Here is a 56,299-nt window from a genome sequence, read left to right on the forward strand (position 1 = left end):
CGTTACCGGTCATGATCGCCTGGGCGGCGGTGTGCAACGCGCTCATGGACGAACCGCACAGGCGGCTGACGGTCTGGCCGGCCGCAGTGTGGGGGATCTGAGTCATCAGCGACGCCATGCGCGCGATGTTCCAGCCCTGCTCCAGGGTCTGGTTGACGCAGCCCCAGATCACGTCCTCGACTTCGTTCGGGTCGACCTTGGTGTTACGTTCCAGCACTTTGCTGATCAGGTGCGCCGACATGTCTTCGGCGCGGGTGTTGCGGTGCATGCCGCCCTTGGAGCGGCCCATCGGCGTGCGACCGAAGTCGACAATCACGACGTCTCTTGGATTCAAGCTCATAAATATTCTCGCTCTAGTCGTCTGGGCGCTTAACCGAAGAAGCTCTGGCCGTTCTTGGCCATTTCACGCAGCTTCGCGGTCGGGTGGTACAGCGGGCCCAGCTCAGCGTATTGATCAGCCAGGGCAACGAACTCGGCCACACCGATCGAGTCGATGTAACGCAGTGCACCACCACGGAATGGAGGGAAACCAATACCGTACACCAAGCCCATATCGGCTTCGGCGGCGGTCTCGACGATGCCATCTTCCAGGCAACGTACGGTTTCCAGGCACAGGGCGATCATCATCCAGTTGATGATGTCCTCGTCGGACACTTCACGCTGCTCGTACACAATCGGTGCCAGCACTTCGTGCACCGACGGATCGGCCACTTTCTTCTGCTTGCCTTTCTTGTCCGCCTCGTAGGCGTAGAAGCCCTTACCGTTTTTCTGGCCCAGGCGCTTAGCGTCGTACAGGGCGTCGACAGCCGAACGGCGGTCGTCTTTCATGCGGTCCGGGAAGCCTTCAGCCATCACATCGCGGCCGTGGTGGCCGGTGTCGATGCCGACCACGTCCATCAGGTACGCCGGGCCCATTGGCCAGCCGAATTTTTCCATGACTTTGTCGATGCGCACGAAGTCCACGCCGGCACTGACCAACTTGGCGAAACCACCGAAGTAAGGGAACAGCACGCGGTTGACCAGGAAGCCCGGGCAGTCGTTGACCACGATCGGGTTCTTGCCCATTTTCTTGGCGTAGGCAACGGTGGTTGCCACCGCATGTTCGCTGGACTTCTCGCCACGGATCACTTCCACCAGCGGCATCATATGTACCGGGTTGAAGAAGTGCATGCCGACGAAATTTTCCGGACGCTTGAGGGCCTTGGCCAGCAGCGAGATGGAAATGGTCGAGGTGTTGGACGCCAGAATGGTGCCTTCCTTGACCTGTGCTTCCACTTCAGCCAACACGGCCTGCTTGACCTTCGGGTTCTCGACAACCGCTTCGACCACCAGGTCGACGTGACCGAAATCGCCGTAGGACAGCGTAGGACGAATGCCGTTAAGCACTTCAGCCATTTTCGCTGCGGTCATGCGACCTTTATCCACACGCCCCACCAGCAGTTTGGCGGCTTCCGCCAGACCCTGCTCGATACCGTGTTCGTTGATGTCTTTCATCAGGATCGGCGTGCCTTTGGACGCCGACTGATAGGCGATGCCGCCGCCCATGATACCGGCGCCGAGTACGGCAGCCTGTTTCACGTCGCTGGCGATTTCATCGTAGGCCTTGGCCTTTTTCTTCAGTTCCTGATCGTTCAGGAACAGGCCGATCAGGCTCTGGGCCGCCGAGGTTTTCGCCAGTTTGACGAAACCAGCCGCTTCCACTTCCAGGGCTTTGTCGCGACCGAAGTTCGCGGCTTTCTGGATGGTCTTGATTGCTTCAACCGGCGCCGGGTAGTTCGGGCCGGCCTGGCCAGCCACGAAACCTTTGGCGGTTTCGAACGACATCATTTGTTCGATGGCGTTGAGCTTGAGCTTTTCCAGCTTGGGCTGGCGCTTGGCCTTGTAGTCGAACTCGCCGCTGATGGCACCTTTAATCAGGTTCAGCGCGGCCTCGGCCAGTTTTTCCGGGGCAACCACTGCGTCGACAGCGCCGACTTTCAGGGCGTCTTCGGCTTTGTTTTCCTTACCGGCGGCGATCCACTCGATGGCGTTGTCCGCACCGATCAGGCGCGGCAAACGCACGGTGCCGCCGAAGCCTGGGTAGATGCCCAGTTTCACTTCCGGCAGGCCGATTTTTGCGTTGGCCGACATCACGCGGAAGTCAGCGGCCAGGCACATTTCCAGACCACCGCCGAGGGCGATGCCATTGATCGCGGCAACGGTCGGGACGTTGAGGTCTTCGAAATCGCTGAAAATCTTGTTGGCTTCGAGGTTGCCAGCCACCAGCTCGGCATCGGGCAGCTTGAAGTTGTCGACGAATTCGGTGATGTCAGCGCCGACGATGAACACGTCCTTGCCGCTGGAGACGATCACGCCCTTGACCGAAGCATCTGCTTTGATGGTGTCTACGGCCTGACGCAGTTCGTTCAGGGTTAGACGGTTGAACTTGTTGACGGACTCACCCTTGAGGTCGAATTTCAATTCGACGATGCCACTTTCAAGAGCCTTAACCGTGATGGCTTTACCTTCGTAAATCATCAACTGATCTCCACGATATGGAAGCTGAACAGTACACATCGGACGCTGGCCTATGGTTGGACACTGATGGTTAGGTCAATGCTCATGCCAATCCGCCAGGCACACCCGCCAATGCGATAGTCGGGATTATGTATGAACGGTCTGACAGACAAACGCTCAATTCATACGCCCGTTTGATTTGGGTACGCCACCTTCATCCAATTCCGAGCAATTGTCAATCGCTCCAAAGGCTAGGAAAAACGCGACTTTCCAGTCATTTCAGAACCACAACCATAGGCCCGCGCTTCGTCAATATTCAACTATTCACGAAATCAATAATTTCAGTTATTTGGGAAAGGGCTGTACAGATTGAGAGATACGGCTACGCTAGCGCCAACCGTACAGCGCCAGAAGACAACACCCGGCGCAAGATTCACCGGCCTGCCTGGCCAACTCCAGCCCGATGAGAGTGTCGGGCTTTTTAATGCCTGTTTGAGTCTGGGCCACCTGGGTTCAGGCCAGCGCCTTGAGCAACGCGTCGATGTCCTTCAAGACATTGGCATCGCCCTTCTCACCCCAATACAAGGCAATCATTTGCTTGTCGGCTTCGACTTTGTAGACGTTGGCCGGCAACGTTGAAAAATGCGGCAACAACTTCTCATCTACGCAGTTTTCTCGCCATTGGTTAACCCACACCCCCGGCTCCAGTTGCCAGTAACTCCAAATGGCCGGCGTGGCGCCGCGTCGTGGCCGGCAGTACTGGGCGCAAGGGCTCGGCGGCTCTTGCTTGAGCCAGTGCGGCCACTCCTGGGGCGCCAACTGCATGGCCAACCCCATGCGGCGCGCCTCCATGCGCAAGGCCATGCGCCCGCTCTGGTGACGCGACGGGCGCAGCCATGCCAGGGGGCTTAATACCACCACAAGGATTGACACCACTATCCAGACCGTCATATGTGTACTCCCGATTTTTCTGATGAGCGGATTTGACCTGACGCAACCCCATCCGCTTGAAACCAGCCATACTTAATTTATTGCAGTCCTCTGGAGGAACGCCTCATGTCATACGAACATATTCTGGTCGCCGTAGATCTGACCGAAGAGTGCGATCCAGTGATCAAGCGCGCCCGGGCTTTCGCGGTCGCCAGCGGCGCCAAACTGTCCCTCGTGCATATCGTCGAACCCATGGCCATGGCCTTCGGCGGCGATGTTCCGATGGACCTGTCCCAACTGCAGCAACAACAGTTCGATCAGGCCAAAGAACGTCTCGACCGCCTGATAGCCAAATACCCGGAAGTGACCAAAGAAAACTCACACCTGACCTACGGCCAGCCGCGCCAGGAGATCCACCACCTCGCCAAGGAGCAAGGCTGTGACCTGATCGTGGTCGGCAGCCATGGCCGTCACGGCCTGGCGCTGCTGCTGGGCTCCACCGCCAATGATGTGCTGCACGGCGCGCCGTGCGATGTGCTGGCGGTGAAGCTGGTAAAAAGCGCCTAGGACCGATGCAGAGCTAATCTGGGAGGGAGCAAGCCCTTCCCCATTTGAACCGCATTTCATATGAAAAAAGCCCGACGCCCCCATGAGGGCGCCGGGCTTTTTACTGCACCAAGGTCACTCAGGCATCCAGCTCGGCCCAACGCTCGACCAACGCTTCCAGCTCCTGATTCAACGTCTCCAGAGAAGCAATGACCTTGGCGGTTTCTGCCGCAGGACGCAGGTAGAAACCTGCGTCAGCCATTTGCGCCTCTACTGCAGCGATCTGCTGCTCCTTGGCCTCGATATCCCCCGGCAAGGCTTCCAACTCGCGCTGCAATTTGTAGCTGAGCTTTTTCTTGGCCGCTGGTGCGGCTTCCTGCGCGGGTGCTGGCGCGGCCACCGGCGTAACCACCGCCGAGTTCAAGTCGGCCTTGCCGGATTTGCTCTCGGTCACGCCCAACAGACGCGGCGAGCCGCCCTGGCGTAGCCAGTCCTGATAGCCACCGACATACTCGCGCACCTTGCCTTCGCCTTCGAAGACCAGGGTACTGGTCACCACGTTGTCGAGGAATGCCCGGTCGTGGCTGACCATCAGCACGGTGCCGTTGAAGGTCAGCAGCACCTCCTCCAGCAGTTCGAGGGTTTCCACGTCCAGGTCGTTGGTCGGTTCGTCGAGCACCAGCAGGTTCGCCGGCTTGCTGAACAATTTGGCCAGCAGCAGACGCGCCCGCTCACCACCGGACAAGGCTTTTACCGGCGTACGCGCACGCTGCGGGCTGAACAGGAAATCGCCGAGGTAGCTGAGTACGTGGCGGCTCTGGCCGTCGATATCGATGAAGTCACGGCCTTCGGCCACGTTATCGATCACGGTCTTTTCCAGGTCTAGCTGGTGGCGCAGTTGGTCGAAATAAGCCACATCGATACGCGTGCCTTCGGCCACGGTGCCGCTGGTCGGTTGCAGACCGCTGAGCATCAGCTTGAGCAGCGTGGTTTTGCCGGTACCGTTGGCGCCGAGCAGGCCGATCCGGTCGCCGCGCTGCAGGACCATGGAGAAGTCCTTGATCAGGAAAGGGCCGTCCGGGTGATGGAAGCTGACGTTCTCCAGCACCATCACTTGCTTGCCCGACTTGTCGGCGGTATCCAGCTGGATATTGGCCTTGCCGGTGCGCTCGCGACGTTCGCTGCGCTCCACGCGCAAGGCTTTCAGCGCCCGTACGCGACCTTCGTTACGGGTGCGACGCGCCTTGATGCCCTGGCGGATCCAGACTTCTTCCTGGGCCAGTTTCTTGTCGAACAAGGCGTTGGCGGTTTCTTCGGCGGCCAGTGCGGCTTCCTTGTGTACCAGGAAGCTGGCGTAGTCGCCGTTCCAGTCGATCAGGCCGCCACGGTCCAGTTCGAGGATGCGCGTGGCCAGGTTTTGCAGGAAAGAACGGTCGTGGGTGATAAACAGCACGGCGCCCTGGAAATCCTTCAGGGCCTCTTCCAACCAGGCAATGGCGCCGATGTCCAGGTGGTTGGTCGGTTCGTCGAGCAGCAGCAGATCCGGTTCGGACACCAGCGCCTGGGCCAGCAACACCCGGCGACGCCAGCCACCGGACAATTCGGCGAGGGTCTTGTCGGCCGGCAGTTGCAGGCGGCTCAGGGTGCTGTCCACCAGCTGTTGCAAGCGCCAGCCATCACGGGCTTCGAGGTCTTGCTGGACGTGCATCAGCTTGTCCAGGTCTTCCTCGGTGACGCAGTTCTGCGCCAGATGATGGTACTCGGCGAGCAGTGCGCCGACGCCGTCCAGGCCTTCGGCAACCACGTCGAACACTGTCCGTCCGTCGGCCACCGGCAATTCCTGGGGCAATTCGCCGATCTTCAGGCCCGGAGCGCGCCACACGGAGCCGTCGTCGGGCTTCTGATCGCCTTTGACCAGCTTCATCATGCTGGACTTGCCGGTGCCGTTGCGGCCGATGATGCACACCCGCTCACCACGGGCGATCTGCCAGGACACCTTGTCCAACAACGGCATAGCGCCGAAAGCAAGGGACACATCGCTGAATTTGAGCAGGGTCATACGCTTCTCCAAAAACTGGGCGCGCATTCTACCTGAGTTGAGGGTGGGATGCGGCTGGCATTTTCGTTGTTGACACGTTCTGTAGGACATTTGCAGCGAACTTGCAGGAACCATCCTGCAAAGCTTTCACGGGCCGCTGGCAAAAGGCTAAGCTAGGGGCAATCAGCGTCGGCGGTGCCGGTGCTAGTCGTGATTTCTCTGCACGGACGTCTCATGCGCAGTCGCCTTTTCAACTTTTTATCCTGTCTGCTTCTTTCCGCCACCGCCGTTCAATCCGCCCAGGCTGTGGACCTCACCACTCAACGTCAATATTACGATGAGGCCAAGCGCGCCCTGGCCAAGGGCGATACCGGCCCTTACATGCAATACAGCCAGGCCCTGGCCGATTATCCGCTGACGCCGTACCTGGCCTACGACGAGCTGACCGCACGCCTGAAGAGCGCCAGCAACGAAGAAATCGAACAATTCCTCGCCAAAAACGGCGACCTGCCCCAGGCCAACTGGATGAAGCTGCGCTGGTTGCGCTGGCTGGCCGAGCGTGGTGACTGGCAGACCTTTGAAAAGTACTACGACCCCAAGCTCAATTTCGTCGAGCTGGACTGCCTGCACGGCCAATACCAACTCACTCACAACCTGAAAGCCGAAGGCTACAAAACCGCCGAAAAACTCTGGATGACCGGCAAATCCCAACCGGCCGCCTGTGATGTGACTTTTGGCCAGTGGGCCGCCGACGGCCAACTCACCGAACAGAAAATCTGGGACCGCGCCAAGCTCGCCGCCGAAGCGCGCAATTACGCGCTGGCCAACAGCCTGGTAAAAACCCTGCCGACCCTGGGCGCCCAAGGCCGTTTGATGGTGGATGTGGCACAGAAGCCCGACATGCTCAGTGATCCGTCGCGCTTCCTGCCGGCCACCGAGGCAATGTCCGACGCCGTGGGCTTGGGCCTGCGTCGCCTGGCCCGCCAGGACCCGGACAAAGCCATGGCGCTGCTCGATGGCTATGCCAGTAGCATGCACTTCTCCCGTGACGAAAAAGTCGCGATCGCCCGCGAAATCGGCCTGACCCTGGCCAAACGCTTCGACCCGCGCGCCCTTGAGGTGATGACCAAATACGACCCGGAACTGCGCGACAATACGGTCTCCGAATGGCGCCTGCGCCTACTGTTGCGCCTGGCGCGCTGGGAAGATGCCTACCAGCTGACCCGCAAACTCCCGCAGGACCTGGCCACCAGCAACCGCTGGCGCTACTGGCAGGCCCGCAGCCTGGAATTGGCCGAGCCGAAAAACCCGCAGGCGTTGGTGCTGTACAAAAACCTCGCCCAGGAACGGGACTTTTATGGCTTCCTGGCCGCCGACCGTTCCAAAGCGCCTTATCAGTTGAAAAACAAGCCGCTGCTGATGAGCCAGGCGCTGGTCAACAAGGTGCGCAATACGCCTGGCGTGCGCCGTGCCCTGGAGTTCTACGCGCGCGGGCAAATCGTCGACGGCCGCCGCGAGTGGTATCACGTCAGCCGTCACTTCAACCGTGACGAGATGGTCGCCCAAGCCAAACTGGCCTACGACATGAAGTGGTACTTCCCGGCCATCCGCACCATCAGCCAAGCCCAGTACTGGGATGACTTGGATATTCGTTTCCCGATGGCCCACCGCGACACCCTGGTGCGCGAAGCCAAGGTACGCGGGCTGCATTCAAGCTGGGTATTCGCCATTACCCGCCAGGAAAGCGCCTTTATGGACGACGCCCGCTCCGGCGTCGGTGCCAGCGGCCTGATGCAACTGATGCCCGGCACCGCCAAGGACACCGCGCGCAAATTCAGCATTCCGCTGGCCTCCCCGTCTCAGGTGCTGGACCCGGACAAGAATATCCAACTGGGCGCCGCTTACCTGAGCCAAGTGCACAGCCAGTTCAACGGCAACCGCGTGCTCGCCTCCGCCGCCTACAACGCCGGCCCCGGCCGCGTACGCCAGTGGCTGCGCGGGGCCGACCACTTGAGTTTCGACGTGTGGGTGGAGAGCATCCCGTTCGACGAAACCCGACAATACGTACAGAACGTGCTGTCTTATTCGGTGATCTACGGGCAGAAGCTCAACTCGCCACAGCCATTGGTGGATTGGCATGAGCGGTATTTTGACGATCAGTGAAGGCTGAAGCAGCAACCCGCTCAAGCGTGAAGATAAATGCCCGTATTGGAAGATACGGGCATTTTTTATGGAGCGTGGAATCCAGTAGCTCCCCTCCTGTGGAATGGGAGCTGATCACCGCTAACAATCGCCTAGCTGGCCGATTCTTCCCCATCACTGAACTGCAACGCCGCCAACCGCGCATACAGCGGGTTACTCGCGATCAACTGCTGATGGGTGCCCACCGCCATCAGTTTTCCTTGATCCATCACGGCAATTCGATCGGCGTTCTTCACCGTGGCCAGCCGGTGGGCGATGACCAGGGTGGTGCGCCCTTGCATGAGTTGCGGCAGGGCCTGTTGGATCAGGTGTTCGCTCTGGGCATCGAGGGCGCTGGTGGCTTCGTCCAGCAACAGGATCGGCGCGTCCACCAACAGCGCGCGGGCGATGGCCAGGCGTTGGCGTTGGCCGCCGGAGAGGCCCTGCCCCCCATCACCGAGGTGCGTCTGGTAACCGTCGGGCATTTGCAGAATGAAGTCGTGGGCGTGGGCAATGCGCGCGGCGGCTTCGACCTGCTCGCGTGTGGCATTCGGGTTGCCGTAGCGGATGTTCTCTTCGACGCTGCCGAAAAACAGCGCGGGGCTCTGGGACACCAGGGCGAAGTGGCGGCGCAGGTCCATGGGGTCGAGGGCGGTCAGCGGCTGGCCTTCGAGCAGGATGCGGCCTTGCTGGGGATCGTAGAAGCGCAACAATAGATCGAAAATCGTCGACTTGCCCGCGCCGGACGGCCCGACCAGTGCCAAGGTCTCGCCAGGATTGATCGTCAGCGTCAGGCCATCGATGGCGTAGCTGTCCGGCCGCGACGGGTAGGAAAAACGCAGATCTTGCAGTTCCATGCGACCGCTGACCCGCTCGGGGAGTGGCACGCTGCCAGCAGCTGGTGCTTGGATCTGGTTGGTCGACTGCAACAACTCGGCGATGCGCTCCGCCGCACCGGCGGCGCGCTGCAGTTCGCCGAGCACCTCGCTCAGCGTGCCGACGGCGCTGCCGACGATCAGGCTATAGAACACGAATGCCGCCAGCTCACCACCGGAAATGCGCCCGTTGATCACGTCCATGCCGCCCACCCACAACATCACACCCACCGCGCCGAGCACCAGCATGATCACCAGGGTAATCAGCCAGGCTCGCTGGGCAATGCGTTTACGCGCAGTACTGAACGCCTGTTCGACGGTGACGGCAAAGCGCTGCTCGTCCTGCGCTTGATGGTTGTAGGCCTGCACGGTCTTGATCTGGCCAAGGGTCTCGGCCACATAGCTGCCCACATCGGCAATGCGGTCCTGGCTCTGGCGCGACAAACTGCGCACCCGACGGCCGAAGATCAGAATCGGCGCCAACACCAGCGGCAGCGCCACCACCACGATGCTGGTGAGTTTGGGGTTGGTGACAAACAACAGCACGATGCCGCCGATCACCATCAACCCATTGCGCAGGAACAGCGACAGCGATGAACCGATCACCGACTGCAATAGGGTGGTGTCGGTGGTCAGGCGCGACTGGATTTCCGAGCTGCGGTTGTTTTCATAGAACCCAGGGTGCAGATAGATCAAGTGGTTGAACACCTGCCGCCGGATATCCGCCACCACCCGCTCGCCGATCCACGACACCAGGTAAAAGCGCGCAAAGGTGCCGACCGCCAGGCCCAGCACCAACACCATAAACAGGCCGATGGATTGGTTGAGCAGGTGCGGCGACTGGGTCATGAAGCCCTGATCCACCAGCAGGCGAATGCCCTGCCCCATGGACAAGGTGATGCCGGCGGTGACGATCAGCGCCACCAGGGCACCCAACGCCTGCCAGCGGTAGGGAGCGATGAAGCGGCTGGCCAGGCGAATCGCACGGCGTTGACGGACTGAGAGCATGGAAGGCATCACCGGTAAGGAATCTGTAGTTCAACATTGGGGGAACTTGGGCAAATAACAATGAGTCCAGTTAATTATGCCCGTCGATGCTGGCCACTAGAGGCTATCGGTCTAACGCCCGGCTGGAAATCGTTGGCGGTTTCTGTTGGAGTAGGTGTTCGAACCGGTGATCTTGTAAGGAGTTGTAATAGCTCGGTCACGCGGGGGATTTAGAGTAGGTACACAACCTGATGAGGAGACAGGCCATGACCTTGCAACACAGCAGCGATGCCAAAATCGAAGTAATCCGCCAGCCGCAGCAGCTGCCGTGCTGGTATGTCGATGCCGATGGCAACGATGTGCAGATTACCGAAGAGATGATCCAGCAAGCCTGCAGCGCGCTGGAACAGCGACTGGTCAAGCCTGCCAAGCAAGGCTGAAGCGCCCACGCTCTTTCAAACCCGGCCCCGGTGGCCGGGTTTTTTATGCACGGCGTTCCTACAGGGCTTCGGCACCGAGGGCAGTGACCAACTTGGCCAGCGCCGCCGACTCCCCGTTGATCCGCACTTTCAAACCCTCGATCTCGCGGCGCTCCGGGTAGTGCTTGCGCAGCAGGTCAAAGGCCAGACGTTGCTCTTGCACGGTGCCGACCAGGCTACGGCGAAAATCCGCATCGTCACGGCGCGGATCGTACACGCTGCGGCACAGCGTCGCCAGCGCCCAGGTCGGGTCCGTGGCGGCGTTCAAATGCACTTCGGCCAACCACGGCGGCGGCAGCAGATCACTCAGCTGGATACTCGGCACCTGCCCCAGATAGGTACAAAACGCTTGATAGATCTGCGCCGTACCGCGCTGTTTGCCGTCCAGGCTGTAACCGGCGATATGCGGCGTGGCCAGCACGCACAGATCGGCCAGTGCCACATCGACCTCAGGCTCGCCCTCCCACACATCGAGCACGGCTTGCAGATCTTCGCGTTCCAGCAGCACCTCGCGCAGCGCGGCGTTATCCACCACCGGACCGCGGCTGGCATTGATCAGCCACGCGCCGTGCTTGAGCTGGTTGAGGCGCTGACGGTCGAACAAGTGCCAGGTTGCAGCGTTGCCGGACTTGATCAACGGCGTGTGCAGGCTGATCACGTCGCACTGCTCGATGATCTGCCCGAGGCTGACGTAATCCCCGTCTTCGGCGATCTGGCGCGGCGGGTCGCACACCAGCACGTTCCAGCCCAGGCCCTTGAGCACCTGAACCAACCGCCCGCCCACTTCACCGGCGCCGACCACGCCATAGGTGCGCCGGGTGAGGTCCACCCCTTCGATCTCGGCCAGGGTCTGCAGGCTACCCAGCACATAATCCACCACGCCGCGGGCGTTGCAACCGGGGGCGCTGGCCCACTGGATACCGGCCTGCTTGAAGTAATCCAGGTCCAAATGGTCGGTACCGATGGTGCAGGTGCCGACAAAACGCACCGACGAGCCCTCAAGCAAGGCGCGGTTGACGTTGGTCACCGAGCGCACCAACAGCACGTCGGCCTGCTCGACGGTCGCACGGTCGATGGAACGGCCCGGCACTCGGCGAATCTCGCCGAACCCTTGGAAGAACGCGTCGAGCAGCGGGATATTTTCGTCGGCAACAATCAGCATGGCAGGCTCCTTTGGCGGACAGGCAGTGTACAGGGATCGCGGGCCTCGCTTACAAATCCCTAACACAGCTTTTTTCCTGACCATTGCGTCAAGGCGTAGAATCCGCCGTCCTTGCGCACCTTTCGACTGGACACCCGTACGTGAACACTGCCACCGCTCCCCTCACCCGCCCCGCCCGCATCAGCCGGGAGGTGCGCGATCTGTTGACGCTCGCGCTGCCGATCATGATCGGCCAACTGGCGACCACCGCCATGAGCTTTGTCGACGCGGTGATGGCCGGACGCGTCAGCCCCCAGGATCTGGCGGCGGTGGGCCTGGGTAATTCGATCTGGATTCCGGTGTACCTGCTGATGACCGGCACACTGCTGGCCACCACGCCGAAAGTCGCCCAGCGTTACGGCGCCGGTCAGTTCAGCGAGATCGGGCCGTTGGTCCGTCAGTCATTGTGGTTGGCGGTGGTCGTCGGGGCCATCGGCGCATTATTGCTGCTGTGCGCCGAACCGATTTTGCATGCCATGAAGGTGGAACCCGACCTGATCGCGCCGTCCATGGGTTACCTGCACGGCATTGCCGCGGGCATGCCGGCGGTGGCGTTGTATTACGTGTTGCGCTGTTTCAGCGACGGCCTGGGCCGCACCCGGCCAAGCATGGTTATGGGCCTGATCGGCCTGGCGCTGAATATTCCGCTGAACTACATCTTCATCTACGGCCATTTTGGCGTGCCGGCCATGGGCGGCGTAGGTTGCGGCTGGGCCACGGCCATTGCGATGTGGGTGATGATGCTCGGCCTGGCCGGCTGGACGCGCTGGGGCGCCGCCTACCAGAGCAGCGAGTTGTTCAAACGCTTCGATTGGCCGCAATGGGCAGTGATCAAACGCGTGCTGGGCATTGGCCTGCCGATTGGCGTGGCGATCTTTGCCGAATCGAGCATCTTCGCGGTAATCGCCCTGCTGCTCGGCAGCCTGGGCGCCACGGTGGTGTCGGGGCATCAGATCGCGCTGAACGTCAGTTCCCTGGTGTTTATGATCCCCTACTCCCTGAGCATGGCGGTCACCGTGCGCGTCGGCCAGGCTCTGGGCCGTGGCGAGCCGCGTGAAGCGCGCTTCGCCGCCGGGGTCGGCATGGGCACGGCGCTGGCGTATGCGTGCCTGTCCTGCAGTTTGATGCTGCTGTTTCGCGAACAGATCGCAAGCATTTACACCCCGGACCCGGTGGTAATCCATCTGGCGTCTACCTTGATTGTGTTCTCGGCGCTGTTCCAGTTCTCAGACTCGATCCAAGTTACCGCCGCCGGTGCGCTGCGCGGCTACCAAGACACGCGGGTGACCATGGTGCTGACCCTGTTTGCCTATTGGGGCGTGGGATTGCCGGTGGGCTATGCCTTGGGGCTGACCCACTGGCTCGGCGAACCCAGCGGCCCGAGCGGCTTGTGGCAAGGGTTGATCGTGGGTCTGAGTTGTGCGGCGGGGATGTTGCTGGTGCGCCTGGCGCGTAGCGCGCGCCGGCGCATTCGGGCCGACAAGCTACGGGGTTAATCGGCTTTTTTGCGAATCCAGTACAGGTAGGTGCCGGCCTGCTCCTGCTGCTCCACCAGTTCGTGGTCCAGAAACACACAGAACTTAGGGATATCGCGACGGGTCGACGGGTCGGTCGCAATCACCTTGAGCAAGCCGCCTGCCGGCAAGTCGCGGATGTGCTGGTGCAGCATCATCACCGGTTCCGGGCAGTTGAGGCCGGTGGCGTCGAGGGTGGCGTCGACGGGCAATTCAAGACTCATATTTCACTCCTAAAACCAGCTCGATTTCCTGCGGGAGCGAGCTTGCTCGCGATGACGCGGGCACATTCAACATAAATTTCGACAGTTATACCGCTTTCGCGGGCCAGCCCGCTCCCACATTTGGGCGGTGGATCAGCGGGCCTTGGGTTTCTTTACGCTTTCCAGCCGACGCAGGTGGCAGGTCACTTCTTCACGGTCGTGGTACAGCTGCTTACAGCCGATTTCCACACGAACGCCACGCGCCTTGAAGCCTTCCTCGATGCGCTCCAGCAAGCGCTTGACCTCGGCATAGCGCTGTTTCATCGGCAACTTGAGGTTGACCACCGCTTCGCGGCAATGCCCTTCGCCGATCCAGGTTTCCAACAGCGCCGCGTTACGCGCCGGTTTCTCGACGATGTCGCAGACCATCCAGTCCACCGGCTGCTTGGGCACGAAAGTGAAACCGTCGGCCATCAGATGCTGCACCAGGCCGGTGTCCATCAAGCTCTCGGCCATGGGGCCGTTGTCGATGGCGGTCACCAGCATGCCACGGTTGACCAACTGCCAGGTCCAGCCACCCGGCGCGGCGCCAAGGTCGACGCCGGTCATGTCGCCATGCAGGCGCTCGTCCCACTGGTCGCGGGGGATAAAGTGGTGCCAAGCCTCTTCCAGCTTCAAGGTTGAGCGGCTGGGGGCTTCGCGGGGGAATTTCAGACGGGGGATGCCCATGGGCCACATCGCCGAGTTGTTCGACTCGGCCAGGCCCATAAACACTTCGCGGCCGCTCTTGAAGGTCAGCAGCAGGCGCGGTTTGCTCGGGTCATCCACCAGCCTGCCGGCATTGAGCAGGGCTTTGCGCAGGTGTACTTCGAATTTCTTGCAGAAGTTGGACAGCTCTTTACCGTCGTTGGTGTCGACCATTTCCAGCCACAGGCTGCCGCACACCGGAAATTCGCGCAGGTGGGCAAGGATCACGCTGATGCGGTCGGTTTCTGGCAAGTCGATAAATACCCCACGCGCCCATTGCCGCGGGAAGATCAGCTCGGCAAAGCGCTGGCCGTGCATCAAGCGCTGGGCGCCGTCTTCTTCGGTGCAGACAAATTCGGCGCAGGCGCTGCCGGTCTTGGCCTTGGCGTAGCCGGACACGTTCAGGCGCGCGGCGTGTTCCGCGATCTCGGAACAGACTTCGCCTTCAAACCCTGGGCGGCAGTGCATAAAAAGGGTGTTCATCAACTCTCCTGGTGACTCGACGGACCTTGCGCTATCGCAATGTCTGTCATGAAAACGCGCGCATGATAGCCGAGTTCGGAACCTTGGACTTCACCATAGAGTCCAGTTATTAGCCTGCTAATGAAAACAGGGCTAGCTTTAAAGCTCTGTTCGTCCCGTCAGGTCCGTAGCCGTGCGGACCATAAGGAGTCGTGTCATGTCATCGCTTGATAGCCTGAGAACCCTTAAGACCCTTGAAATAGACAGCAAGACCTACCACTACTTCAGCCTGCCGGAAGCCGCCAAGAGCCTGGGTGACCTGGATAAGCTGCCAATGTCGCTCAAAGTGCTGCTGGAGAACCTGCTGCGCTGGGAAGACAACAAAACGGTCACCGGCGCCGACCTCAAGGCCATCGCCGCCTGGCTCAAAGAGCGCCAGTCCGACCGCGAGATCCAGTACCGCCCCGCCCGCGTGCTGATGCAAGACTTTACCGGCGTACCCGCCGTGGTCGATCTGGCCGCCATGCGCGCCGCCGTGGCCAAGGCCGGTGGCGACCCGCAACGCATCAACCCGCTCTCTCCCGTCGATTTGGTGATCGACCATTCGGTGATGGTCGACAAGTTCGGCAATGCCGACGCCTTCGAGCAGAACGTCGACATCGAAATGCAGCGCAACGGCGAACGCTACGCCTTCCTGCGCTGGGGCCAGAGCGCGTTCGACAACTTCAGCGTGGTGCCGCCGGGCACCGGCATTTGCCACCAGGTCAACCTCGAATACCTGGGCCGCACGGTCTGGACCAAAGATGAAGACGGCCGCACCTACGCGTTCCCCGATACCCTGGTGGGCACCGACTCCCACACCACCATGATCAACGGCCTGGGCGTGCTCGGCTGGGGCGTGGGTGGTATCGAAGCGGAGGCGGCGATGCTGGGCCAGCCGGTGTCGATGCTGATCCCCGAAGTGATCGGCTTCAAGCTCACCGGCAAACTCAAGGAAGGCATCACCGCCACCGACCTGGTGCTGACGGTGACTCAGATGCTGCGCAAGAAAGGCGTGGTGGGTAAGTTCGTCGAGTTCTATGGCGACGGCCTGGCCGACCTGCCCCTGGCGGACCGCGCCACCATCGCCAACATGGCCCCGGAATACGGCGCCACTTGCGGCTTTTTCCCGGTCGATGAAGTGACCCTGGACTACCTGCGCCTCTCGGGCCGTCCGACAGAAACCGTCAAACTGGTCGAGGCGTACACCAAGGCCCAAGGCCTGTGGCGTCACACGGGCCAGGAGCCGGTGTTCACCGACAGCCTGGCCCTGGACATGGGCAGCGTCGAAGCCAGCCTGGCCGGGCCGAAGCGCCCCCAGGACCGGGTGGCGCTGCCGAATGTCGGCCAGGCATTCAGCGACTTTCTCGACCTGCAGTTCAAACCCACCAATAAAGAAGAAGGTCGCCTGGAAAGCGAAGGCGGCGGCGGTGTCGCCGTAGGCAATGCCGACCTGGTGGGGGAAGCCGATTACGACTTCGACGGTCAGACCTATCGCCTGAAAAACGGCGCCGTGGTGATCGCCGCGATCACCTCCTGCACCAACACCTCTAACCCCAGCGTGATGATGGCCGCCGGCCTGGTAGCCAAGAAGGCCGTGGAAAAAGGCCTGACGCGCAAACCCTGGGTGAAAAGCTCCCTGGCGCCCGGCTCCAAAGTGGTCACCGACTACTACAAGGCCGCGGGGCTCACGCAATACTTGGACAAGCTCGGTTTCGATCTGGTGGGTTATGGCTGCACCACCTGCATCGGTAACTCCGGGCCCTTGCCCGAGCCGATCGAAAAAGCCATCCAGAAAGCCGACCTCACCGTGGCATCGGTTTTGTCCGGCAACCGCAACTTCGAAGGCCGCGTGCATCCGCTGGTGAAAACCAACTGGCTGGCATCGCCGCCCCTGGTAGTGGCCTACGCCCTGGCGGGCACCGTGCGCATCGATATCAGCAGCGAGCCGTTGGGTAACGACCAGCAGGGCAACCCGGTATACCTCAAGGACATTTGGCCCAGCAGCCAGGAAATCGCCGACGCCGTGGCCCAGGTCAGCACTGGCATGTTCCACAAGGAGTACGCCGAAGTGTTTGCCGGGGATGAGCAATGGCAGGCCATTGAGGTGCCACAAGCCGCCACCTATGTGTGGCAGAAAGACTCGACCTACATCCAGCACCCGCCGTTCTTCGACGACATTGCCGGGCCGCTGCCGGTCATCAAGGACGTCAAAGGTGCGAACGTGCTGGCGTTGTTGGGGGATTCGGTGACAACCGACCACATCTCCCCCGCCGGTAATATCAAGGTCGACAGCCCAGCCGGCCGCTACCTGCGCGAACAGGGCGTGGAACCGCGCGACTTCAACTCCTACGGCTCACGTCGGGGCAACCATGAAGTGATGATGCGCGGCACCTTTGCCAATATCCGCATCCGCAACGAAATGCTCGGCGGCGAGGAAGGTGGCAATACGCTGTATATCCCCACTGGCGAGAAGATGGCGATCTACGACGCCGCGATGAAATACCAGGCTACAGGCACGCCGCTGGTGGTGATCGCCGGGCAGGAATACGGCACCGGCTCCAGCCGCGATTGGGCAGCCAAGGGCACCAATCTGCTGGGGGTCAAAGCGGTGATTGCCGAGAGTTTCGAGCGCATCCACCGCTCCAACCTGGTGGGTATGGGCGTGTTGCCGTTGCAGTTCAAGCTGGATCAGAACCGCAAGGCGCTCAAACTCACCGGTAAGGAGAAGATCGATATTCTGGGGCTGAGCGACGTGGAGATCGTGCCACGTATGAACCTGACGCTGGTGATTACCCGGGAGGATGGCAGCACGGAGAAGGTCGAGGTGCTGTGCCGGATCGATACCTTGAATGAAGTGGAGTACTTCAAGTCGGGGGGAATTCTGCACTATGTGCTGCGGCAGCTGATTGCCTCTTAAGAACACAGGAGATCAAATGTGGGAGGGGGCTTGCCCCCGATGGCGGTATGTCAGTCAAAACATCCATGACTGATCCACCGTTATCGGGAGCAAGCCCCCTCCCACATTTTGACCGCGTTTAACGCTTCAGATCAGCCGAACAACCACTTCCACAGCAGTACCAACACCACTACCGCCAGCACCGGCCGCGCAATGCGGTAGGCCTTCGGATGCTTGCGCTTCCACTGTTTGACCACACCGCTGAACTTGTCGCTGAAGGTCTTGCTCCAGGCATACGCCTGGTTGATCCCACCCACGCGCTCGTCGTCGAGGTTCTGCGGTGCGGTGGCGCGGCCCAGCTGTTTGCTGACCCAACGGTTGACGCGGGTCATCAGGCGGTTACTCAGCGGACGCTCGATGTCGCAGAACAGGATCACGCGGGTCTGCTCGGTTTCGTTCTTGACCCAATGCACATAGGTTTCGTCGAACATCACGTCTTCACCGTCGCGCCAGGCGTACACCTGGCCGTCAACGAAGATGCGGCAGTCGTCGGAATTGGGCGTGGACAAGCCCAAGTGATAGCGCAGGGAACCGGCGAACGGGTCGCGGTGCGGGTTAAGGTGGCTGCCGCCCGGCAACAGCGCGAACATCGCGCCCTTGACGTTGGGGATGCTACTCACCAGCGCCACGGTCTTCGGGCACAGCGCCTCGGCCGACGGCAGGGGCTTGTCGTACCACTTTAGGTAGAAACGCTTCCAGCCCTTTTTGAAGAACGAACCGAAACCGGCGTCGTTGTTCTTTTCGGCGGCGCGGATGTAACCCTCGTCGAACAGGTGCATGGCCTCTTCGCGGATCACTTCCCAGTTGTCCTTGAGCACATCCAGCTCCGGGAATTTGCTGCGGTCCAGGTACGGCTTGGACGGCACCGCCGAAAACAGGTACATCAAGGCGTTATACGGGGCGAACAGCGCCGAATGGTTGACGAACTGGCGCAACATCGGCAAACGCGCCTTGCCGCGCAGGTGCACGTACAGCGTGCTGCCGATAAACAACAGCAGCACCGACAGTTTGGCGGTCAGAGAAAAGGTCATGCAGCAACTCCTGGAAATAAGCGTCTGGCCGACAGCACCCCGTTGGAGGGGTGCCAGACGTAGCAGCCGGCCATGATAAACAGTTGCGCCATTATGCAGAAGGCCCGCACCGACCAGCTGACCTGCATCAAGCCTGGTTTTCCTGCTCAGTGAACAGATCGCTGAACAGCATGCTCGACAGGTAACGCTCACCGGAATCCGGCAGCACCACCACGATAGTCTTGCCCTGCATCTCCGGTTTCTGTGCCAGGCGCACCGCCACCGCCATCGCGGCGCCGCAGGAAATCCCGCACAAGATCCCCTCTTCCTGCATCAAACGCAGGGCCATGGCCTTGGATTCCTCGTCGCTCACCAGTTCCACGCGGTCGACCATCGACAGGTCGAGGTTCTTCGGCACGAACCCGGCGCCGATCCCCTGGATCTTGTGCGGGCTGGGCTTGACCTCTTCACCGGCCAGGGTCTGGGTGATCACCGGCGAACCGATCGGCTCGACCGCCACCGACAGAATCGGCTTGCCTTGGATATTTTTGATATAGCGCGACACGCCGGTGATGGTGCCACCAGTGCCCACGCCCGCCACCAGCACATCCACGGCGCCATCGGTGTCGTTCCAGATTTCCGGGCCGGTGGTTTTTTCGTGAATAGCCGGGTTGGCCGGGTTTTCGAACTGGGCCGGCATAAAGTACTGGGCCGGGTCGCTGGCGACGATCTCGCCGGCCTTCTCGATAGCGCCTTTCATGCCTTTGGCCGGCTCGGTCAGTACCAGCTCGGCGCCGAGGGCCTTGAGCACCTTGCGCCGTTCCAGGCTCATGGAGGCCGGCATGGTCAGCAGCAACTTGTAGCCACGGGCGGCGGCGACGAACGCCAGGCCGATGCCGGTGTTGCCGGAGGTGGGTTCGACGATGGTCATGCCCGGCTTGAGTTTGCCGCTGCTTTCGGCGTCCCAGATCATGTTTGCACCGATGCGGCACTTCACCGAGTAACCGGGGTTGCGCCCTTCGATCTTGGCCAGAATGGTCACGCCACGCGGGGCGATGCGGTTGATCTGAACCAGGGGCGTGTTACCGATGGAGTGCGCGTTATCTGCAAAAATGCGGCTCATGGCGGGTCCTATTGGGCGATGTGCGAAAGGCTTCAAGGGTATGCCGGGTCGTACTAGGCGTCCAGTCGGAGGAACGTTGAGGCCGGCGCGACAGTCCATCTGCTTACGAGCAAGGAGAACTGCCCCATGAAACGTCGCTACAGTTGGCCGCTATGGACCGTCGCCGGGTTGGTGGTGGTGCTGATCGCCCTGAACATCGCCCTGCCCTACCTGGTGCGCAATTACCTGAATGACAAACTGGCCAATATGGGCGACTACCGCGGCGAAATCGCCGACGTGGACTTGGCCCTGTGGCGCGGCGCCTATCGCATCAACGGCTTGCAGATCGTTAAGGTGGACGGCAAGGTGCCGGTGCCGTTCGTCAAGGCGCCACTGATCGAGTTCGCGGTGAGCTGGCATTCGCTGTGGTACGACCATGCGGTCGTCGCCGAAGGCCACTTTGTGCGGCCGGAAATCAATTTTGTCGACGGCGGCGCCAACAAGCAGGCGTCCCAGACCGGTAAGGGCACCGACTGGCGCGAGCAACTGGGCAAGTTGCTGCCGATCACCCTCAACGAGGTGCGCATCGAAGACGGCAAGATCGCGTTCCATAACTTCAATTCCAAACCGGCGGTGAACATCAACGCCACCGGCGTCAATGCCAGCTTCTATAACCTGACCAATGTGGTCGACACCGAAGGCAGGCGCGATGCGCGCTTCGATGGTAAAGCACTGCTGCTGGGCCAGGCCCCGCTAGAAGCCAGTGCCACCTTCGACCCCTTGAGCAATTTCGAAGACTTTGAATTCCGCTTCCGCGCCCGCGACTTGCAGCTCAAGCGCATGAACGACTTTGCCTCGGCCTACGGCAAGTTCGATTTCAAGGCCGGCACTGGCGATCTGGTCATTGAGGCCCAGGCTGAAAAGGGCCAACTGAGCGGCTACATCAAGCCGTTGCTGCGGGATGTGGAAGTGTTCGACTGGCAGCAGGACGTGGAAAACAAAGACAAGAACATCTTCCGCTCAATCTGGGAGGCCGTGGTGGGCGCCAGCGAGACCGTGCTGAAGAACCAACGCAAAAACCAGTTCGCCACCCGCGTTGAACTGAGCGGCAGCGTGCATCAGCAAGATGTCAGCGCGTTCTGGGCCGTGGTGGCGATTTTGCGCAACGGCTTTATTCAGGCGTTCAACGCGCGCTATGAACAACCCAAGCCGAGCGCCGACTGAGCGCGCAGAGTGACCGGCCATTCAGAGACTGAATAACCCGTCTGCGTTCACAGTCGCCGGGGCCGCGCGGTATAGTCCGGGCATTGATGAATTCGAGGAAACACCGATGAAGTTCGAAGGCACCCAGGCCTACGTTGCCACCGATGACCTGAAACTGGCCGTCAACGCTGCCATCACCCTGGAGCGTCCGCTACTGGTCAAGGGCGAGCCGGGCACGGGCAAGACCATGCTCGCCGAGCAACTGGCCGAATCCTTCGGCGCCAAGCTGATTACCTGGCACATCAAGTCCACCACCAAGGCCCACCAAGGCCTGTACGAGTACGACGCGGTCAGCCGCCTGCGCGACTCGCAGTTGGGCGTGGACAAGGTGCACGACGTGCGCAACTACCTGAAGAAAGGCAAGCTCTGGGAAGCCTTCGAGTCCGATGAGCGCGTGATTCTGCTGATCGATGAAATCGACAAGGCCGACATCGAGTTCCCCAACGACCTGCTGCAAGAACTCGACAAGATGGAGTTCTACGTCTACGAAATCGACGAGACCATCAAGGCCAAAAAACGCCCGATCATCATCATTACCTCCAACAATGAAAAAGAGCTGCCGGACGCGTTCCTGCGCCGCTGCTTCTTCCACTACATCGCCTTTCCGGATCGCACCACCCTGCAAAAGATCGTCGATGTGCACTACCCCGACATCAAGAAAGACCTGGTCAGCGAAGCGCTGGACGTGTTCTTCGACGTGCGCAAAGTCCCCGGCCTGAAGAAAAAACCCTCCACTTCCGAACTGGTGGACTGGCTCAAGCTGCTGATGGCCGACAATATCGGCGAGGCGGTGCTGCGCGAGCGTGATCCGACCAAGGCCATTCCGCCATTGGCCGGCGCCCTGGTGAAGAACGAGCAGGACGTGCAGTTGCTGGAGCGCCTGGCGTTCATGAGCCGTCGCGGTAATCGCTGATGTTGCTCAACCTGTTCAATGAAATGCGCGCAGCCAAGGTGCCGGTGTCGGTACGTGAACTGCTCGACCTGATCAACGCGCTCAAACAACGCGTGACCTTCGCCGACATGGACGAGTTTTACTACTTGGCCCGGGCGATCCTGGTCAAGGACGAGCGGCATTTCGACAAGTTCGACCGGGCCTTCGGCGCGTATTTCAACGGCCTGGAAAAACTCGATGATCACCTACAGGCGCTGATCCCCGAAGACTGGCTGCGCAAGGAATTCGAGCGTTCGCTCAGCGATGAAGAGCGTGCGCAGATCCAGTCCCTGGGCGGCCTCGACAAGCTGATCGAGGAATTCAAGAAGCGCCTGGAAGAACAGAAAGAACGCCACGCGGGCGGCAACAAGTGGATCGGCACCGGCGGCACCAGCCCGTTCGGTTCCGGCGGTTATAACCCGGAAGGCATTCGCGTCGGCGACGCCGGCAAGCGCCAGGGCAAGGCCGTCAAAGTCTGGGACCAGCGCGAATACAAAAACCTCGACGACCAGGTGGAACTGGGCACGCGCAACATCAAAGTGGCCCTGCGCCGCCTGCGCAAATTCGCGCGCCAAGGGGCGGCGGAAGAGTTGGATATCGACGGCACCATCGACCACACCGCCCGCGATGCCGGCTTGCTGAACATTCAGATGCGCCCGGAACGGCGCAACACCATCAAGCTGCTATTGCTGTTCGATATCGGCGGCTCGATGGATGCCCATGTGAAGATCTGCGAAGAACTGTTCTCCGCGTGCAAGACCGAGTTCAAGCACTTGGAGTACTTCTACTTCCATAACTTCGTGTACGAGTCGGTGTGGAAAAACAACCAGCGCCGCACCTCGGAGCGCACCTCCACCCAAGACTTACTGCACAAGTACGGTGCCGACTACAAAGTGATTTTTATCGGCGACGCTTCGATGGCGCCGTACGAAATCACCCAGGCCGGCGGCAGCGTCGAGCACTGGAACGAAGAGCCCGGGTATGTGTGGATGCAGCGCTTCATGGCCAAGTACAAGAAGCTGATCTGGATAAACCCATACCCCAAGGACACTTGGGGGTTTACGGCCTCCACCGGGATTGTGCGGGAGTTGGTGGAAGACCAGATGTACCCGCTGACGCTGCGCGGGCTGGAAGAAGGCATGCGCTACCTGTCCAAATAACACCAGATCCAATGTGGAGGCTTGCCCCCTGGTGCAATCTGCCTGCCCCTCTGTCACTGACGCGCCGTCATCGGGGGCAAGCCCCCTCCCACAATTTGGAAGCGGCGCAATTGCTTTCTCCAAGTAATACCGACATCCAATGTGGGTGGGGCTTGCCCCCTTTAGCAGTCTGCCTGCCCATCTGCCACTGACGCGCCGTCATCGGGGGCAAGCCCCCTCCCACTGTTTGGAAGCGGCGCAGATACTTTCTCCAATTAATACAGACATCCAGTGTGGGAGGGGGCTTGCCCCCGATTCCGGTGGTGCAGTCACTGACGAATTGACTGACCTAACTCTATCGGGAGCAAGCCCGTCCCGCCGTTTGGAAGCGGCGCAAATACTCGATGTGCTGCCGATGCGCCGTTTCCTGCACCACCGGCGCCAATCGCACTTTCTGCCCCGGCAGACATTGCGCCAGCCTGGCCAAGGCCAAGGGTGTCAGCGCGCCCAACCGTGGATAGCCGCCGATAGTCTGGCGATCATTGAGCAATACGATCGGCTGCCCATCCGGCGGCACTTGGATCGCCCCCAGCGGAATCCCTTCGGAGATCAACGACGGCCCCTGATACTGCAATGGCGTGCCCAGCAGGCGCATGCCCATGCGGTCGGCACGGCTGTCCAAGGCCCAGTCGGTGTTGAACGCATCGAACAGGCTCTGGCCGCTGAACTGGCCGATCTGCGCGCCGACAATCACGTCCAGTGAGCCGCCGGTTGGCAACGCCGGCTGACTCAACTCCTGCAGGGCACCGCCGGTTCCGGAATAGCTCAACCGACCGCCTGCGGCCAGTGCGTTGCCCAAGCCATCCACACCTCCGAGTGCTTCACGAACCACCGTCGCGCAACTGCCCAGCACCGCCGGTGCATCAAACCCGCCCGGCGCCGCCAGGTACGCCCGCGCACCGTCGATTGGCTGGGTAAAGCGCAGGCGCTGGCCCTTTTGCAGGACAAAACTGCGCCCAGGGCTGATGGCGCGCTCGTCGATATGCGCACCCAGGTCTGCACCGGCCAGAGCCAGCAGGCAATAGTCCTCGGCCTTTACGGTGAAGCCGCCGAGGGTAATTTCCACCACCGCAGCGTTCAGCGCATTGCCCAGCAGCCAATTGGCCCAGGCCATCGACACCCAATCCAGCGCGCCGCCCTGGGTGACGCCCAAGTGGCGCACGCCAAAACGCCCGGCGTCCTGCAACAGGCAAAGCGGGGTGCTGGCCTCGATCGATAAGCGGCTCATGGCTGCGCCTCCAGCGGCGTGTCATCGCCACCCAAGCGGATAAATTCAGCGTGATCCACCGCCTGGAAACGCACAGTGTCGCCGGGCTGCATCAGGCTGTAGCCGTCGCGCTCGCGGTCGAAGAGTTTGGCTGGGGTGCGGCCGATCAGGTTCCAGCCGCCCGGCGACACCACCGGGTAGGCAGCGGTCTGCCGCTCGGCGATCCCAACACTGCCGGCCGCCACGCGTTTGCGCGGGGTGCTTAGGCGCGGAGTGGCGAGGGCTTCATCCACCAAGCCCATAAAAGCGAATCCGGGAGCAAAACCAAGGGCGAACACCTGGTATTCGTGGGCGCTGTGGCGGCGGATTACCTCGTCCACCGTCAAGCCGCTACGCTGGCTGAGCACGCTCAGTTCCGGGCCGACGCGCAGGTCGTACCACACCGGCAAAACATGGCACTGGCCGCTGCCCTGGGCCTGGGGTTGCAGGTCGGCGAGGGCTTGATCGATGCGCTGCCGCGCCTCGGCCGGGCTCAACGCGGTGAGGTCGTAATGCACCATCAGGGTGGTATAGGACGGCACCAGATCCACCAACGCCGTGCCGAAAGCGCTGCGCAATCGTTGGGTAGCGGCGAGCATCCACGGCATATTGGCTTCGGCGATCACGTCGAACAGACGCACCATCAGACAATCGATGGCCACCACTTCAATGCGTGGCTTCATGCTGACGTCAACGCCGCGCGGATACGTTGCACGGCGGCGATGGAACTGGCGTTGTCGCCATGGACGCACAAGGTATTGGCCTGCAACACCAGGGCGCTGCCATCGCTGGCGGTGAGCGGCTCGCCGCGAGCAATAGTCAGGGCTTGCTGGAGCACGGTGTCAGCGTCGTGATGCACTGCGCCCGGCAGTTGGCGCGATACCAGGTGGCCGTGGCTATCGTAAGCACGGTCGGCGAACGCTTCGAACCACAAGGTCAGGCCGTATTCATCGCCCATCGCCTGGGCTGCGCTGTTATCACGGGTGGCCAGCAGCATCAACGGCAAGCTGGCATCGTAGGCCGCAATGGCCTGCATCACCGCGCGCAGTTGCGCGGGTTTGGCCATCATGTCGTTGTACAACGCACCGTGGGGTTTGACGTAGCTGACGCGTGCGCCCTGGGCACGGCAAATGCCATCGAGAGCGCCGATCTGGTAGTGCAACAGGTCCTGGATTTCTTCAGGGCTGTAAGCCATCGAGCGGCGACCGAACCCTTGGAGGTCCTGGTACGCCGGATGCGCACCGATTTGCACGCCATGCTTGAGCGCCAGGCTGACAGTCTTGCGCATGATGCTCGGGTCGCCGGCATGAAAGCCGCAGGCCACGTTGGCGCAATCGATGAACGGCATGACCTCGGCATCCAGGCCCATGGTCCAGTTGCCAAAGCTTTCGCCGATATCACAATTCAGTAGCAGGCGGCTCACGGTGGTCGCTCCTGTAGGCTTTGTTTTTTTGTAGTGTGGGATTTTTACCGTCGGACACGCAACTTGTCCTGACACCCCCACGCCGCTTATCGTGGAACGACTCGATTTTTGGCGCTCGCCCCGTGCGGCGTCCAACTAATAAAAACCGATCCAAGCATAAGAAAAAGTTGATCCCATGAATTTGAAGTTCCTCGAAACCTTCGTTTGGGTCGCCAGGCTCAAGAGCTTTCGCCTGACCGCCGAAAAGCTCTTTACCACCCAGGCGTCGATCTCCAGCCGCATCGCCGTGCTGGAAAGCGAACTGGGGGTGAAGCTTTTCCTGCGCGATTCCCGGGGGGTGAGCCTGACCCCGGAAGGCGTCAAGGTGCTCGACTATGCCGAGCAGATGATGGTGACCCTGCAAGGTTTGAAACAATCCCTGGAGACCACCAGCAGCAAGGTCGGACGGATTCGGATCGGCGCCATGGACACAGTGATCCACACCTGGCTCAGCCCGTTGGTGGCGGAATTGATGGACCATTTCCCGCTGGTGGAAATCGAATTGGTCGCCGATACCGCGCTGAACCTCAGCGATCAGCTGCAAAAAGGCTTTCTCGATCTGATCCTGCAAACCGACCTGCTGCGCCTGGAAACCGTGCGCAGCCTGGAACTGGGCAGCCACCCGATGGCCTGGATCGTCGCCAGCCAATCGATCTATAACCGTGACTATGCCTCCCTTGCCGACCTGGCCCAGGAACGCATCATCACTTATTCGAAAAATTCCCACCCGCACCAGGACGTGATCCGCCTGATGCAAGCCAACGGCGTTGCTGCGCCGCGTATGAACTGCGTGAACTCGGTGTCGGCGATCACCCGCCTGCTGCGCGACGGTTTCGGGATTGGCGCGCTGCCGCCGGTGCTGGTCGGCGAAGAACTGGCCCGCGGCGAACTGCTGATGCTGCCCATGGAGCAACGTTTGCCGAACCTGCAAGTGGTGGTGTCGTGGCGCGTGGGCGTGGAGTTGGTGGAGGAGATCGTGGGGTTGTGCCAGAAAGTAGTGGCCCGGTATGCCGAGGAAGTCGGCGAAGAGCGGATGGTGCTGGCAACTTAATAAACCGGATATGAATGTGGGAGCGGGCTTGCCCGCGATAGCGTCAGTGACAGTTCGGCTGACTGATCCACTGCTATCGGGGGGCAAGCCCCCTCCCACACTTGATCGAGTTGGGCGTTAGAGCCCCTTGAGGTCCCGCTCTTCAATCGGCCGGCTCTGGCGCAGGCGCTTGCCGCCCAGCACGATCCAGTCGATCAAGCGGTACAGGCATTCCAGGCCGAACGACAACAGCATCGCCCCACCCAGGCCCCAGCCCATGGCTTCGGGGGTCAGCAGGATCTGGTAACTGTAGCCGTTCCAGGTTTCCTGGCGGATATCCGGGTCGGCGGCCACCGCCACTTGCAGCGCGCGGATGTACCACGGGCCCTGCATGGCCTGGAATTGCTTGTCCAGCGCCACTTGGCGATCGAGCAAAGAGCCCAGGCTGCTGGCATCGCTCTGGAACACCGGGTCATTGCTGGCGCGGTAATGCTCGACCAGGGCGTGCATGTCCCCCTTGAAGAACTGCTGCGCCGTGGTTTCGAAGCCACGCAGGCTGGTCTGGGCCTCGATCAGGTGGGCTTCGACGCGCTTGGCGTAATCGCTGATAAACCCCGGCACTTGCACACCGACCAACAGGCCAATGGCAAACAGCACCAACCGCAGATAGCTGAGCAACATAGTCGATGTCCTTACTCGGTAATGCCCTGGCTGACGCATTCTCCGCGTCGCCATAGGCTCCATTGACCCGGTTCGTAGCGGGTCCAGTTTTCGTTGTCGGTCAGGGGTTCGGTGGCAATCACCGTGACCACGTCGTTGGGCGTGGTTTCGGCCTGAAAATCGACGATCACGTCGACATCTTTCAAGCGCGCCGGACCGAACGGTGCACGCCGGGTGATCTGGGCCAGCTTGGTCGAGCAATAGCAGAACAGCCAGTCGCCATCGCTGAGAAGGCAGTTGAAGACGCCTTTGCTGCGGTACTCGGCGCAGGCGGCGATCAGGTCCGGCAGCATTTGCTCGATGTCCACCGGCTCGGGGAAGGCTTCGCGCACGCGGTTGAGCAGATCGCAGAACGCCGCTTCGCTGTCGGTATCGCCTACCGGCCGGTAGAACGTGGCGCGTGGGGCGAAGTCCGCCAGTTGGCCGTTATGGGCAAAACACCAGTTGCGCCCCCACAGCTCGCGCACGAACGGGTGGGTATTGGCCAGGCTCACCTTGCCGACATTGGCCTGGCGGATATGGCCAATCACCACTTCGCTTTTGATGGGATAACGCTGCACCAGCAGGGCGACTTCCGATTCGCTGCTCGCGGCCGGGTCCTGAAACAAACGCAGGCCACGGCCTTCGTAGAACGCGATACCCCAACCGTCGCGGTGCGGCCCGGTGCGCCCGCCGCGCTGCATCAGCCCGGTAAAGCTGAACACGATATCGGTGGGGACGTTGGCACTCATGCCCAATAATTCACACATGCCAGGGCTCTCGCTGCAGGGCTTACAACGTTAAAGACGCGGTTCGACTCGCATACCGCTGACGGGCGCCGGACGCCGGAAAGGTTCGTCATCGTCCTGGTCTTCGGCGGCCAGGGCGGCGTCGGTGGCGGCCTTGCGCTCGCGGCGCGCCTTGGCGGCACGCTCGATGGGCCAGCGGATCAGCACGAACACCAGGTACACGCCGAACGCAATCATGGTGTACATGAACAAATCGGAGATGGCACGCCAGGCGTTATTGCCGACCTTGAGCACTAGGTCCATCGCCGTAATGGCCACGGCCGGCGCGAACTGGGTCTTGACCGGATCGACGATGGTCGGGCTGAACAACAGCACCGCCATCAGCAGTTGCAGCGGCTCGCGCAGCCAGCGCCAGATCCAGCGGGTCAGGCGCCACCACACCAACAGGCAGCCCAAAGCAGCGAAGGCGTAAAGGCCCCAAGCGGTCAGATAGTCGTTCTCGGTCATGGTGTCCATGGCAAGGTTGGCAAACAGGCGGCTATCATAACGGCTTTTGCGTGTCACGGCTGCAATGCCCGCCACCTTCCGCCAGACAGAGAGTGATCCATGCCGTCATCGACCCACATCACTGCCGCCCCGATTGCCCGCAAGGCCCCCGGCCAGGACCCGTACGCCTGGCTGCAAGAGCGTGACAGCGCCGAAGTGCTCGATTACCTCAAAGCCGAAAACGCCTGGCAGGAAGCCCAGCTCGCCGATCAAGCGGCCCTGCGCGAAAGCCTGTTCGACGAGATCAAGGGGCGCATCCTCGAAACCGACCTGTCCCTGCCCTCCCCCTGGGGCCCGTACCTGTATTACACGCGCACCACCGCCGGTGACGAATATGCGCGCCACTACCGCTGCCGTCGCCCCGCCGACGACAGCAACCAAGTGGATGAAGGCAGCGAAGAACTGCTGCTGGACCCGAACGTGCTGGCCAACGGCGGGTTCTTCTCCCTTGGCGCGTTCAGCATCAGCCCCGACCATCAGCGCCTGGCCTACAGCCTCGATACCAGTGGCGATGAGATCTACACCCTGTTCGTGAAGGAATTGGCCACCGACAAAGTCAGCGAACTGGAATTCGATCACTGCGACGGCAGCATGACCTGGGCCAACGACAGCCTGACCCTGTTCTTCGGCGAATTGGACGACACCCACCGCCCGCATAAGCTGTATCGCTACCGCCTGGATGGCACGGCGGCCCAGGAAGTCTTCCACGAGCCTGACGGACGGTTCTTCCTGCATTGCTACCGCTCAAGCTCCGAACGCCAGTTGCTGCTGGCGCTGGGCAGCAAGACCACCAGCGAAATCTGGGCGCTGGACGCCAACCAGCCGCACCTGGACTTCACCTGCCTGGCGCCACGGGTGGAGGATCACGAATACGATGCGGACCACGGCCAGCTCGATGGCCAGTGGACCTGGTTTATCCGCAGCAACCGCGACGGCATCAACTACGCGCTGTTCGTCGCCGCCGACACCGGCGAGGTGCCCACCGAAGCCGATTGGCACAACCTGATCCCGCACCGCGACGACGTGATGCTCGACGGCGTGAGCCTGAACGCCCGCGCCATGACCCTGAGCCTGCGCATCGGCGGCCTGCCGGTGATCGAAGTGCATCCCCAGGACCTGGCGGCCTACCGTGTGGAGTTGCCCGACGCCGCGTACAGCCTCTACGTACAGAACAGTCTGGAATTTCCCAGCGACCGCATCCGTCTGCGCTACGAAGCACTGACCCGTCCGGCCCAAGTGCGGCAGTTGGAACTGGCCAGTGGCGCGCAACAGGTGCTCAAGGAAACCCCAGTACTCGGCGTGTTCAATGCCGACGACTATGTGAGCCAGCGCCTGTGGGCCACGTCGGCCGATGGCACCCAGGTGCCGATCAGTCTGGTGGTCAAGCGCGATCAGGTGGGCAAGCCGACACCGCTGTACCTGTATGGCTACGGCGCCTACGGTTCGAGCCTGGACCCGTGGTTCTCCCATGCGCGCCTGAGCCTGTTGGACCGGGGCGTCGCGTTTGCCATTGCGCATGTGCGCGGCGGTGGCGAGTTGGGCGAGGCCTGGTATCGCAACGGCAAGCAGGAACACAAGCAGAACACTTTCAGCGACTTTATCGCCTGCGCCGAACACTTGATCGCCCAGGGCCTGACCACGTCCAAGCAACTGGTCATCAGCGGCGGCAGTGCCGGCGGTTTGTTGATCGGCGCGGTACTCAACCAACGTCCCGAGCTGTTCCAGGCGGCGATTGCCGAAGTGCCGTTCGTGGATGTGCTGAACACCATGCTCGACCCGGAACTGCCGCTGACCGTCACCGAATACGACGAATGGGGCAACCCCGAAGACCCGGATGTCTACGCACGCATCAAAGCCTACGCGCCGTACGAAAACGTCCGCGCCCAGGCTTACCCGGCCATGCTGGTGATTGCCGGCTACAACGACAGTCGCGTGCAGTACTGGGAAGCGGCCAAGTGGGTGGCCAAGCTGCGCGACACCAAGACCGACGACAACCTGCTATTGCTCAAGACCGAACTGGGCGCCGGTCACGGTGGAATGAGCGGTCGCTATCAGGGATTACGTGACGTAGCGCTCGAATATGCATTTGTGTTCAAGGCGCTCGGGTTGATTTAGGAACTTAGTGCGGCGGTTCGGTCTGAACAAAGGACCGCCCCTGTTTTGATGGACCCAATTGCTGCCATGCCACCACCGACACAACTCAATAATGAAATCCGCGACATGCTGATGGACTGCGGATTGTTCGATCCTTTGTTGCCGGAAGATTTTCATATCGCTGCCGGCTACTTCAACATCAGCAGCATTGCCCAAGGCGAGGTGATCTTTCTCGAAGGCGATGCGGGCACCTTCATGTGCATCCTCCACAGCGGCCAAGTGGCGGTGCAGAAGGCTCATCACGACGGCCAACCCGTGACCATCGCCACCCTGCGCAGCGGCCGGGCCTTTGGCGAGATGGCGGTGCTCGACGGCGAGCGACGCTCGGCCAGTTGCGTGGCCGCCAGTGCTTGCGTGCTATTGAACCTGGGCAAAGACTCCCTGGAGAAAATGCTCAACGAAGCGCCACGGGTCGCTGCCAAGATTATCCGCGCGATTGCGATTGCCTTGTCCAAGCGCCTGCGCATGGCTGACGGGCAACTGCTATCGCAGCAATTCTAGCCGCCGGGTGTCTTCGGTTTACTGTCGTTCTGCTGCAAGCCGGGCACTGTCTGGTCTTTTGGCGGTGCGGGCAAGACGATGGGCGCCAGGGGCGGCGAACCGTTGCTCTTGGGTACCACCGGCGGGGTGACCTGGGGATACAGGGTGGGCGTTGGCGTACCCGGTGCGCCGGGAGTTGGCGTGGGGGCGACCGGTACGGTTTGCAACTCCTGAGCCTGCGCCGCACCCAATGCGAGCGCGCTCAACACAATGACCGTTAGAATGCTGCACTTCATCGATGGCTCCATGGCCTGACCGGAATGTCGTAAGGCTACTCCCAACCGCGCAAGAATGCCCTTCCCAATGAGATTTCCATGAAACGTTTCGTTCTGCTGGACACCACCCCAATCCCTGACAACGGCGGTGCCTTGTGCCTGTTCGAATACGGCGAGGATTTTGTCATCAAGATCCAGGGCGGCGACGGTGGCCAGTTGATGAACACGCGCATGCACGGTTCCGAAGACGCGCTGGCCGAGATCCCCTGCCGCAAAGTCGCCGGCCGCCCGAACTCGCGGGTGTTGATCGGCGGTCTGGGCATGGGCTTCACCCTGGCCTCGGCGCTGAAGCATTTGGGCAAAAATGCCGAAGTGGTGGTGGCCGAACTGGTGCCTGGGGTCGTGGAATGGAACCGTGGACCGCTGGGGGAAAAATCCGGCCGGCCATTGCTGGACCCACGCACGGTGATCCGCCAGGAAGACGTGGCCAAGGTGCTGCAGGCCGAGCCCCAAGGGTTTGACGCGATCATGCTCGACGTCGACAACGGCCCGGAAGGTTTGACGCAAAAGGCCAATAGCTGGCTGTACTCCGCCGGCGGCCTGGCCGCCTGCGCCAAAGCGCTGCGCCCCAAGGGGGTGCTGGCGGTGTGGTCGGCCAGTGCCGATAAACTGTTCAGCGATAAACTGCGCAAGGCCGGCTTCAAGGCCGAAGAGGTGCAGGTGTTCGCCCATGGCAACAAAGGCACGCGGCATACCATCTGGATTGCGGAAAAGCTTAAGGGCTGAATCCCCTTGTGGTTGGGGCTTGCCCCCGATAGCGGTCTATCGGTGCCAGGTGCAGTGACTGCCCTCAAGCAGCTAGAATCAACCCTATCCGTGACCCACCTAATAGCCAGGAGCCATGATGAGCTCGACTAACCCGCCCTCCCACACCGCCAAGCTGGACCGTATCCTCGCCGATGCCCAGCGCGACCGTGAAATGGGCTACCGCGACAAAGCGCTGAAGATGTACCCCCACGTATGCGGCCGCTGCGCCCGCGAATTCTCCGGCAAGCGCCTGAGTGAACTGACGGTACACCACCGCAACCACAACCATGATGACAATCCCCAGGACGGTTCCAACTGGGAATTGCTGTGCCTGTATTGCCACGACAACGAACACTCGCGTTATACCGACCAGCAGTACTTCGGCGAAGGCTCGACCAGCAGCCCGACGATTGCCAAGGCCACCCACAACCCGTTCGCGGCATTGGCGGGCTTGATGAAGAAAGACGACTGAACATTGCCGTCGCCTGTTCCCTCCCGCTTCCCACATTTCTAGCGGGCTCACAAGCGAAATGTGGGAGGGCGCTTGCCCCCGATAACGCGGGCCCAAGCAATACATGCCCTCCAAGCCGTATAATCACCGCTTTTCTTCAAGGCACCCTTCCCCGTGGGCAATAAACGCTACAGCTGCATCGGTCTGTATAACCCCAAATCCCCGGAAAACGTCGGTTCGGTGATGCGTGCCGCCGGCTGCTATGGCGTGGCCTCGGTGTTTTACACCGGCGTGCGTTACGAGCGCGCCCGGGACTTCATCACCGACACCAAGAAGGTCCATCACGACATCCCGCTGATCGGCATCGATGACCTGAAAAAAATCCTGCCGCTGGGCTGCATTCCGGTGGCCGTGGAACTGGTGGACGGTGCCCGCCCGTTGCCCGAGTACACCCATCCGGACCGCGCGCTGTATATCTTCGGCCCGGAAGACGGCTCCCTGGATAAAGACATCCGCGACTGGTGCGAAGACGTGGTGTACATCCCCACCACCGGCTGCATGAACCTCGCCGCCACGGTCAACGTGGTGCTTTACGACCGTTTGGCCAAGGGCAACAACACCCGTTCGGGCCCCAAGTACTGATTTTTTCGGAACATCCAGCGTCTGCGAGCAGTCAGTTGCAGACACTTGCCCTTGTTGGAGAGAGATCATGAGCGACAGCAAAACCTTGCGCCCTGTCATCGAACACACGCCGTTCCAGACTCAGCCCACCCAAAACGTACACGGCTGGGAGCGCATCGGCTCCGTGGCCGGTGGCGTCGTGATGGTCGGCAAAGGCCTGCGCCGCGGCGGGATTTTCGGCCTGATCCAAGTGGCAATCGGCGGCGTCGCCCTGGCGCGCGGCTTCACCGGGCACAGCTCGCTCAAGGACAAACTGGAGCAAGGCCGCCAGGAAATGAACGCCGTGCGCACAAAGATCGAGCGCGCCGGTGAAGAGTTGAAGAACCTCAAGACCCGTGCCGAAGTGGCGGCGGAGAAAGCAGTTAAGACTGCCGGCTGATACAGCTCTTCGACATAGTGGAGATTCAAATGTGGGAGGGGGATTGCCCACTCCCACGTTTGGATTTGTGCGTGCAGGGCTGAGGATCAGCGTAAAAGCTTGGAGTCGAGCACTACCGACGATTCGCCGATGATGCTCCCGGCCAACTGCACAAACTCCGCGGTGGTGATGCTATCGGCGCGCATCACTGCTTGTGCCAAGTCATCCAGTGAGCGCTTGTTGTGGGTTTTCACGCGGATCTCGCGATCCAGCTCCTGCATCACCAGTACCGCCCGGGAAACCGTCGCACCGCTGACATGTTCGCCGCGCAGGCTGGTCACGTCCTTGCCTTCCTTGGTCAGCCGCGCCTGAATCGCCGCGTAGCGCTCATCGGTGATACCACCGCCACGGCGCAGCAATTCGATGGCGTAAAACTCTGCCAACCCTTCGCTGATCCAGTCGCTGGTGTCATGGTCATTGAAGCGACCAATCGCCTGCACCACCTCGCGCAACAACGGGCTGCTGCCGTTTTCGCTGACCAACGGCGTGCGGCTGTTGAGAAAGATCGAGTCACGCGCCGCGAACGCACCTCGGCGCATCGGATCACTGGCGCCCACCACCAGCAGTTTCGCCGGGTGGCGCGGGAATGCCGCTTCCACTTGCGGCCAGACAAAAGTCAGCAGCGTCAGCACATCCATGCGCCGCATGGCCTGCCCCTTGGGCGACGCCACGGTGACATCGGTCTCCCCCAGGCGCACGCGACGACTGCCCAGATTGCCGGCGAGCATCCAGCCAGTGGGACGGTCGAACAGGCGCGAGACATTGTCGATACGGAATTTATTCTTACCGATCCGTGGCCAGGCGGTTTCGACGCTCTTCCAGCCGGCCGGCAGGTCGAACACCAGGCGCGAGACCAACTCAACCCCGTCCTGCTGATCGAGCCGCGCGGGCGGCACCAGATCCTCGCCGCGAAACACCGCCCAGCTCGGCGTGAACCGCGTGTCATACACACCCGGCTTGCGTGTATGCGTAAGGCGGACCCGGTAGGTCAGGCTGGCTTTGTCCGCGCCGGGCTGCCACAGGCCACGATGACCGGTGACTTTCCACTGCCCTTCAGCCTTGAAGTCGCTGTAGTCGCCGCCGCTGCCCAAATCGAAATCCAGACCACGCACCGCCGAGCCTTGGGACAGGCTAATACGCACCTCGGCCTGTTCGGTCTGCGGCAACAGTTTGACGTGGTAGTCCAGGTCGACTTTCCTGGCGCTCCACGCCGCGCCGCTGATGGCCAGCATCACCAGGCCTGCTGCCCACTTGGCTGCAACTGTCATACACACTCCCCTCAGCCAGCGCGAAAAATCAGGTAATCCTCCCAGTCGTCTTCGGGCACGCTGCCTTCGCTGAGCATGCGCCCGGACTGGGAAATACGTTCATGGTGCACGGCGTCGCGGTCACCGCAGACGAGATGGTGCCAAAGCGGCAAATCCTTGCGCTCACTCACCAGGCGATAGCCGCAGGTGGGCGGCAGCCACTTGAACTGGTCGGCCTGGCCTGGCGTGAGTTGGATACAGTCCGGCACCGAGGCGCGGCGGTTGGGGTAGTCGGTGCACTGGCAGGTTTTCAGGTCCAGCAACTTGCAGGCGATGCGCGTGTAATAAACGCTGTTGTCATCTTCGTCTTCAAGCTTTTGCAGGCAGCACAAGCCACAGCCGTCGCACAACGACTCCCATTCCTCCTGGTCGAGTTGATCGAGGGTTTTGCGTATCCAGAAGGGTTCGACTTTGGCGGCCATGGGTCTGCATCGGTATCGGTCTGTGAAAAGGCCGCCAGTCTAGTGCCCTCGCCCCTCGGGGCCAAGCGCTTACGACTGGCGGTGTTGCAAGACTTGTCAGTCTAGCGGGCGCGCAGTAGCTTGGAGCGCCGAATTGACCATCAGGAACCCGCCCATGACCCGCGTTGCCGACTACCCGATCCATCCCCAGTTCACCGAACGCTGGTCGCCCCGCGCGTTTACCGGCGAGAGCATCCCGAAGGAGACCTTGTTGAGTTTCTTCGAGGCCGCACGCTGGGCGCCATCGGCCTACAACTCGCAGCCGTGGCGCTTTCTCTACGCACGCCGCGACACGCCGGACTGGAAGCGTTTCCTGGGCCTGCTCAATGAATTCAATCGCGGCTGGGCACAGCATGCCTCGGCACTGGTGATCATCGCCTCGAAAACCGACTTCATTGCCCCTGGCGCCAGCGAGGAAACCCCGGCGCTGTGGCACACCTTCGACACCGGCTCGGCCTGGGGCCATCTGGCACTGCAAGCCAGCCTCAGCGGTTGGTACACCCATGGCATGGCCGGTTTCGATCAGGAACTGACCCGCAAAGAGTTGAAGATTCCCGAGGGTTTCGCACTGCATGCGGCGGTGGCCGTGGGCAAGCTGGGCGACAAATCGAGTCTGCCGGAATACCTGCAAGGCCGCGAAACACCGAGCCCGCGCCGGCCGTTGAGCGAGTTGGTATCCGAAGGTGATTTCAGCCTGTAAGGCCGTACGCCCTGCCGCTCAAACGGCAGGGCATGCTGTGACGCCACCTGGGCTCAAACCTACGCCAGCCCCCGTCGTGTCATGAGCCAACCAACCCACTGAACTGCCAAAGCAAGGTGCTCTTCATGTCGTTGTAGGCATCCAGAACGGGGCCGACCACGAACTCCGCCGGCATCGATTGGATATCCACCGGATACACCACTTTATCGCGGGCCGAATACAGGAAGTTCTTGAGCTGCAAGTCCTGGTGATAGATGCCTTTTTCCTCCATTCGCCGCAGTGCGTCCTCCAGTAAGGTGCTGGCCTGCGGCGGCAAGCTGCGGCCGCCGACGGTGCTGAGCGCGACGCCATCCAACTTGCCCATTTTTATATAGGCCTGCTCGCCTTCGATAATCGCCGTTGCAAAGCCGGCGCCGTAATAGGTGTTCAGGCAGTCAGTTTCTATCTGCACATAGCTGGGGATATAGCCACGGACGGGATCAACGAACTCTTTATAGACACTCTTGCCGTCAAGGCTTTCGTAAATTGTGCCTTCGCCACCTGCGCCGATGATGGGCCCGAGATCCTCGGCAACCGTAGGTGGATTACCGCCGCGCGCGCCCAACCGCAGCCACTGGTCGCCTTCGACATGCTGCACCATCACCGGCGTCTGGCGATTGTTGTGGTAAATCCTCGCCTGCACCGCACCGTCTTGGGTACGGGTAACTTGCCGAACCTCATACACAGCGGTTGCACCGGTGCTGTCGGTTTGGCGGATAAAGGACAGATGGCCATCCACTCCCGTATAAACCCCTCGACTGTTGCGCGTAAGCCCGGCAATCCTGGATTCGGGCACGCTGTACTGCTTCAGGAGTCGGTTACTCAGCTCGCTACCCGGATCGCGTCTTACGCTGGTCAAGGCCCCGCCTACCGCTTTGGTCTGCGCGGTGAACTCCTCCAGCGGGGGCCCATATGGGCGCAGGTGGTCGACATCAAAGGCATACCAACGACCGTTATTAAGTACCGCGCCCCCCTCAACGGCCTGGCCCGCCACCTTGAACGTGCCGGTTGCCGCTGCGTCGTACTGCTTGCTGACCGTCTTCAACAGGTCATAGCTGCCGGCGGCGCCCTTGAGCTGGTTGACCCCGCTCAACGCCTTGCCCAGCAGGTAACTGCCACCCCGACGGATCAACCCCGCGCCTTGACCGATCAAATCGCCCAGGCCACTGGCCGGGTTGAATGCACCGATTGCGGTAGTGCCGATGATCCTGGCCACCTTCAACGCCTTGCCCCCAGCAGACGCCGCCGTGGCGCCCACCTTAGCCAACTTGGTTGAGGCCCCTGCGCCGGCGGTGACAAAACCGAAGACATCCATCCCCAGATCCAATGCGCCATCCAGGTAATTGCCCTGCTTAAAATTGCCGATCGCTGACCTGAGCGGCACCAGATTCAGGAAAAAATCCGCCAGCTTCCATTCGTTTTCCATCTGCCGATCGTAGGTCGTGACGCCCTTGGCCTGCTTGACCGCTTCGTCATTGTCGATATCCAAATGTTCGACAAAGGCGTCGGCGATGAACTGTGTTCGCGCACTCTCAAAACTTGACGGAACGGCCTGCTCTACCCGATTCGGCGCAGCACCGCTGTTATGCCGCGGTGTGAAGGGTTCGATAGGGAAGACCCGGTTGGCCTCGCGCTCACGCTCGCGGGTCAGCACCGAAGCCGGCATCGTTCTAATAGCGCATTGCTTCAGATCCAGGGCGTAGACGCTGACGCCATGGGGCCGGGTGGCCTTGATCAGTAGCGTGGGGTTCTTGTGCTCCAGGGTCCTACCGGTCAAGCCCAGCCCCAGCGCGTATGTATGGTTCTGGAAAAACTCGAGTTTTCCATATTCGAGGTTTTGTCGATCAGCCAAGGGCAATTGCGCCACCAGGTGTTTAATCGTCGTGCCTATGCCCTGCTTGCGCGCAGCGATTGCCTGGTTGAGTTGGTTATTGAAAACCCCATGGGCGTCCAGCTTCAGGGACTTGCCCTTGATCGCGTTGCTCAGGCGTGGGTCGCGGGTTTCCCAGGCGTAGTTGTGCAACCCGCCCATGGCAATATCGAGCATTGAGTGCAGGCCCGCTGGCGCGCGGTTCGGGTCGTACAGTGGCTGGTCGAATCCGGGCCTCGGGTCTTTGACGCTCAGGCGCTTGGCCTCGAAGGGCAGGCCCTCGCCGAACCGTTCCTTGAGCTTGGCCAACGCAATCTCCTTGCGGTTCGGCAGCTCGGTTTCCATCAGGCTGGAGGCCTGCACACGCTCATCCATCTGGCGATTGAAAGCGGTTCTGACCCGCTCGATCTCGGCTGGGGTGTAGCGCTCGTCGGGTTTGGCCGACACCACGCCGTTGACCACGCCCCAATCCAGCAAAGCGGCACTCTGGGCGTGTTGGGTGACCAGCGGATCGGCCATGGCGGCACGCTTGGCCTGGAGCATGACCTGGGCAAACGTCATATTCGGCACTGAACCCGGCGCCTGGGCCTCGATGGTTGCCGCCGCAATCGACAGGCTGACCCAGGCCGGACTGCCAAAGGTCACGTTGTCAGGCAGATCCTTCACCAGAAGCTGCGGGGCGTTGCGGGCCAGTAGCGCGTAGGCGCCCACATTGGCCATGCCGGCGCTGGTCTGGCCGCTGTCCACCAAATGCTGCTTCAGCCCGGCGCGTATCTCGGTGATGGGCCTGCCCCAGTAGCGCGGCTGAGCCAAATCGAAGCCTGCGACTGTATTGCGACGGGGTGCGGCGACCGATTGGGGATCGAGCACCACGTTGATGGCCGCCAGCGTGTAATCGTTGACGCTGGTGTCGGTGGCGATGCCATTTAACTGTTGCTGCATGGCCTGGCCCAGTGCCTGGCCACGGGCGGAACCGACCAGCATTTGCAGCGCCTTCGCCGGATCGTCGGCGGCATCGCTGGGGAGCGGACGGTTGCCGTTGAGGTACTCCAGCCCCCCTGCACTGGGGCCCGCCTGGGGATTATTCGGGTGACGCGCGGCATAGTCGGTGGCGGCGCGCAGCAACATGCGCTGTGCATCGCTCGTCAGCGCAACAGGCCAGGACAGGCCACCGCCGAAATTACCCAAGGGATGCGCCAGGGCGCGCTCGCTGACCGCGTCCGCCAGGCTTGTCAGGTGAAAGAACCTGGCCGGCAGGCGCAGACCGTTGGCCTGGATAAAAGCCTCAAGTGTTGGGGCGGCACCGAGCTGCGCAAGGCTTGAGGAGTCGGGATGCAGGTCCATCCGCGTCTGCCGCAACGCAGCCTGCACAGCCTGTGGCGTGGCCGCCGGGCCAAGCCGGGGCGCCATGGCTGCGAGCTGTTGCCCGAGGACTTTCCAGTTATGCCGGTCGCCCAACGCCGTGCGCAGGTGAGCATTGGCGGTGGGCAACGCCGCCGGTACCTGGGACGGGGGAATGACCGCGTCGGCAGCCGGCGCGGGGAATAACGGAGTAACGCCAGAAGATGAGGAAACGGCACCGGAACTGAGCATGGGCGGGCACTCTTTTTGGCAAAGAGCGCCAGCCTCACACAGGGCGGTAAACGGCGAAATCGACTGAGTGTGAGCAGACGTTTTTAAACTCCGTGAGCCCCACCCTCGACCGCCGCATGGCCGAACGGCCGCGACCCTGTGTATTCAATAGCCGCGGTCGAAACTCACGGCGCCGCGCAAGGGCACACTGGCCTGATACGCGCGTAAATTTTCGATAAACAAATCCACCATCATCGGCGGCGAGGTCGGTGCCGAACTGTGCCCGGTCAACAACAGGCCCCAGGCGGTCCAGAACGGGTGGCGCTGCGGCAACGGTTCCTGGCGACAGACGTCGATCACCGCGCCCGCCAGATGCCCTTCCTTGAGGGCTTCGACCAGGTCGGCATCGACCACCGCCACGCCGCGCCCGACGTTGATAAACAGCCCGGTCGGCTTGAATTGCTTGAACAGCGCCGCGTCGTACAGGTCGTGGGTGTTGGGCGTGTTCGGCAGCAGGTTGATCACGTAGTCGGCCTCCCCCACCAAGCGCCCCAGTTGGTCCAGGCCGGCCACTTCGATAAACGGCGCCTGCTCCCGCGCAGTGCTGGCGATGCCGTACAACTTGACGCCGAACGGCAGCAGAAACTGCGCCACGCTTTGGCCGATATCGCCGCAGCCGACGATCAGCACCGTGCGCCCCGCCAGGCTCTGGCCCATGCGGTTGTCCCACTTGCGCTCGACCTGGCTGACCAGACGTGCCAGCACTTCACGCTCGTGGCCAAGCATATAGGTGAGCACAAACTCAGCCATCACCTGGCCATAGATGCCTACCGCACGGGTCAGGCGATAGTTGCGCGGCAAGCCGTCGGCCAACAGTGGCGTGATGCCGGCCCAGGTCGATTGCAGCCATTGCGGCTGATGGCCCTGGCGTAACAGCGTCGCCAGCAGGTCCGGCTGGCCCAGCCACACCGGGCAATCGGCGGCCAGGCGCGATAACTCGGCGGAGTCGCCGCTGGTCAGCACCTCCAGGTCCGGCGCGGCTTCGCGCAGCAGTCGCGCATAGAGCGGGTGATCCTGTTCAGCAATCAGAACACGCATGGTTCAAACCTTTCAAAAACAGTGCAGACGGCCGCCCGCATCCTTACGGCCACCGCCAACTCATACGATTTCATTGAAAATGTGCCCGGACAGGGCACCTACCGATCACATCGGGTCATTGCGACGCAGCAGCTCTTCGGGCAAGTGTTCGATGTACTCGTCCTCGGCCGGCGGCATTTGCAGGTGGTAACCCTGCTTGTCGAGGTTTTCCAGTACCTGGTGGATGTCTTCCTGTTGCAGCTTGCGCTCGGGCGTCAGCACCAGGTCGAAGGCATGCACCGGTTTGCCGAATACGCTCACCAAACCTTCGGGTACGCGTTCGAGGGCATCGCTCTTGAGCACGTACAGGTACATGCCGGCGCGTTTGGGGCTGCGGTAGATGGAGCAAATACGTTTCAAGGCTGTTCTCCGGCAGTGGCCAGGCTGTCGAGCAGCGCCTGGCCCATCAACTCACGGCGCCAGCCACGCAGCGAGTCTGGCAATTGGTAAGGCCCATCGGGGTAGCCGCTTTTAACCAGGGCTTCGAGGGTTTTCTTGCGCAGCATCAGCTCCGGCGCCATGTCCAGGCGTTCAGCTTCGGCCTGGCCGAGTGCGCGCAGTTGCTTGATCAGCGCGGCGGCGTCCACCGGCAACGGTTCGGCGATGGCCGGCGGCCATTGATCGGCGGGCACACTGCCGGCACGCTTGATCAGATCCAGCAGGAACTGGCCGTCCTGGCGCACAGTGCGCGGGTGCATGTCTTCGATCTTGCCCAGGGCGGCGAGGTTATCCGGCTGGGACTTGGCCAGGGGCCAGAGCGAATGTTCACGAATGATGCGGTTGCGCGGCAGGTCACGGGCACGGGCCTGTTGCTCGCGCCAGGCGCACAGCTCACGCAATACGGCCAGTTGCGCGCGGGACAGTTTCCACGCCAGCTTGGCCTCGCGGTACACCTCATACGGGTCGACTTCGCGGCGCAGGTTGGCCACCAGTTCGGCACCGTCCTCCAATACCCAGGCGTATTTGTCGTCCGACAGCCGTGGGCGCAAGCGTGTGTAGACCTCGGCCAAGTGCACCGCGTCTTCGGCGGCGTAGCTGATCTGGGTTTCGGACAATGGCCGCTGCAGCCAGTCCGAGCGGGTTTCGCCCTTGGGCAGCTCGATATCCAGCACGGCTTGCACCAGACGCGAATAGCCCATGGAGAACCCGAGGTTCAGGTAAGCCGCTGCCAGTTGGGTGTCGAACAACGGCACCGGCAGGCTGCCGGTCAGGCGCAACAGTACTTCGAGGTCTTCGCTGCAGGCATGCACCACCTTGATCACGGCTGGGTTTTCCAGCAAGGCGGCCAGGGGTTGCCAGTTGTCGATGGTCAGGGGATCGATCAGGTAGGCGCGAACGCCATCACCGATCTGGATCAGCCCGGCAATGGGGTAAAAGGTATCGACCCGCATGAATTCGGTGTCGAGGGCGACGAATGGCAACTGCTGCCATTCGGCGCAATGCTGGCCGAGGCTATCGTTGTCGCAGATCCAGTGAATATCGATGGCCACACGGCTCTCCCTTGAAGAATGGCGCGCAGTATATATCGCGCAAGAGGCTTGCGAGCATCCACAGTGCACAGCCGATCATGAAAACTCAGACAGGAGTTGAAGAATAGTCCGACAGATGGGAGTTATCATCTCTTACGCAGTACGTAGACTCGCCATACCGCCGAGCCCGGCACGAATTCCTGATGATGCAGCACGTTGAACCCCGCCTGACGGAACTCTGCCTCGACGACGGCGCGGGAGTTGACCGAAACAATCACGGTGTCGCGACTGACCCGATGAAACTCGCGCAGCAGCGCCAGGCGCCCTTCGCTGTTGGGCACATGACGAAACAATTCCAGGCAGAAGATGCAATCCACCGCGTTTTCCGACAAGCCAATGGAAAACGCCGACCCCTGGAACGTCTTGACGCGCTTGAGCAACGACGCCGGGTAGTGGGTGCGAGCATGGTCGAGCATGGCCTGGGAATTATCCGAGGCCAGAATCACCCGGTTGACGTGCTCGGCCAGCACCGGCCAAAACCGCCCCGAGCCGCAGGCCAGGTCGAGGATCAGCCCCGGCTCACCGGCCACTTTCAACGCCTGGCGCACCAGCCAGGCGTCGCGCCACGCCACCAGACGCCGGCGCAGCCCTGGCGGGCGCGTATCGCCGCAGACCCGGGCGTGTTCACGGCCACAGCGTTCGGCGTATTCAATCTCGATGGAGGATGGAGGTTGTGACGACATCTATGGGCTCATCTGGGTGAAACGGTAGTGAACGACCTTGATTGGCAGCTTAACGGCGGCAACGTGAAAAAAAGGTCGAAGACACTACCGTTAATCCCGTCATGCTTGATGCAAATACCAGCGCCAGTCCTGTTCACCGACTTGCCCCATGAACTGGCGGTATTCGGCGCGCTTGACCGCCAGGTACACGCCGAGAAACTCAGGCCCGAACGCTTCCCGCGCCCAATGCGACCCTTCCAGTGCGCGCAGGGTGGTGAGCCAGTCGGTGGGCAACCGCTCTTTGGCCTGGGCGTAACCGTTGCCTTCCACCGGGGCGCCGGGGTCGCGCTGCTCGCGAATGCCGCGATGAATGCCGGCCAGGATCGCGGCGGCGGCCAGGTATGGGTTGGCGTCGGCGCCGCAGATGCGGTGTTCGATATGCCGCGAGGGCGCTGGCCCGCCGGGAATACGCAGGCTGACGGTACGGTTGTCCACCCCCCAGGTGGCGGCCAACGGCGCGTAGCTGTTGGCCTGGAAGCGCCGGTAGGAGTTGGCGTTGGGGCAGAACATCAGCAGCGAATCCAGCAAGGTGCTGAGCATGCCGCCCACCGCGTGGCGCAACAGCGGCGTGCCATCGGCGGCGGCGCTGGCAAATAAATTGCGGCCTTCGGCATCCGCCAGGCTGACGTGCATATGCAGCCCGGTGCCTGCCAGGTCGTCGAACGGTTTGGCCATAAAACAGGCGGCCATGCCGTGTTTGTGTGCGACGCCCTTGACCAGGCGCTTGTAGCGCACCGCTTCGTCCATGGCCTGCAGGGCGTCGGAGCGGTGCTCCAGGGTGATCTCGACCTGCCCCGGGGCGTATTCGGAAATCGCCGTGCGCGCCGGAATGCCTTGCAGTTTGCAGGCGCTGTAGAGGTCGGCGAGGAAGGGTTCGATCTGCTCCAGTTCCCGCAGGCCGTAGACCTGGGTCGCGCGCGGCCGGCCGCCGTCCTGATCCAGCGCCGGTTGCGGGCGGCCATGACTGTCGGGTTTCTGATCGAGCAGGTAGAACTCCAGCTCGGCCGCCATCACCGGGTAATAGCCGTCGGCCTTGAGTGCGTCGATCACCTTGCCCAGCACCTGGCGCGGGTCGGCCACGGTGGCAGGCAGGCCTTCGCTGGGGTGCATGCTGACCTGCACCGCCGCCGTGGGGATCAACCGCCACGGCATACGCTGCAAACTGCCGCTGATCGGGTAGGCGCGGCAGTCGATATCGCCGACCTCCCAAACCAGCCCGGAGTTTTCCACGTCGTCGCCGTTGATGGTCAGGCCGAGGATGGTACTGGGCAGCGGGCGGCCGCTTTCATACACCGCCAGCAGTTCATCGCGGTGCAGCAGCTTGCCGCGGGGCACACCGTTGTTGTCGAGGATAAACAGCTCGAACAGTTCGATATCCGGGTTGTGTTCAAGAAAAGACTGGGCTTCGTGCAGGCTGGCGAAAACACTCATGGGGGCTCTCATACGTGTGGGTCTGGCAGGCGCGCGGGCGCCGCCGGGCAGATGGGCACAGGCGTGCGTCATCCAATGGGCCAATCAACGTAGGAGAGCGGTATCCGGCGGGCGCGCGTGGCGGCAATGGAACAGCGCCCAGAACGCCAGCGCGGACGGCAGTGTCGCGAGGTGGGCGTCGGGGGAAGCGGCCATGGGCGAATCACACTGATGGGATGCGCGCCAGCCTCACATGCCGCGAGCGCCGGTTAAATTCACGGTTGGCGGAGTATGGTTGCAGCCCGACTAAACAATCGTCACGCCTTGCCACCCTGCCCCGCGCTGGAAATAATGGCCGCCCGACCCCGCCCCAAGGACGCGACTGCATGAAAGCTCTTTTAGCCCTCGGTGTATTGGCCAGCCTGGCCGCGCCGGCTCTGGCCGACACCGCCCCGTCGCGCCTCGATGAAGTGTTGCAGCGTGGCACCCTCAGCGTGTGCACCACCGGCGACTACAAGCCCTACACCTCCCTGCGCGCCGATGGCGGCTACGAAGGCATCGACATTGCCATGGCCGAATCCCTGGCCAAGAGCCTCAACGCCAAGATCCAATGGGTGCCCACCACTTGGAAAACCCTGATGCCAGACTTCCTGGCCCAACGCTGCGATATCGCGGTGGGCGGCATTTCAGTGTCGTTGGAGCGCCAGAAAAAAGCCTTTTTCAGCCAGTCCCTCGGGGTCGACGGCAAGATCCCGCTGGTGCGCTGCGCCGACGTGCAGCGTTACCAGAGCGTCGAGCAGATCAATCAGCCCCAGGTGCGGGTGATCGAACCGGCGGGCGGGACCAACGAAGTGTTCGCCCGCACGCATTTGGGCAAAGCGCAGATTCGCCTGCATGACAACGTGACGATTTTCGACGAGTTGCTGGCGGGCAAGGCCGACGTGATGATCACCGATGCCAGCGAGGCGCGCTTCCAGCAGAAACTCAAGCCGGGGCTGTGCGCGGTCAACCCGGACAAGCAGATGCAGTACAGCGAAAAAGCCTTCCTGCTGCCCCGCGATGACGTGGCGTGGAAAAGCTATGTCGACCAATGGTTGCACCTGAGTGTGGCCACCGGGGTGTACCAAGGCATCGTCGATCAATGGCTGGCGGCGCCCTGAGCCATAGGCGTCTACGCTGTGCTCACATCAACAAGAACGAGGATTGGCTCATGAAGGGACTGCTGCGCATCACTTGGTTGCTGCTGTTGGGTTTCAGTCAGGTGCATGCCGATACCGCTCGGGATGAAGACGCCCAGGCAGCCAAGGCGCTGCTGGAAAAAGCCCTGGTTTATTACCAGAGCAATGGCGACAAGGCGTTCGCCGCGTTCAGCCGCCAGGGCGAGTTCGTCGACCATGACCGCTATGTGTTCGTGGTGGACACCAAAGGCGTGTTGCTGGCCAGTGGCGGCCCGTCTTCGGCGTTGATCGGCCGCGATGTGTCCGAGGTGCTCGGGCCGGACCTGCGCGAGTCATTCAAGCAAGCGCTCAAGGTGCCGGAAGGCCAGGGGATCCAGCAGGCTGACTATCGTTGGCAGAACTGGAACGACGGCAAGGTCGAGCACAAACATGTGTTCTACCAGCGCGTCGGCGAACGCATCCTGGCGGTGGGCTACTACCTGCCAAGGGCCACGCCGGAACAAGCGCGGGCGCTGCGCAATAAAGCGGTGAACGCGTTACTCAAGGACGAGACCGGCACACTCAAGGCGATCAACTCACTGCAGGGTGGTTTTCTACAGGATGACCTGTATGTATTTGTGGTCGACCTCAATACCCACCGCTACGTGGCCCACGGTACGACATTGCGGCTGATCAACACCGACTTCAGCAAGATCAAGGACCCGGACGGCAAACCGGTGGGCGAGCCGATGCTTAAGCTGATGACGGAGCAAGATCAGGGCGAATACAAATACCGCTGGAAAAGCCCGGTGACCGGCAAGGTCGAGAACAAGCATGCGTATGTGCGCAAGGCCGGGCATTTCATGGTTGCGGTGGGCTACTACAGCCCGTGATTTGAATTGGACTGCATGCAAGTGTGGGAGGGACTAAGCCTTCCCACAGTTTGTCGTTCAGGGTTCTCGTTACTTCGCCTTATCCTCACGCCCGCGCAGTATGCGATCAGGCATGGCCACGGCGGCCGCTAGCCCCAGCAACGACACCGCCGCACTCACCATCAGCAAATGCCGGAAGGTGACCGCCAGTTCCGCGCGCAGGGCGTCTTGCGCCGGGCCGGGGGCGGCGTTGAGGCCGTCGAGCAGCACGTTGCCGGACGCACCCTCGGCCACCAGTGCGCCGCTGGCCAGGTGAGCGAAACTGGAATCCTGTAGCAACGCCAGCAGCAGCGCCGACATACAGGCCACCCCCACCGCGCCGCCCAGGGAGCGGAACAGGTTGGTGGTGCTGGTGGCCACACCAATATCCGGCTGTGCCACCGAGTTCTGCGCGCCCACCAGGGAGGTGGGGAACTGCATGCCGGCGGCGATCCCGCACAGCAGCATAAACACCGCCGTCAACCCCACCGCCTGCGGCGCGCTGTAGGCCATGCCGAGGATCGCCAGCGGGCTCAACAGCGCACCGCTGAGGATCATCGGTTTGTAGCGCCCGGTCACCGACGTGCGGCGCCCAGCGCAGTAAGCACCGATCGGCAGGCCCATGGCCAAAGGAAGCAGATGCAGAGCGGCGCTGTCGGCACCGGCGCCGGTCACCGTCTGAAAGCGCAGGGGCATCAGCACCGTCAGGGAAATCGCCTGGAAACTGGTGAAAAAAATCGTGCACCAGCACAGCACCGCGCTGGCGTTGGCAAACAGATGCATCGGCAGCAGCGGTTCGCGCGCGCGGCGTTCATGCCACACGAACAGCGTCAGCACCACCAGCGCACCGCCCAGCAGCCCCAACACCTGCGAATCGCGCCACGAATGGCCCTGGCCGATTTCGGTGATGCCCAGCAGCAACGCGGTCAGGCCCACGATCATCAGCACAGTGCCGAGGTAATCGATGATCGGCTTGCGTTGCGGCACCGGTAGCCCCACCAGGGTGCGATGGGCCACGTACCAGGCACCGGCGCCCAGGGGCAAATTGATCAGAAACACCCAGCGCCACGACAAGTACTCGGTCATGTAGCCGCCCAACACCGGCCCGGCTACGCTGGCCACCGCATACATGCTGCTGAAATAGCCCTGATAACGCCCGCGCTCGCGAGGCGGGATGATGTCGCCGATGATCGCCTGGCTCACCGAGATCATGCCCCCGGCGCCGATCCCCTGCAGTACCCGCGCCAGTACCAGTTGTTCCATGCTTTGCGCCATGCCGCACAACAGCGAGGCCAGGGTGAACAGCCCCATGCCGATCAGCATCATCGGCCGACGCCCGTACAGGTCGCCGAGCTTGCCGTAGATCGGCACCGCCACCGTCATCGCCACCATGTAACCGGAAATCACCCAGGCCAGCAGGTTGACGTCGTGGAAGCGCGCCGAGATGGCGGGCATGGACACCGCAACGATGGTCTGGTCGAGGGCGCCTAGAAAGATGGCCATCATCAGCGCAATCAGAATACTGCGCACGGCGGGAACAGGTGGGGTGGAGTGATTAAGCTGAGTCACGCAGGAACCTTCGAGCAAGGCCGTGGGAAAGGCGCCCACGGCAATGCGCAATACGATAGCAGGCTATTCAATAGCCTCGTAAGGAAGTCCGACGTAATTTTCTGCGATGGTTTTGCGCCCGGCTTCGGAGCCGACGAAATACTCCAACTCGCTTTGGGCAATGCGTTGGCTGAAGCCATCGGCCTCGGCGAATGTATGCAGCATGGAGGTCATCCACCAGGAAAACCGCTCGGCCTTCCACACGCGGCGCAGGCAAATGGCGGAATAGCGCTCCAACAAATCCACGCGGCCTTCGCGGTAAACCTTAAGCAAGATCCTGAATAACGTACTCACGTCACTGGCCGCCAGGTTCAAGCCCTTGGCCCCGGTGGGCGGCACGATATGGGCGGCGTCGCCGAGCAGGAACAAGCGCCCGTACTGCATCGGTTCCACCACAAAGCTGCGCAGCGGGGCGATGCTTTTTTCGATGGACGGCCCAGTCACCAGTTGCTCGGCCAATGCCGGGGGCAGGCGCCGTTTGAGCTCCTCCCAGAAGCGCGCATCCGACCATTGCTCCAGGTCTTCGTCCGCCGGCACTTGCAGGTAATAGCGGCTGCGGGTCGGCGACCGCATGCTGCACAAGGCGAACCCGCGAGGGTGCTTGGCGTACACCAGTTCCTCGTGCACCGGCGGTGTGTCGGCGAGGATGCCCAGCCAACCGAAGGGGTAGACCCGTTCAAAGATGGTCAATGACTCAGGCGGAATCGACTGACGTGCCACGCCGTGAAAACCGTCGCAACCGGCGATGTAATCGCACTCCAGCCGGAGCGCTTGGCCCTGGTGTTCGAAGGTGAGCCAAGGTCGATCACTTTTGAGGTCATGGGGCTGTACGTCGCGCACTTCATACAGGGTGGTGGCGCCCGCTTCCGCGCGCGCGGCCATCAGGTCGCGGGTGACTTCGGTCTGGCCGTAAACCATCACCGATTGGCCGCCGGTCAACGCCTTGAGATCGATAGGGGTCAGTTGACCGTCGAGCGCCAGCGCGAAACCGTCGTGCACCAGGCCTTCGCGATCCATGCGCTGGCTCACACCGGCCTCGCGCAGCAGGTCAACCATGCCCTGCTCCAGCACCCCGGCGCGGATGCGCCCCGCCACGTAATCGGCGCTCTGACGCTCAAGGATCACGGTCTGGATGCCGGCGTTGTGCAGCAACTGACCGAGCAACAGTCCGGACGGACCGGCGCCGATAATGGCGACTTGGGTATTCAGCGTTTTCATTATTTTTATCGCCCGCAAGTTCCACTCGAACGGATTGAGTGAAAGAGTTGTCATTGATCTTGTAGCTGACATTTTTCACTTGAGTGCACGGCATAAGAAGGTGAAAACTGCGCCAAAGCCTGCGCTTTTTACCAATCGGGGCGATTACCGCACCCCTATCCTGAGTATCGGATTGAAACCATGACCAAAACCGCGATTCCGGTCTTCAAGCTTTACGGGGAAAGCCAGCAATGGCCGACGCCCGATTTGTTGCACTGCGAAACCATTTCCCGGCGCAGTCGGGAATACCAGTGGGAGATCCAGCCCCACCGGCACGCGGATCTGTGCCAGTTGCTGTATGTGCACAAAGGCCAGGCCCAGCTGGAGATCGAAGGTCAGCGCACCACGCTCAACGAAGCCACGCTGCAGGTCCTGCCGCCGCTGTGCGTGCACGGGTTTCGCTTCAGTGAAGATGTCGAAGGCTATGTGGTGACCCTCGCCGCGCCCTTGGTGGACCACATGCAGGCGCAACTGGGTTCCACGGTCGATGCCTTGCAGACATTGGGCAATTACCCAGCGGGCAAGGACAGCGATTACCTCAATAGCTTGTTCGCGCGCCTGCAGGATGAATACGCCGATGAGCAACCGGCAAGGGACATGCTGATGCACGCCCTGGTCAGCGTGCTGCTGGTGTGGGTCAGCCGCCAGGCGATCCAGCGCCGCCATCCACGGGCACCACGGGGTCGTGAGTATTTCCGACGCTTCACTCAACTGGTGGAACAGCACTACCGCGAGCATCCCAAAATCGAGGACCTGGCCCACAAACTGGGGATCTCGGTGTCGCACCTGAACGGTACCTGCCGCGAATTGGCCGGGCAGCCCGCGCTGCAGATCATGCATGACCGCCAGTTGCTGGAAGCCAAGCGCCTGCTGACGTACACCAGCATGACCATCAATGAGATGTCGGAGGTGTTGGGTTTTTCCGACCCGACCAATTTCTCGCGGCTGTTTCGCCGCCGGGTCGGGTTTTCACCCAAGGCGTTTCGTGAACAGTTAAAAGCGCAGCAGCCTACCTGAGCGCGCTGAAACTGCCGCTGTGGGGAATGCACTGATCCTGATGGCAACTGATCGCAAAGGTCGGCTGCATGCGGGTCTGCTCGACGCGGTAGGCGGCCGTCCCGTAGAGCGCACTGGCCAGCGCGCTAAGGGCGAAAATCATCAGGTACTTGCGGGTTTTGATGCTCATGGCACTGACCTCTGCACAGATATACACGGTGCTGTTTAAAGCATAGGTCAGCCGGGGCAGGATGCCATTATTGGACGCCATTCAACCCGTTTATGTCGCGTATAAACCCTCATCCCACGCCGGCTCTTCGGGAAAGCGCAACACCAGAAAATCCAGCAGGCTGCGCAGCGCCGAAGGCATGTGCTTGCGCGACGCGTAGACCGCATAGATGTTCATCTGCCGGGGTTCGGCGCTTGGCAGCAGGCGCACCAGTTCGCCACGGCGGATGTAATCCCCGGCCTGATAGCTGGGCAGCATCGCCACTCCGGCGCTGGCCAGAGTGACACGCAGCAGAGTGCTCGCCTCGTTGGCGGTGATGGTGCCACTCACCGGCACAGAGACAGGTTCGCCCCGCTCTTCGAAATGCCACAAGCTCTTACCGAAATACGAGTGGGTCAGGCAGTTGTGTCGCGCCAGGTCCTCGACGTTGTGCGGCGCCGCATGCTCACGCAAGTACGCCGGGGTGGCGCACACCACCGAGCGGCAAACCGTAAGCCGCCGGGCGATCAGGTTGGGGTCCAGGTCGTTGCTCATGCGGATCGCCAAATCGATGCGCTCATCCACCAGGTTGACGGTGCGATCAAGCATCTGCAGATCGACCGTTACCAACGGGTAGCGCTTGACGTACTCGGCGATGGCCTCGGCCAGTTGCGCCTGGCCGAACGAGGTACTCACACTCAGGCGCAGCAGGCCACGGGGCGCATCGTCCGGTTCGCTGACGGCGGCCTGCATATCGGCACTCAACTCCAGCATTTGCCGGCAACGGGGCAGAGTTTCGCTGCCGGCCGCCGTGAGGCTGAGCTTGCGCGTGGTGCGGTGCAGCAGGCGCGCGCCGACCCAATCCTCCAACTCGGCCAGGTAGCGCGATACCACCGGACGCGACAGGTCCAAATGATCGGCGGCGGCGGATTGGCTGCCCAGGTCGACCACGGTGACAAACACACGCATTGCTTGAAGACGATCCATGATCTGTCCGCTTTTAGAAACAAACTATGTTCCAGCATCGCATTTTTAGTCTGGTTTGGTGCAACTAAGCTCTGTGCATTCTTTGAATCGATGCTGGAGCTACCCGATGTTCTCAATTTTCAAGCGCCTGACTCTGGCCAGCGCCGCCCTGGCTTTCGCGGCCCATGCGGCAGCGGCCGACCTGAGCCTGGACGTGTACAACCCCGGTGAAGCAGCGATTTTCCCGGTCAGTTCGGTATTGGTCAGCGGCGCCAAGGACGCAATCCTGGTGGACGCACAATTCGGCAAAGGCCAGGCCGAGCAACTGGTGCAAAAAATCCGCGCCAGCGGCAAGCACCTGACCACCATCTACATCAGCCATGGCGACCCGGACTACTACTTCGGCCTCGACACCCTCACTGCGGCCTTCCCCGACGCCAAAGTGCTGGCCCCACAACCGGTGGTCGAGCACATCAAAGCCACCGAGGCCGGCAAATTGGCCTATTGGGGCCCGAAAATGGGCGCCGACAAACCGGCCAAGATCATCGTGCCCCAGGTGCTTGAAGGTCATAGCCTGAGCCTGGAAGGCCAGACACTGGAGGTGATCGGCCTGGACGGCCCGCAGCCGGATCGCAGCGTTGTGTGGATCCCGTCGATCAAGGCTGTGGTGGGTGGCGTGGTGGTCGCCCAGAACATTCATGTGTGGATGGCCGACACCCAAAGCGCGCAGTCTCACAAAGACTGGCTGGCGACTCTGCAACGCATCCAACAGCTGCAACCGCGCACGGTGATTCCGGGGCACTACCTGGGCACGCCGTCGCTGGCGTCAGTGGCCTTCACCGCCGACTACATCAAGGCTTTTGACCTGGAAACCGCCAAGGCCAAGGACTCCGCCGCACTGATCGCGGCCATGAAAAAGCGTTACCCGACCCTCGCCGACGAAAGCTCACTGGAGCTGAGCGCAAAAGTCGCCAAGGGCGAAATGAAGTGGTGAACCGTTGTAGATCCTGACCTTTACTTGGAGAACATCATGAGCAAGATCGCAATCATTGGCGCCACCGGTCGTGCCGGTAGCCAACTGCTGGAAGAAGCCCTGCGTCGCGGCCATAGCGTGGTCGCCATCGCACGCAATACAGACGCCTTGCCGGCGCGCGACGGCGTCAGCGTCAAGCAGGTCGACGCCCTGAATGCCGAGGCCCTGCAACAGGCCGTCAGCGGCTGCGACGTGGTGATCAGCGCGGCGCACTTCGCCACCTTGCCCGCTGCGGCGGTGCTCGGTCCGGTGAAAAAAGCCGGGGTCAAACGCCTTTTGGTGGTGGGCGGCGCGGGCTCACTGTTGTTGCCGGACGGTAGCCGCGTGATCGACAGCCAGGGCTTCCCGGCCGAATACAAAGCCGAAGCCAGCGCCGGCGCCGAGTTCCTGGAGGCCCTGCGCCAGGAACGGGAACTGGACTGGACCTTCCTGTCGCCGTCGGCGGAATTTGTCGAGACCGAGCGCACCGGCACGTTCCGCCTGGGTCAGGACCATTTGCTGGTAAGCGCCGAAGGCCGCAGCTGGATCAGCTTTGCCGACTACGCTATCGCGATGATCGATGAAGTGGAAAAGCATCAGCACCCGCGCCAGCGTTTTACGGTCGGTTACTGATTGATGGAGTGACTGATCCATCGCTATCGGGGGCAAGCCCCCTCCCACATGGACTGAGGAAACCAGATCAAAACTGTGGGAGGGGGCTTGCCCCCGATGGCGATCGATCGGTCAGTTCAAGTACCGCTGCCCCACCCCTGATCTGAAGAGTGGGCCTGGCTCTGCAGCCAATTCATCAATGCCTCAAGCTCCGGCAGTGGCTGCGTACCCGGCGCAGACACCAGGTAATATCCCATCCCCGTCGGCACCCGCCGTTCAAATGGCATGGCCAGCCGCCCTGCCTTCACATCCTCGCCAATCAGCGCGCAGTCACCGATCGCCACGCCAGAGCCTTGGGACGCCACCGTCATCGCCAGGTCCAGGGTTTCGAAATGATGACCTTGGCTGACCCTGCTCAAGCGCACATCCGCCGCCTTCAGCCAGAGCGTCCAATCCCGCTCGTCTCGCGTGGGATGTAGCAGCACCTGGTGTTGCAGATCCGCCGGTGTGCGCAGCGTCGCGAGCAAGGCCGGGGCGCAGACCGGGGTGAGTCGTTCATCGAATAAATGCCGGGCCTCGGCGGGCTGCTCGGCGATGGGCGCGTAAATCACTGCTGCATCGAAAGGCTCGCGACGAAAGTCCACGGTGTTGGCCACGGTGGTAGTGAGTTCAACCGGCACATCCGGGCGTTCCCGTTGCCATTGCATCAGGCGCGGCAGCAGCCAGCGCATCACACAGGTGGAGGCCTTGAGTTGCAGGGTTTGCTGGCGCCGACCGATGTGCTCCACCGCGTCGCCGATCAGGCCAAACACCTGCTGCGCGCAGTGCTGCCACGCGCGGCCCTGCTCCGTGAGGCTCAAGCCTCGCGCCTGGCGCAGAAACAATGGGTAGCCCAAGTGGCGCTCCAGCCCGGCGATCTGCCGGCTCACCGCGCCCTGGGTGATATGCAGATGTTCGGCGGAGCGGGTGAAGTTGCAGCAGTGGGCCGTGACCCAAAAGGTGTGCAGCGCAGGCAGCGGCGGAAGGCGTTTCATGCGATGAGCCATGACGTGGGGACATGGCAAGTATGACGTTTTATCGATTGTGGGCGCCATGGGCCAACCGTTCCAATACCGCCTTCTCTCATTCATAAGAGCGACCTGTATGGCGACCTGCGGCGAAGTGTTGGTCAACCTTTTGGAAGGCTATGGTGTGGACCATGTGTTCGGCATCCCCGGCGTGCACACCGTGGAGCTGTATCGCGGCCTGGCCCGCTCCGGCATCCGCCATATCACCCCGCGCCACGAACAGGGTGCCGGTTTTATGGCCGACGGTTACGCGCGCACCCGTGGTAAGCCCGGCGTGTGTTTCATCATCACCGGCCCTGGCATGACCAATATCACCACGGCCATGGGCCAAGCCTATGCCGACTCGATCCCGATGCTGGTGATTTCCAGCGTGCAGTCGCGCAGTCAGTTGGGCGGCGGGCGCGGTAAGTTGCATGAGTTGCCGAACCAGAGTGCGCTGGTGGCTGGGGTGGCGGCGTTCTCCCACACCGTGATGTCGGCGGCGGAACTGCCAAGTGTGCTGGCGCGGGCGTTTGCGTTGTTCCAGGCCGGGCGGCCGCGACCAGTGCATATTGAAATCCCCCTGGATGTACTGGTGGAAAACGCCGATGCGCTGCTGGACTGCGCGCCCGTCAGCGTGGCCCGCGCCGGTGCCGCACCGGCGTCCGTCGTGCAGATGGGTCGCTTGCTCGCCACAGCCAAGCGTCCGTTGATCCTGGCCGGCGGCGGTGCCATTGAAGCCGCCGCGGCACTGACCACACTGGCCGACACCCTCGGCGCGCCGGTCGCGCTGACCATCAACGCAAAGGGCCTGCTGCCCGCCGCGCACCCGCTGCTAATCGGCTCGACCCAAACCTTGCCCGCCACCCGCGCCCTGGTGGCCGAAGCCGACGTGGTGCTGGCCATCGGCACCGAGCTGGCGGAAACCGACTACGACACGACCTTCGCCGGCGGCTTCGAGATTCCTGGCACCTTGCTGCGCATCGATATCGACCCGGACCAGACCGTGCGCAACTATCGGCCCGCCGTGGCGTTGGTGGCCGATGCGCGGATCGCCGTCGAGGCCGTGCTGGCCGAACTGAACCACACGCTGCTGCCTGCGCGCGATCCACACTGGGGGCAGCACCGCGTCGCACGGTTGTGGGCTGACTTGGCGCCGACCTGGGACGCCGCCACCCGCGCGCAGACCCTGTTCCTCAACACGGTATTGGCGACCTTGCCCGATGCCGTGCTGGTAGGCGATTCCACCCAACCGGTGTACAGCGGCAACCTGACCCTGAACCTCGACCATCCGCGTCGCTGGTTCAACGCCTCCACCGGTTACGGCACCCTGGGCTATGCCCTGCCCGCAGCCATCGGTGCCTGGCTCGGACGCGGCGATGGCCGGCCGGTGGTGTGCCTGATCGGCGACGGCGGTCTGCAATTCACCCTGCCGGAACTGGCCAGCGCCGTGGAAGCCCGCACGCCGATCATCGTGCTGCTGTGGAACAACCAGGGCTATGAAGAGATCAAGCGCTACATGCTCAACCGCGCCATCGAACCGGTGGGCGTGGATATCTACACCCCGGACTTTATCGGCGTGGCCAAGGCCCTTGGCAGTGCCACTGACAGCGCACAAG

Annotated in this window: 52 protein-coding genes (2 of these 52 only partly in view); 22 read left to right on the forward strand and 30 right to left on the reverse strand. The window is 61.8% G+C overall.

The features are described 5' to 3' along the window. The 3 genes from fadA to ACFZPT_RS03865 all read right to left on the reverse strand — a co-directional run. Positions 1-340, reverse strand: partial view of an acetyl-CoA C-acyltransferase FadA gene (gene fadA / locus ACFZPT_RS03855; RefSeq protein ID WP_034096474.1) — the 5' end (the start) only. Its footprint begins 836 nt before the window's first position; the window shows 340 of its 1,176 coding nt (coding positions 1-340); its start codon is at positions 338-340; its stop codon lies beyond the left edge, outside the window. Positions 341-369: 29 nt separating this feature from the next. Then, positions 370-2,517: a fatty acid oxidation complex subunit alpha FadB gene (gene fadB, locus ACFZPT_RS03860; protein WP_099312561.1), complete on the reverse strand. Its 2,148-nt coding sequence runs from the start codon at positions 2,515-2,517 to the stop codon at positions 370-372. Positions 2,518-3,009: 492 nt separating this feature from the next. Further along, a complete protein-coding gene (locus ACFZPT_RS03865) occupies positions 3,010-3,447 on the reverse strand; it encodes a hypothetical protein (RefSeq protein ID WP_099312563.1) in 438 nt (145 codons plus the stop codon). Positions 3,448-3,552: 105 nt separating this feature from the next. Between ACFZPT_RS03865 and ACFZPT_RS03870 the strand changes: the two genes are divergently transcribed. Then, entirely contained in the window at positions 3,553-3,993 is a 441-nt protein-coding gene (locus ACFZPT_RS03870) for a universal stress protein (RefSeq protein ID WP_034096471.1), read from the forward strand. Positions 3,994-4,111: 118 nt separating this feature from the next. Here ACFZPT_RS03870 and ACFZPT_RS03875 read toward each other — a convergent pair whose 3' ends face one another. After that, positions 4,112-6,031: an ATP-binding cassette domain-containing protein gene (locus ACFZPT_RS03875; RefSeq protein WP_047883074.1), complete on the reverse strand. Its 1,920-nt coding sequence runs from the start codon at positions 6,029-6,031 to the stop codon at positions 4,112-4,114. 213 nt (positions 6,032-6,244) lie between these two features. Here ACFZPT_RS03875 and ACFZPT_RS03880 point away from each other — a divergent pair, with 213 nt between their 5' ends. Continuing rightward, positions 6,245-8,173: a transglycosylase SLT domain-containing protein gene (locus ACFZPT_RS03880; protein ID WP_034096469.1), complete on the forward strand. Its 1,929-nt coding sequence runs from the start codon at positions 6,245-6,247 to the stop codon at positions 8,171-8,173. Positions 8,174-8,304: 131 nt separating this feature from the next. Here the strand turns inward: ACFZPT_RS03880 and ACFZPT_RS03885 are convergent, their stop codons facing one another. Further along, positions 8,305-10,083: an ABC transporter transmembrane domain-containing protein gene (locus tag ACFZPT_RS03885; protein WP_177449826.1), complete on the reverse strand. Its 1,779-nt coding sequence runs from the start codon at positions 10,081-10,083 to the stop codon at positions 8,305-8,307. 236 nt (positions 10,084-10,319) lie between these two features. Between ACFZPT_RS03885 and ACFZPT_RS03890 the strand changes: the two genes are divergently transcribed. After that, positions 10,320-10,493, forward strand: a complete 174-nt coding sequence (locus tag ACFZPT_RS03890; protein ID WP_034096467.1) for a PA1571 family protein — start codon at positions 10,320-10,322, stop codon at positions 10,491-10,493. A gap of 58 nt (positions 10,494-10,551) precedes the next feature. Here ACFZPT_RS03890 and pdxB read toward each other — a convergent pair whose 3' ends face one another. Beyond that, positions 10,552-11,694: a 4-phosphoerythronate dehydrogenase PdxB gene (gene pdxB, locus ACFZPT_RS03895; protein WP_034112451.1), complete on the reverse strand. Its 1,143-nt coding sequence runs from the start codon at positions 11,692-11,694 to the stop codon at positions 10,552-10,554. A gap of 140 nt (positions 11,695-11,834) precedes the next feature. Between pdxB and ACFZPT_RS03900 the strand changes: the two genes are divergently transcribed. Beyond that, positions 11,835-13,229 carry an MATE family efflux transporter gene (locus ACFZPT_RS03900; protein WP_034112450.1) on the forward strand — a complete coding sequence of 465 codons (1,395 nt, stop codon included), beginning with the start codon at positions 11,835-11,837 and terminating at the stop codon, positions 13,227-13,229. On the opposite strand, the gene tusA is transcribed toward ACFZPT_RS03900, so the two are convergent. Both tusA and rlmM read right to left on the reverse strand, forming a co-directional pair. Beyond that, positions 13,226-13,471, reverse strand: a complete 246-nt coding sequence (gene tusA / locus ACFZPT_RS03905) for a sulfurtransferase TusA (protein ID WP_034096464.1) — start codon at positions 13,469-13,471, stop codon at positions 13,226-13,228. The two genes, ACFZPT_RS03900 and tusA, sit on opposite strands and share 4 nt — an antisense overlap. Positions 13,472-13,603: 132 nt before the next feature. Continuing rightward, complete coding sequence (rlmM, locus tag ACFZPT_RS03910) at positions 13,604-14,680, reverse strand: 23S rRNA (cytidine(2498)-2'-O)-methyltransferase RlmM (protein WP_034096463.1); 1,077 nt, start codon at positions 14,678-14,680, stop codon at positions 13,604-13,606. A gap of 196 nt (positions 14,681-14,876) precedes the next feature. On the opposite strand from rlmM, the gene acnA reads away from it, so the two are divergent. Beyond that, the gene (gene acnA / locus ACFZPT_RS03915) at positions 14,877-17,618 is read left to right on the forward strand and encodes an aconitate hydratase AcnA (RefSeq protein WP_099312567.1); all 2,742 of its coding nucleotides are present in this window, start codon (positions 14,877-14,879) and stop codon (positions 17,616-17,618) included. Positions 17,619-17,749: 131 nt separating this feature from the next. Here acnA and ACFZPT_RS03920 read toward each other — a convergent pair whose 3' ends face one another. After that, complete coding sequence (locus ACFZPT_RS03920) at positions 17,750-18,688, reverse strand: aspartyl/asparaginyl beta-hydroxylase domain-containing protein (RefSeq protein ID WP_034096461.1); 939 nt, start codon at positions 18,686-18,688, stop codon at positions 17,750-17,752. A 127-nt stretch (positions 18,689-18,815) separates the two neighbouring features. Beyond that, positions 18,816-19,790, reverse strand: a complete 975-nt coding sequence (gene cysK / locus ACFZPT_RS03925) for a cysteine synthase A (RefSeq protein WP_034096460.1) — start codon at positions 19,788-19,790, stop codon at positions 18,816-18,818. 126 nt (positions 19,791-19,916) lie between these two features. Here cysK and ACFZPT_RS03930 point away from each other — a divergent pair, with 126 nt between their 5' ends. The 3 genes from ACFZPT_RS03930 (at position 19,917) to ACFZPT_RS03940 (ending at position 23,123) form a co-directional block, all read left to right on the forward strand. Then, the gene (locus ACFZPT_RS03930) at positions 19,917-20,993 is read left to right on the forward strand and encodes a DUF748 domain-containing protein (protein WP_034096459.1); all 1,077 of its coding nucleotides are present in this window, start codon (positions 19,917-19,919) and stop codon (positions 20,991-20,993) included. 106 nt (positions 20,994-21,099) lie between these two features. Beyond that, complete coding sequence (locus ACFZPT_RS03935) at positions 21,100-21,945, forward strand: MoxR family ATPase (protein WP_034112447.1); 846 nt, start codon at positions 21,100-21,102, stop codon at positions 21,943-21,945. Then, positions 21,945-23,123 (forward strand): VWA domain-containing protein, encoded by a 1,179-nt coding sequence (locus ACFZPT_RS03940; protein WP_034096457.1) that lies wholly within the window; start codon positions 21,945-21,947, stop codon positions 23,121-23,123. Before ACFZPT_RS03935 ends, ACFZPT_RS03940 begins: the two co-directional genes overlap by 1 nt. Positions 23,124-23,457: 334 nt before the next feature. On the opposite strand, the gene ACFZPT_RS03945 is transcribed toward ACFZPT_RS03940, so the two are convergent. The 3 genes from ACFZPT_RS03945 to ACFZPT_RS03955 are packed head-to-tail and all read right to left on the reverse strand — an operon-like array spanning position 23,458 to position 25,831. After that, positions 23,458-24,390 (reverse strand): biotin-dependent carboxyltransferase family protein, encoded by a 933-nt coding sequence (locus tag ACFZPT_RS03945; protein ID WP_047882593.1) that lies wholly within the window; start codon positions 24,388-24,390, stop codon positions 23,458-23,460. Then, a complete protein-coding gene (pxpB, locus tag ACFZPT_RS03950; RefSeq protein ID WP_040267623.1) occupies positions 24,387-25,091 on the reverse strand; it encodes a 5-oxoprolinase subunit PxpB in 705 nt (234 codons plus the stop codon). Before pxpB ends, ACFZPT_RS03945 begins: the two co-directional genes overlap by 4 nt. Beyond that, positions 25,088-25,831, reverse strand: coding sequence for a 5-oxoprolinase subunit PxpA (locus ACFZPT_RS03955; protein WP_034112440.1), 744 nt, complete (start codon positions 25,829-25,831; stop codon positions 25,088-25,090). Before ACFZPT_RS03955 ends, pxpB begins: the two co-directional genes overlap by 4 nt. A gap of 175 nt (positions 25,832-26,006) precedes the next feature. Between ACFZPT_RS03955 and ACFZPT_RS03960 the strand changes: the two genes are divergently transcribed. Next, positions 26,007-26,921, forward strand: a complete 915-nt coding sequence (locus ACFZPT_RS03960) for a LysR family transcriptional regulator (protein ID WP_099312569.1) — start codon at positions 26,007-26,009, stop codon at positions 26,919-26,921. A gap of 117 nt (positions 26,922-27,038) precedes the next feature. Here ACFZPT_RS03960 and ACFZPT_RS03965 read toward each other — a convergent pair whose 3' ends face one another. The 3 genes from ACFZPT_RS03965 to ACFZPT_RS03975 are packed head-to-tail and all read right to left on the reverse strand — an operon-like array spanning position 27,039 to position 28,930. Beyond that, positions 27,039-27,581 carry a DUF2937 family protein gene (locus ACFZPT_RS03965; RefSeq protein WP_099312571.1) on the reverse strand — a complete coding sequence of 181 codons (543 nt, stop codon included), beginning with the start codon at positions 27,579-27,581 and terminating at the stop codon, positions 27,039-27,041. 11 nt (positions 27,582-27,592) lie between these two features. Next, positions 27,593-28,369, reverse strand: a complete 777-nt coding sequence (locus ACFZPT_RS03970) for a class II glutamine amidotransferase (RefSeq protein ID WP_034096451.1) — start codon at positions 28,367-28,369, stop codon at positions 27,593-27,595. Positions 28,370-28,399: 30 nt separating this feature from the next. Next, positions 28,400-28,930, reverse strand: a complete 531-nt coding sequence (locus ACFZPT_RS03975; protein ID WP_034096450.1) for a hypothetical protein — start codon at positions 28,928-28,930, stop codon at positions 28,400-28,402. Between the two features lie 24 nt (positions 28,931-28,954). On the opposite strand from ACFZPT_RS03975, the gene ACFZPT_RS03980 reads away from it, so the two are divergent. Both ACFZPT_RS03980 and ACFZPT_RS03985 read left to right on the forward strand, forming a co-directional pair. Then, the gene (locus ACFZPT_RS03980) at positions 28,955-31,009 is read left to right on the forward strand and encodes a S9 family peptidase (RefSeq protein WP_099312573.1); all 2,055 of its coding nucleotides are present in this window, start codon (positions 28,955-28,957) and stop codon (positions 31,007-31,009) included. Between the two features lie 66 nt (positions 31,010-31,075). After that, positions 31,076-31,549 carry a cyclic nucleotide-binding domain-containing protein gene (locus ACFZPT_RS03985; RefSeq protein ID WP_034096785.1) on the forward strand — a complete coding sequence of 158 codons (474 nt, stop codon included), beginning with the start codon at positions 31,076-31,078 and terminating at the stop codon, positions 31,547-31,549. On the opposite strand, the gene ACFZPT_RS03990 is transcribed toward ACFZPT_RS03985, so the two are convergent. After that, positions 31,546-31,824, reverse strand: coding sequence for a hypothetical protein (locus ACFZPT_RS03990; RefSeq protein WP_047882590.1), 279 nt, complete (start codon positions 31,822-31,824; stop codon positions 31,546-31,548). The two genes, ACFZPT_RS03985 and ACFZPT_RS03990, sit on opposite strands and share 4 nt — an antisense overlap. 78 nt (positions 31,825-31,902) lie before the next feature. Between ACFZPT_RS03990 and ACFZPT_RS03995 the strand changes: the two genes are divergently transcribed. The 4 genes from ACFZPT_RS03995 (at position 31,903) to ACFZPT_RS04010 (ending at position 34,121) form a co-directional block, all read left to right on the forward strand. Beyond that, positions 31,903-32,589: a spermidine synthase gene (locus ACFZPT_RS03995; protein WP_034137386.1), complete on the forward strand. Its 687-nt coding sequence runs from the start codon at positions 31,903-31,905 to the stop codon at positions 32,587-32,589. Between the two features lie 118 nt (positions 32,590-32,707). After that, a complete protein-coding gene (locus ACFZPT_RS04000) occupies positions 32,708-33,082 on the forward strand; it encodes a YajD family HNH nuclease (protein ID WP_025858458.1) in 375 nt (124 codons plus the stop codon). A gap of 153 nt (positions 33,083-33,235) precedes the next feature. Further along, positions 33,236-33,703 carry an RNA methyltransferase gene (locus tag ACFZPT_RS04005; protein ID WP_034096446.1) on the forward strand — a complete coding sequence of 156 codons (468 nt, stop codon included), beginning with the start codon at positions 33,236-33,238 and terminating at the stop codon, positions 33,701-33,703. Positions 33,704-33,770: 67 nt separating this feature from the next. Continuing rightward, positions 33,771-34,121 carry a DUF2892 domain-containing protein gene (locus ACFZPT_RS04010; protein ID WP_034112432.1) on the forward strand — a complete coding sequence of 117 codons (351 nt, stop codon included), beginning with the start codon at positions 33,771-33,773 and terminating at the stop codon, positions 34,119-34,121. An 86-nt stretch (positions 34,122-34,207) separates the two neighbouring features. Here the strand turns inward: ACFZPT_RS04010 and ACFZPT_RS04015 are convergent, their stop codons facing one another. Beyond that, a complete protein-coding gene (locus ACFZPT_RS04015; RefSeq protein WP_099312576.1) occupies positions 34,208-35,428 on the reverse strand; it encodes a hypothetical protein in 1,221 nt (406 codons plus the stop codon). An 11-nt stretch (positions 35,429-35,439) separates the two neighbouring features. Continuing rightward, positions 35,440-35,889, reverse strand: coding sequence for a YcgN family cysteine cluster protein (locus ACFZPT_RS04020; RefSeq protein ID WP_034096443.1), 450 nt, complete (start codon positions 35,887-35,889; stop codon positions 35,440-35,442). Positions 35,890-36,043: 154 nt separating this feature from the next. On the opposite strand from ACFZPT_RS04020, the gene ACFZPT_RS04025 reads away from it, so the two are divergent. Beyond that, complete coding sequence (locus ACFZPT_RS04025; protein WP_034112427.1) at positions 36,044-36,628, forward strand: nitroreductase family protein; 585 nt, start codon at positions 36,044-36,046, stop codon at positions 36,626-36,628. A 79-nt stretch (positions 36,629-36,707) separates the two neighbouring features. On the opposite strand, the gene ACFZPT_RS04030 is transcribed toward ACFZPT_RS04025, so the two are convergent. The 6 genes from ACFZPT_RS04030 to ACFZPT_RS04055 all read right to left on the reverse strand — a co-directional run bounded on the left by ACFZPT_RS04030 (position 36,708) and on the right by ACFZPT_RS04055 (position 44,928). Beyond that, a complete protein-coding gene (locus tag ACFZPT_RS04030; RefSeq protein WP_143506460.1) occupies positions 36,708-40,130 on the reverse strand; it encodes a hypothetical protein in 3,423 nt (1,140 codons plus the stop codon). Between the two features lie 144 nt (positions 40,131-40,274). Further along, on the reverse strand, positions 40,275-41,207 hold the full coding sequence (locus tag ACFZPT_RS04035) for a D-2-hydroxyacid dehydrogenase (protein ID WP_034112423.1): 933 nt from the start codon (positions 41,205-41,207) through the stop codon (positions 40,275-40,277). Positions 41,208-41,312: 105 nt separating this feature from the next. Further along, on the reverse strand, positions 41,313-41,606 hold the full coding sequence (locus ACFZPT_RS04040) for a YcgL domain-containing protein (protein WP_034096439.1): 294 nt from the start codon (positions 41,604-41,606) through the stop codon (positions 41,313-41,315). After that, entirely contained in the window at positions 41,603-42,736 is a 1,134-nt protein-coding gene (rnd, locus tag ACFZPT_RS04045) for a ribonuclease D (protein WP_034096438.1), read from the reverse strand. The genes ACFZPT_RS04040 and rnd overlap by 4 nt, the downstream gene beginning before the upstream one ends. A 125-nt stretch (positions 42,737-42,861) precedes the next feature. Continuing rightward, positions 42,862-43,458: a class I SAM-dependent methyltransferase gene (locus ACFZPT_RS04050; protein ID WP_034096437.1), complete on the reverse strand. Its 597-nt coding sequence runs from the start codon at positions 43,456-43,458 to the stop codon at positions 42,862-42,864. A gap of 99 nt (positions 43,459-43,557) precedes the next feature. Next, positions 43,558-44,928, reverse strand: coding sequence for a glutamine synthetase family protein (locus tag ACFZPT_RS04055; protein WP_099312582.1), 1,371 nt, complete (start codon positions 44,926-44,928; stop codon positions 43,558-43,560). 365 nt (positions 44,929-45,293) lie between these two features. On the opposite strand from ACFZPT_RS04055, the gene ACFZPT_RS04060 reads away from it, so the two are divergent. Together ACFZPT_RS04060 and ACFZPT_RS04065 are read left to right on the forward strand one after the other, a co-directional pair. Continuing rightward, on the forward strand, positions 45,294-46,067 hold the full coding sequence (locus tag ACFZPT_RS04060; RefSeq protein WP_034096435.1) for a transporter substrate-binding domain-containing protein: 774 nt from the start codon (positions 45,294-45,296) through the stop codon (positions 46,065-46,067). Positions 46,068-46,117: 50 nt separating this feature from the next. Beyond that, on the forward strand, positions 46,118-46,957 hold the full coding sequence (locus ACFZPT_RS04065; protein ID WP_099312585.1) for a cache domain-containing protein: 840 nt from the start codon (positions 46,118-46,120) through the stop codon (positions 46,955-46,957). Positions 46,958-47,026: 69 nt separating this feature from the next. On the opposite strand, the gene ACFZPT_RS04070 is transcribed toward ACFZPT_RS04065, so the two are convergent. Together ACFZPT_RS04070 and pobA are read right to left on the reverse strand one after the other, a co-directional pair. Beyond that, entirely contained in the window at positions 47,027-48,478 is a 1,452-nt protein-coding gene (locus ACFZPT_RS04070; protein ID WP_236217527.1) for an MDR family MFS transporter, read from the reverse strand. Between the two features lie 129 nt (positions 48,479-48,607). Further along, the gene (pobA, locus tag ACFZPT_RS04075; RefSeq protein ID WP_177449830.1) at positions 48,608-49,792 is read right to left on the reverse strand and encodes a 4-hydroxybenzoate 3-monooxygenase; all 1,185 of its coding nucleotides are present in this window, start codon (positions 49,790-49,792) and stop codon (positions 48,608-48,610) included. A gap of 189 nt (positions 49,793-49,981) precedes the next feature. Between pobA and ACFZPT_RS04080 the strand changes: the two genes are divergently transcribed. Continuing rightward, positions 49,982-50,857: a helix-turn-helix domain-containing protein gene (locus ACFZPT_RS04080; protein ID WP_034096432.1), complete on the forward strand. Its 876-nt coding sequence runs from the start codon at positions 49,982-49,984 to the stop codon at positions 50,855-50,857. On the opposite strand, the gene ACFZPT_RS04085 is transcribed toward ACFZPT_RS04080, so the two are convergent. Together ACFZPT_RS04085 and ACFZPT_RS04090 are read right to left on the reverse strand one after the other, a co-directional pair. After that, the gene (locus ACFZPT_RS04085) at positions 50,850-51,026 is read right to left on the reverse strand and encodes a hypothetical protein (RefSeq protein ID WP_167389878.1); all 177 of its coding nucleotides are present in this window, start codon (positions 51,024-51,026) and stop codon (positions 50,850-50,852) included. The genes ACFZPT_RS04080 and ACFZPT_RS04085 overlap by 8 nt on opposite strands. Before the next feature lie 90 nt (positions 51,027-51,116). Beyond that, a complete protein-coding gene (locus ACFZPT_RS04090; protein ID WP_099312589.1) occupies positions 51,117-52,031 on the reverse strand; it encodes a LysR family transcriptional regulator in 915 nt (304 codons plus the stop codon). Between the two features lie 106 nt (positions 52,032-52,137). Between ACFZPT_RS04090 and ACFZPT_RS04095 the strand changes: the two genes are divergently transcribed. Together ACFZPT_RS04095 and ACFZPT_RS04100 are read left to right on the forward strand one after the other, a co-directional pair. Beyond that, positions 52,138-53,004 (forward strand): MBL fold metallo-hydrolase, encoded by an 867-nt coding sequence (locus ACFZPT_RS04095; protein ID WP_099312591.1) that lies wholly within the window; start codon positions 52,138-52,140, stop codon positions 53,002-53,004. Between the two features lie 36 nt (positions 53,005-53,040). Beyond that, on the forward strand, positions 53,041-53,655 hold the full coding sequence (locus ACFZPT_RS04100; protein WP_034112413.1) for an NAD(P)-dependent oxidoreductase: 615 nt from the start codon (positions 53,041-53,043) through the stop codon (positions 53,653-53,655). Between the two features lie 116 nt (positions 53,656-53,771). Here the strand turns inward: ACFZPT_RS04100 and ACFZPT_RS04105 are convergent, their stop codons facing one another. After that, positions 53,772-54,668 (reverse strand): LysR substrate-binding domain-containing protein, encoded by an 897-nt coding sequence (locus ACFZPT_RS04105; RefSeq protein WP_034096427.1) that lies wholly within the window; start codon positions 54,666-54,668, stop codon positions 53,772-53,774. Positions 54,669-54,777: 109 nt separating this feature from the next. On the opposite strand from ACFZPT_RS04105, the gene ACFZPT_RS04110 reads away from it, so the two are divergent. Next, on the forward strand, positions 54,778-56,299 hold the 5' portion of the coding sequence (locus ACFZPT_RS04110) for a 5-guanidino-2-oxopentanoate decarboxylase (RefSeq protein ID WP_099312593.1). The gene runs 98 nt beyond the window's last position; only the first 1,522 of its 1,620 coding nucleotides appear in the window; the start codon lies at positions 54,778-54,780; the stop codon falls past the right edge of the window.

Source organism: Pseudomonas sp. MD330_10, assembly GCF_042610415.1.
Taxonomy (GTDB): Bacteria; Pseudomonadota; Gammaproteobacteria; order Pseudomonadales; family Pseudomonadaceae; genus Aquipseudomonas; species Aquipseudomonas rhodesiae.

Excerpts from the sequence above, each read along its gene's own strand:
- fadB (WP_099312561.1), bottom strand. The coding sequence starts at position 2,517 with ATGATTTACGAAGGTAAAGCCATCACGGTTAAGGCTCTTGAAAGTGGC.
- ACFZPT_RS03865 (WP_099312563.1), bottom strand. The coding sequence starts at position 3,447 with ATGACGGTCTGGATAGTGGTGTCAATCCTTGTGGTGGTATTAAGCCCC.
- ACFZPT_RS03870 (WP_034096471.1), top strand. The coding sequence starts at position 3,553 with ATGTCATACGAACATATTCTGGTCGCCGTAGATCTGACCGAAGAGTGC.
- ACFZPT_RS03875 (WP_047883074.1), bottom strand. The coding sequence starts at position 6,031 with ATGACCCTGCTCAAATTCAGCGATGTGTCCCTTGCTTTCGGCGCTATG.
- ACFZPT_RS03880 (WP_034096469.1), top strand. The coding sequence starts at position 6,245 with ATGCGCAGTCGCCTTTTCAACTTTTTATCCTGTCTGCTTCTTTCCGCC.
- ACFZPT_RS03885 (WP_177449826.1), bottom strand. The coding sequence starts at position 10,083 with ATGCCTTCCATGCTCTCAGTCCGTCAACGCCGTGCGATTCGCCTGGCC.
- ACFZPT_RS03890 (WP_034096467.1), top strand. The coding sequence starts at position 10,320 with ATGACCTTGCAACACAGCAGCGATGCCAAAATCGAAGTAATCCGCCAG.
- pdxB (WP_034112451.1), bottom strand. The coding sequence starts at position 11,694 with ATGCTGATTGTTGCCGACGAAAATATCCCGCTGCTCGACGCGTTCTTC.
- tusA (WP_034096464.1), bottom strand. The coding sequence starts at position 13,471 with ATGAGTCTTGAATTGCCCGTCGACGCCACCCTCGACGCCACCGGCCTC.
- rlmM (WP_034096463.1), bottom strand. The coding sequence starts at position 14,680 with ATGAACACCCTTTTTATGCACTGCCGCCCAGGGTTTGAAGGCGAAGTC.
- acnA (WP_099312567.1), top strand. The coding sequence starts at position 14,877 with ATGTCATCGCTTGATAGCCTGAGAACCCTTAAGACCCTTGAAATAGAC.
- ACFZPT_RS03920 (WP_034096461.1), bottom strand. The coding sequence starts at position 18,688 with ATGACCTTTTCTCTGACCGCCAAACTGTCGGTGCTGCTGTTGTTTATC.
- cysK (WP_034096460.1), bottom strand. The coding sequence starts at position 19,790 with ATGAGCCGCATTTTTGCAGATAACGCGCACTCCATCGGTAACACGCCC.
- ACFZPT_RS03930 (WP_034096459.1), top strand. The coding sequence starts at position 19,917 with ATGAAACGTCGCTACAGTTGGCCGCTATGGACCGTCGCCGGGTTGGTG.
- ACFZPT_RS03935 (WP_034112447.1), top strand. The coding sequence starts at position 21,100 with ATGAAGTTCGAAGGCACCCAGGCCTACGTTGCCACCGATGACCTGAAA.
- ACFZPT_RS03940 (WP_034096457.1), top strand. The coding sequence starts at position 21,945 with ATGTTGCTCAACCTGTTCAATGAAATGCGCGCAGCCAAGGTGCCGGTG.
- ACFZPT_RS03945 (WP_047882593.1), bottom strand. The coding sequence starts at position 24,390 with ATGAGCCGCTTATCGATCGAGGCCAGCACCCCGCTTTGCCTGTTGCAG.
- pxpB (WP_040267623.1), bottom strand. The coding sequence starts at position 25,091 with ATGAAGCCACGCATTGAAGTGGTGGCCATCGATTGTCTGATGGTGCGT.
- ACFZPT_RS03960 (WP_099312569.1), top strand. The coding sequence starts at position 26,007 with ATGAATTTGAAGTTCCTCGAAACCTTCGTTTGGGTCGCCAGGCTCAAG.
- ACFZPT_RS03965 (WP_099312571.1), bottom strand. The coding sequence starts at position 27,581 with ATGTTGCTCAGCTATCTGCGGTTGGTGCTGTTTGCCATTGGCCTGTTG.
- ACFZPT_RS03970 (WP_034096451.1), bottom strand. The coding sequence starts at position 28,369 with ATGTGTGAATTATTGGGCATGAGTGCCAACGTCCCCACCGATATCGTG.
- ACFZPT_RS03980 (WP_099312573.1), top strand. The coding sequence starts at position 28,955 with ATGCCGTCATCGACCCACATCACTGCCGCCCCGATTGCCCGCAAGGCC.
- ACFZPT_RS03985 (WP_034096785.1), top strand. The coding sequence starts at position 31,076 with ATGCCACCACCGACACAACTCAATAATGAAATCCGCGACATGCTGATG.
- ACFZPT_RS03990 (WP_047882590.1), bottom strand. The coding sequence starts at position 31,824 with ATGAAGTGCAGCATTCTAACGGTCATTGTGTTGAGCGCGCTCGCATTG.
- ACFZPT_RS03995 (WP_034137386.1), top strand. The coding sequence starts at position 31,903 with ATGAAACGTTTCGTTCTGCTGGACACCACCCCAATCCCTGACAACGGC.
- ACFZPT_RS04000 (WP_025858458.1), top strand. The coding sequence starts at position 32,708 with ATGAGCTCGACTAACCCGCCCTCCCACACCGCCAAGCTGGACCGTATC.
- ACFZPT_RS04010 (WP_034112432.1), top strand. The coding sequence starts at position 33,771 with ATGAGCGACAGCAAAACCTTGCGCCCTGTCATCGAACACACGCCGTTC.
- ACFZPT_RS04015 (WP_099312576.1), bottom strand. The coding sequence starts at position 35,428 with ATGACAGTTGCAGCCAAGTGGGCAGCAGGCCTGGTGATGCTGGCCATC.
- ACFZPT_RS04020 (WP_034096443.1), bottom strand. The coding sequence starts at position 35,889 with ATGGCCGCCAAAGTCGAACCCTTCTGGATACGCAAAACCCTCGATCAA.
- ACFZPT_RS04025 (WP_034112427.1), top strand. The coding sequence starts at position 36,044 with ATGACCCGCGTTGCCGACTACCCGATCCATCCCCAGTTCACCGAACGC.
- ACFZPT_RS04030 (WP_143506460.1), bottom strand. The coding sequence starts at position 40,130 with ATGCTCAGTTCCGGTGCCGTTTCCTCATCTTCTGGCGTTACTCCGTTA.
- ACFZPT_RS04035 (WP_034112423.1), bottom strand. The coding sequence starts at position 41,207 with ATGCGTGTTCTGATTGCTGAACAGGATCACCCGCTCTATGCGCGACTG.
- ACFZPT_RS04050 (WP_034096437.1), bottom strand. The coding sequence starts at position 43,458 with ATGTCGTCACAACCTCCATCCTCCATCGAGATTGAATACGCCGAACGC.
- ACFZPT_RS04055 (WP_099312582.1), bottom strand. The coding sequence starts at position 44,928 with ATGAGTGTTTTCGCCAGCCTGCACGAAGCCCAGTCTTTTCTTGAACAC.
- ACFZPT_RS04060 (WP_034096435.1), top strand. The coding sequence starts at position 45,294 with ATGAAAGCTCTTTTAGCCCTCGGTGTATTGGCCAGCCTGGCCGCGCCG.
- ACFZPT_RS04065 (WP_099312585.1), top strand. The coding sequence starts at position 46,118 with ATGAAGGGACTGCTGCGCATCACTTGGTTGCTGCTGTTGGGTTTCAGT.
- ACFZPT_RS04070 (WP_236217527.1), bottom strand. The coding sequence starts at position 48,478 with ATGGCCATCTTTCTAGGCGCCCTCGACCAGACCATCGTTGCGGTGTCC.
- ACFZPT_RS04080 (WP_034096432.1), top strand. The coding sequence starts at position 49,982 with ATGACCAAAACCGCGATTCCGGTCTTCAAGCTTTACGGGGAAAGCCAG.
- ACFZPT_RS04085 (WP_167389878.1), bottom strand. The coding sequence starts at position 51,026 with ATGAGCATCAAAACCCGCAAGTACCTGATGATTTTCGCCCTTAGCGCG.
- ACFZPT_RS04090 (WP_099312589.1), bottom strand. The coding sequence starts at position 52,031 with ATGGATCGTCTTCAAGCAATGCGTGTGTTTGTCACCGTGGTCGACCTG.
- ACFZPT_RS04095 (WP_099312591.1), top strand. The coding sequence starts at position 52,138 with ATGTTCTCAATTTTCAAGCGCCTGACTCTGGCCAGCGCCGCCCTGGCT.
- ACFZPT_RS04100 (WP_034112413.1), top strand. The coding sequence starts at position 53,041 with ATGAGCAAGATCGCAATCATTGGCGCCACCGGTCGTGCCGGTAGCCAA.
- ACFZPT_RS04105 (WP_034096427.1), bottom strand. The coding sequence starts at position 54,668 with ATGAAACGCCTTCCGCCGCTGCCTGCGCTGCACACCTTTTGGGTCACG.